The organism is Bartonella sp. AC10YNML (assembly GCF_042196825.1).
Classification (GTDB): domain Bacteria; phylum Pseudomonadota; class Alphaproteobacteria; order Rhizobiales; family Rhizobiaceae; genus Bartonella.
This window is the reverse complement of record NZ_JBHIRA010000001.1, coordinates 173,014-230,684: the sequence shown is the minus strand read 5'-3', so window position 1 is coordinate 230,684 and position 57,671 is coordinate 173,014. Positions and strand designations below refer to the sequence as shown.

Below are 57,671 nucleotides of genomic sequence, written 5' to 3'. Positions count from 1 at the left end.
GCTTTTTTTAATAAACCAGCAATAGATACTGCAGATAAAACAGCTCTCTTAGAAAATCCTCTGGTCATTCCAGGAATAAAATTTTAATTTTTTCGCCCCTTCAATGATATAACATTAAATTCATTGGCACCACCATCTTTATGCTTTTAAAGGAGCAAACCGGCACCATTACACACTTTGCTAATTCCCAATGTTGAAACAAGCTCTTGGCACTTAAAACGGTTTGTAAAAAGCATTTTAGTCTTTCTTGTACAATTTCACCCACGCAGCGATCCCCGCTTGTAACGTGCAAGCAAATGGTTTTAATTTATTCAACATGGAACGGCTTTGAAATGAGAAAATCTTACGGTATTCAGGGCTCTAATTTGACTTGAAAACACTAAATTATCATTATAAATCAAATTGTTACGATAAAAAAATTAATACCCATCAATCTGAAAACAGATTGTTTTCTCTCTAAATGCGCTTCATCTGCAAATAACTTCATGTGATTCATTTCACAGACCGATTGGCCAAATTCTTGGTTCTAAAATATTCTGCTCAACTCTATATTTATTCAAGCTAATTGAAATCAAAATCCCTGTTAAGAAAAAAACCAAAATCAGACAGAGGCAATATCGCATTTTAAAATATGTGAATGTATCTTATAACAGCACGACAAGACAATATTTCACAGCATAAAAGAATAAAAAGAGAGGTACATTTCATGTTAACTTACTCAAACGAAGGTTGAGACCAGTAACGATGTGCAAACAATCCAACTTCCTTGAGAAAATTCCTCTTGGCTTCCCACTTCATATGATTTACTTACATAAAGCTCTATGAAAAAACTCTGCGCTTTAAAATATTGACTACTCACTTAAAAACCTTATGTGCAAAGTTTTTGCATATCCTGTATCACCATTATTAAGTGATAGTGTTTACGGTGCTGTAGGATACAATAACACTCACTGCATTAGAGAAACTGAAGTTTTATCAATATCGCGATTAAAAACGTAACGTTTTCCGTAAACCTCAACAGTTGGAGGTTGACGATTTTTTTCAAAAAAATCATAACCTTTCTTAAGCATAACCCAGAATTGATAATGAGGATTCTTGCTATGACGTGACATATTATCCTCGGTCATGCGGAAAGGAAAAGCCTGCAACTGAAACTCTCTTTGTCCTCCTTTAAAAGCATCCCGTGCAAACGCATAAATCTGAGCCATGTTCTTATCACTCATAGAATAACAACCTGCGGAAAAGCAAGAACCATGCACCATAAGATTGCTTCCTGTGCGACCATTTTCCTGATCATACAGGTTAGGAAATCCTATATTAAAAGAGAGATAATATTTTGAATAAGGATTCATTTGGTTTGCGCTAATAGTATAAAAACCCTCTGGTGTCTGAAGATCCCCTTCTTTATATTTAGGTCCAAGCTTACCAGACCATTTGCAAATGCCATAGCGAGCAACCAATATAAAAGGTCCTGAACGAGATTGCTTCCAAACTTCAGCAAGATTTTCTTCCTTAAAAAACCGCATCATAATCGGTGCATAGGGATCTATATCATACAGAACCATTCTATTTTTAATTTCTTGCGGCAATGGCTGCTCAACTTTAGCGCGAATAGAGGCTGGTAATCTTCCTTCACATGCTGTCAATAGTCCCATTACAAACAACACGCACACAGCGAGGAATCTGCTAAATGTCATCGAATAAAACTCCAATCCAACACCCCTCACAAAAAATAACCTATGTTAGAGATCGACCAATTTGAAGGTATTTTTCCCTTCTCTCTTGTTTAAGCACTTGACCATCTTTTCCAGCCATAGCTTTTAAAGCCTCTGAAATAACATCACCCGTTGCATCAATGACAATCTCTTTGTCACGATGCGCTCCCCCTAAAGGTTCCGAAATAATGCCATCAATAATCTTTAAGCGATACAAATCTTGAGCGGTAATACGCATATTCATTGCAGCATCTTTTGCACGAGCTGGATCACGCCATAAGATAGAAGCTGCTCCTTCTGGTGAAATAACAGAGTAAATTGCGTGCTCCAACATATAAACTTTGTTGGCAGCCGCGATTGCTATCGCCCCTCCAGAACCGCCTTCTCCAATAACAACGGAAACCACAGGAACTTTCAAACGCAAAGTTGTAGCTGTTGATTGAGCAATTGCTTCCGCTTGCCCACGTTCTTCAGCGCTTACCCCAGGATAAGCACCTGCTGTATCAATAAAAGTGAGGAGTGGCAAACCAAAGCGGTCAGCCATTTCCATAATACGTACAGCTTTACGATAGCCTTCTGGACGTGCAGAACCAAAATTATAGCGCAAACGTGTTTGCGTATCGTGACCTTTCTCTTGACCGATATAAGCAATGGCCTCACCTTTAAAGCGTGCAAACCCCGCTTGAATAGCCTCATCTTCAGCAAACTTGCGATCTCCGGCCAAAGGCGTAACGTCACTCAATAGGCGTTTAGAATAGTCCATAAAATGGGGACGATCCGGATGACGAGCAACTTGTGTTTTCTGCCACGGCGATAATTTTTTATAAATATCGCGCAACGCTGTTTGGGAACGCGTTTCAAGACGAGCAATCTCGTCACTCATATCAAGACTGCCTTTTTCCTGAGAAATTTTTTTTAATTCAAGAATTTTCCCATCAAGATCAGCAACTGGTTTTTCAAAATCAAGATAATTATACATTTGTGTCAACTCATTCAGTGTCACTTATACACTTATAATTTGCTTTATAAAGTCTTTTTCAAAAACATCACCTTTTCTTTAACGAGCCTTTTGCTCATCGGCAAGTGGATGATGCTCATTGACTAAACGATAAAGTCCCTCTTCCAACACATGGGTATAAATCTGAGTAGTAGCAATATCAGAGTGACCTAACAAATGTTGAACGGCACGCAAATCAGCACCATTTTGCAAAAGATGACTAGCAAAAGCATGACGCAACACATGGGGAGAAAAGCTATCACTTCCTATCCCTGCTCTTCTAGCGAGATTTTTCAACTCCCGTGCAACGACTTGACGAGCAATATATCCTGTCTCGGAATGCGCCGGAAAAAGATAAGAACTCGTAGCATCCTTTCCCTGATCACGCAAATTTAACCACTGTGAAAGAACTTGGCATGCTTTTTTTGATAACAGCACCATTCGTTCTTTTTTGCCCTTACCACGAACCAAAACGCTGTACTCTTTCCTTCGAACGGACTGAACCGACAGACTCACCAACTCACTAATACGTAACCCTGTTGCATAAAGCATTTCAATCAATAGCTGAAGACGCAGTGCACGGAAATAACCTTTGGACCCATAGTCTGCTTGATTGACTTCTAACTCCGCAAAATCAAGCAATTTTATCACTGCATCTTCACTCATGATTTTGGGCAAAGGACGCCCCTGACGAGGTGCATCAATATCATGAGAGGGATCATCTACTCTCAACCCTTCAGCATAAAGGAATTGATAAAACTGACGCAAAGTCGATAAACGGCGCGCTTGCGACGATGCCGCAAAACCAAAAGTATGCATAAGCGACAAAAGGGTAATTAAATCTTCTTTTTGTGCTGAAAAAAGCGAAACAGAGTGTGAAGACAATTCGTCTTGTGCCCACTGCAAATCATGCTGATAAGCCGCAAGCGTATGAGGCGAAGCCCCTCTCTCCGCACTCATCATCTCAAGAAAATGATCTATCACAGCATCACTTTTCATTTCATTGATTCGCTCCCGTAGAAAGATTCCATGAATCCAAAGGAACATCAATGTACATATCCACAGTTACTGGTTCAACCCAAACCACAAGAGCACCCATTATAATGAAAAGAACAGAAAGCAAAATGAAAAGAATCATCAAAAATCTAGTCAATGTTGGCATAAGACAATAACCTACCCAAAAATATTCTATCTCGTATTATGCCTCACAAAGATTAACAGGAATTGACTTTAAGATGGATAAATGCCGAAATAAAGTTATGAAAAGCAATCGACAAAAACGCGTCCCCATAACACAAATAAAGAATCAGCTCTTATCGTCCCTTGATAAAAGAGCACTTGTCCTTGTTGGTCTTATGGGGGCAGGCAAATCAGTGATCGGAAAACGCGTCGCCACCATGCTTCGTTTACCTTTTTATGATTCTGACCAAGAAATTGAAAAAGCTGCACAAATGACAATCACGGAACTCTTTGAAATTTATGGTGAATCCGAATTTCGTGCTCTTGAACAGCGTGTTATTCTAAACCTCATGAAAAAAAGTCCCCTTGTTTTAGCAACAGGTGGTGGTGCCTACATAAATGAAAATATCCGAAAAGCCATTCACCAAAATGGTATATCCATATGGCTAAAAGTCGATCTTGATATCCTCATGCAACGTGTCTCAAAACACCCAACACGTCCCCTGCTTCAAACAGCCAATCCTAAAGAAACTATGCAAAAACTCATGGAACAGCGTTATCCTATCTATGCAAAGGCAAACTTAACAATTAACAGTCATAAAGAAAGCCGTCATACCGTAGCACAAAATGTTATACGATCCGTACAGCACTACCTATACACAGAAATTAACAATAGGGATAACCAGCATGCAAACCAAAACCGTCACTGTTAAACTGGACAAACACTGTTACGATATCATCATTGGTCCGGGTCTGATTACACAAGCTGCTTCACAGATTAAACATGCTCTTAACAAAAAAGATCCTCATCAAACGCGCTTGGCACTTGTTACAGATACAAATGTTGCCTCCCTTTATTCGGAGATATTGCAAGCAGAATTAACAAAAAATAAAATTCATACTGTCCCTATTATTGTAGAAGCGGGAGAACAATCAAAATCATTTTCAACCCTGCAAGTTGTCATCGATCAAATTCTTGCTGCGCGTTTAGAAAGAGGCGACTGTGTTATTGCTTTTGGCGGTGGTGTCATTGGCGATCTAGCAGGATTTGCAGCAAGTATAATCCGCCGTGGTATGAACTTCATTCAAATGCCCACAACGCTTCTTGCACAAATTGATTCCTCTGTTGGTGGAAAAACTGGAATCAATAACCAATATGGCAAAAATCTTATCGGTGCTTTTTATCAACCACAATGCGTTATTGCTGACACGTGTCTTCTTGATACCCTGCCGCCGCGCGAATTTCGCGCTGGCTACGCAGAAATAGTAAAATACGGTCTCATTAACCAACCTGACTTTTTTGAGTGGCTTGAAAAAAATGGGCAGAAAATTTTCTCTAATGGCCCTATGCGAACAGAAGCCATTGTTCGCTCATGCCAATTTAAAGCTGACATTGTAGCACGCGATGAATACGAAACCGGAGAGCGCGCACTCTTAAATCTCGGCCATACATTTGGACACATGCTTGAAACAGCAACCGCTTATGACTCTAACCGTTTAATCCATGGCGAAAGTGTAGCAATTGGGATGATTCTAGCTCATCAATTTTCTGCTCAATTAAATTTAATAAGCCCCACGCTTACACAACGCATTGAAGCGCACTTCAAATTTATAGGATTGCCTACACAATTAAAGGATATCCCAGGGCCTCTACCAGATGCTGAAACTTTAATGACTCTCATTGCCCAAGATAAAAAAGTTTCGCAAAACAATTTGACTTTCATCTTAACACGCGGACTTGGCCAATCATTTATTGCAAAAAATATTTCACCAGATGCAGTTTTATCCTTTTTGGAACAAAAATTAACAGAAATTCGTTAATTCATATTGAATATAATTGATTCGTTTTTATACTTCTATTAAAGATTAAATATGATGATGTCTGCGTAGCTCAGTAGGATAGAGCACAGGATTCCTAAAGAAATTGGGCACTTTGAGGAGAAATCCTCAAAGTGAATCTGCTCAAATTCGGGGAAAGCTTCATGGGCGACTATATGCCAATCCCGAGCCAAGTCTCTTTTCAAATGAGAGAAAGGTGTAGAGACTGAACGGGCAGCACCTAAAGAGCAAAAGCTTCAAGGTGAAGAGACAGTCCAGACCACAAACAGCCGATAAGGCTGGCGGTGAAAATCGAAGTGGTATGAATCCTGGGGTCGCAGGTTCGAATCCTGCCGTAGACACCATCGTATCAGTCAAATTATTCTTTGTGCACAATATTAGGAATATAGGGAAGCATCATGAAAAAAACTTTGCACATTTTAGGATTTTTCACCGCTTTAAGTTTATCACTCTTCAGCTCAAACAATAGCTTAGCTGGTTCTTTAATCATTGAAGTACCAGACAATCCAGAGCCCAAAACAGAGACCATTACCTATCAATGTGATACTGGAACAGGTAAAGAGCGCGTAGAGGCAGTCTATCTTAATGCTGACAATATTTCGTTGGTTGATTTCAAATGGAACGGTGACCGTGTCATTGCTGCTAATGTCATCGCGGCAACAGGAGCAAAATTTGCAGGAGCTCAGTATATCTGGTGGGAGAAGAACAAAGAAGTCACGCTTTATGACCTTGCTCAGGATCCAGAAGAAAAAAAACCTATCCTCTGTAAAGATGAGTCAACATTATTATTTTAAATAATACGGGAAATATTATGAAAAAAATTTCTTTTACTAAACAATTTTTCATTACTTTAAGTGTTTTACTCCTCGGTTCAATTAATGCATTAGCAAGTTCTTTAGTCATTGAAGTACCAGATGATCCAGAACCAACAACAGAGACCGTCTCCTATCAATGCGACATGGGAACAAGTAAAGAGCATGTTGAGGCAACTTATCATAATGCTGGCAATATTGCGCTTGTTGATTTAAAATGGAACGGTAAGCGCATCGTTGGTTCTAATGTAATTGCCGCTTCTGGAGGAAAATATGTGGGTGGTCAATACATTTGGTGGATAACTAAAAATGAAGCCATATTTTACGATCTTATTAATGATCCAAAAGAAGAAAAACCCATCCACTGTGTAGAAGAAAAAAGCACAGAATAAAGAAGATTTCAAGAACCGCGCTGGCTCTCATCTCTTGATGTTCCTTCTGACGTGGGTAACTTTTCCTCCGTCTGGTGTAATAAAAGAGCCAGCGGTTTTTCTGACTGTTCTTCTGAATGATGTCGATAAGCTGCTGTATGTGAAAGCAACATAGAAGCTACCGGTGCTGTTAAAAACAAAAAAAACATCAGCAAAACTTCATGAAAAACAAAATAGTGGTCCACAAATATTGAATAAAGAAATGAAGAAATAAGAATACTACCAACGCCCCAACTCGTACATACTGAAAGCATATGCAAACGCTTATAAAAATTGGAAAAACGCACCAAACCTATCGTTGCGATCAATGTCAATCCAGACCCTAATATTAAGAAAACTGTGATAGCAATAGCAACCACAAGCGATATATCATCTTTCATTCAATAATCTCCCCCCGCATAAGAAATTTCGCCAAAGCGATGCTTGAGACAGATCCCAACAATCCAATAATGAGAGCTGCGACAAAATAAGTGGTTGTTCCTGAACGAATATCGAATGTAAGAAACAAAAGAATAGTGGTTATATAAAGGGCATCCAAACCAACAATTCTATCCTGCGCCCGTGGACCACGAATCAACCGAAACAGCGCAAAAATCACCGCTAAACTTAAAAAAAACTGTGAAAAGAAAAGCCCCCAATAAAGAATCACCATACTCATAAAAAAATCTCCAAAAGCAATTGCTCATACCGTTGTTTGATCAACTGTTTGTAATCATATCCATTTTTTAAATTTAAGACATGAAGCAAAAGTTCACCCTTTTTACTATTATAGGCAACCCAAGCAGTTCCAGGGGTTGCCGAAAGGATGCATGCTAAAATAGCCAAAGCAGTGCGATTATGAAGCAGAAGAGGTACTACAATAAAACCAGATTTCTGCTCTCGAGACCTTTTTGTTAAAACAGACCAAGCCACCGAAACATTTGAGAATATAGAATCTATAAATACTCGAAAAACGAGACGAAAAACCGCACTCCAGCTTTTAATAACAGCCTTCTCCAGCTCCAGAAGCCGTATCATCCAACCACAAAACAAAGCGGTTAAAATCCCTAAAAGCAATTGCCCTAAACTAAAACCATTTAAAATAAGCCACATAAGGACAATGACACCACTGAAAAAAGGGGAAGGACAAAAACGATTCATTTACTCACCTCCCTATTTTCGAGAGAAAAATCCGTTAAAACGCTCCTAATATAGTTTTGAGGTTCATACAAAGTCTTAGCAGTTTCAGACATATAATGACTAACAGGACTGGCTACAATTGTTATAAGAAAACACAAAGCAAGGAGAGCGGCAATAGGCGCAAATTCTATCACTTGCACACGGGGAATACGCCCTTCAAGAGAAACCCAAAAAGTTCGGATACCCGTTCGTGTCAATGCAATCAAAGCCGCAAAACCAGAGAGAGTGACAAAAACTATAAAAAGCCAATCTTGGTAAACCGGTAGAGAGGCAGAAAAATCCTCTCTACTGTGATTTAAAATTGCCATGAACATCATAAATTTAGCAACAAAACCAGAAAAAGGCGGCAATCCAATAATCAAAATGGCACAGATACCAAAACAAGCTCCAAGAATTGCCAAGGTTACTGGAAAATAGATGCCAACTTCATCTTCTTCCTCCTCTTCATCGTCACCATACACCTCCATTGTGACAGCAAGAACATTAGCAGCCACATCTTGACAGCGTTCAACCAACTCTACCAAAAGAAAAAAAGCTCCCAGTGCTAAAGTTGAAGAAACAATATAAAAAAGTGCGCCTGCTGTCAGTGCTGCATTGCCTATCCCGATCGCAGCCAACAATGTACCAGAAGAAACAAGCACACTATAAGCTGCCAAACGCACCAAAACTTGGCTCGCCAATACCCCAATAAAACCAACAATCATAGTGGCAAGCCCACCATAAAACAAAACCGTATGACCAAAATGGTTAAAATATTCACTTTCAGGACCAAACCATAGCAACGTTAAACGTAAGATAATATAAATACCAACCTTGCTCAAAATTGCAAAAGAAGCTCCAACAGGCGCTGCTGCTGCACTGTAAGTTGGCACCAACCAAAAATTAAGCGGCCACATACCCGCTTTAAGCAAAAAAGCAATACCTAAAAGTGCAACACCTATTTCGAATAAAACAATATCTGTAGAAGATATATATTTTATTTTAACAGCCAAATCGGCCATATTAAGAGTACCAACGACTCCATAAATGAGCGCTATACCAACTAAAAAAAATAATGAAGCAACAAGATTAACCACAACATAATGCAATCCTGCGCGCACGCGTGTCTGACCAGAACCATGCAAAGCAAGCCCATAGGAAGCCGTTAACATAACTTCAAAAAACACAAATAAATTAAATAAATCGCCAGTCAAAAAAGCACCATTTATCCCCACCATAAAAAATTGCATTAGTGACTGAAAATGAGAGCCAGCTTTGTACCAATGAGCCCGCGCAAAAACCAACACGCTAGTCACCAACAAGCTGGAAAGTAAAAGCATCATAGCGCTTAAGCGATCAAGGACTAAAACAATTCCAAAAGAAGACGGCCAATTACCAAGTCGATAAACATCGCAAGCCGGTGCTATTTCAAGAGTATGTATAATCAATAAAATGGCAGTAACAACCAACAGTCCCGCAGAAGAAAGACTGATGAATGATTTAAGTTTTGCACGACGTTCATCATAAAAAAGAAGAAGTGCTCCAGTGGTTAACGGCAAAAGAATAGGCAAAATAAGGAGATGATGCACTCCTATTTCCATTATTGCACCTCACGTCCATCAACGTGATCAGAACCCGTTAAACCACGTGAAACCAACAAGATAACTAAAAATAAAGCTGTTGTTGCAAAACCAATCACAATCGCAGTTAAAACCAAGGCTTGTGGAAGAGGATCGACATAATTAGCTGGATTAATAACAGTGGTAGAATCAACAATTGGAGCAGCATTACTACGCGGTCTACTCATTGAAAATATAAAAAGATTAACACCATAGGAGATCAAGGACAAACCAAGAATGACTTGAAAAGTACGTGGACGCAAAACAAGCCAAATACCTGATCCGACAAAAACACCGATACCCAAAGAAAGAACAATTTCCATTAATTTTCCTTCTCTTTTAAAATAGGTTTCTTACCGATTCGGTAACTCCGAATTGACTGGTGTGCAAGTGCAATTAAAATGAGAACAGTTGCTCCTAACACAAGAGAAAGCACACCAAAATCAAACAAAAAAGCAGATGCCATGGGAACTTTCCCAATTAACGGAAGATGAATATATCGAAAAAAGGATGTTAAAAAAGGATATCCAAAAAACCAAGAGCCCATCCCCGTTACGACTGACAATAATAAACCAAAGCCTATCCAACGCAAAGGTAAAACTCTCAAATGCGTTTCCACCCACCGAATATCGCGTGCAAGATATTGTAAAATAAATCCTATAGCCAAAGTAATACCACCGACAAATCCACCTCCTGGCAGATCATGCCCTCGCATGAATAAATAAATAGCAAAAGCGATAATAATCGGAAAGAGCCAACCCATAATAACAGCAGGAACAGCTAAATAATTCAATACTGTATCTCCCACATTTCGATTAGGCTGTGCTATATCAAAGGCTTTCTGGATACGTTGTTGAAAAGGCGCATCAATACTCTCAGGCGCAGGACGAAAACGTCGTAAGAGTGCAAAAACAGTAAGGGAAACAACACCCAAAACCACAATTTCTCCCATGGTATCAAAACCACGGAAATCAACCAATAACACATTCACAACATTGCGACCACCAGCATCTGAGTAAGCATGTGTTAGAAAAAAATCAGAAATCGTCGTACCTTGAGGACGTGTCATCACTGCAAAAGAAAGCCATGCTACACCAGCACCTCCTACAAGGGATATGATGAAATCACGGAAACGACGCAAGCGAACCCAAAAATGAACAGCAGCTGGCCCAGGGTCATGCAAACGTTTAGGCAACCACCGTAAACCAAGCAATAATAAAACGACTGTAACAACCTCAACAACCAATTGTGTTATTGCTAAATCAGGAGCAGAAAGCCATAAAAAGGTTGTACAAGTCATCAAACCAGCTCCCCCTAAAAGCATAAGTGAAGCAAGACGATGAAACTTTGCTCGCCAAGCCACTAAAAGCGCACATAATCCGCCAACCAGCCAAAGAGCGAGAAAAGGAATATCAAGTGGAAAAAGCGGTAATGTCCCCACTGGAATGAAACCATCGCACCAAAGTAAAAGACCAACAAAGGCAAAACAGACCCAAAAAATCCAATGCAATTGGATCTGCAAACGGCGTGTTGACAAAGCAGACTCCACCGCACGTGCCCATTTCCAAGAAATAATTACGAGAATGCGTTCAAAAATACGCGGCCCTTTTAAGTGACGGAAAAAAGGAGCCCCATCATCACAGGATAAAAAATAACGATGCCCAACAGCATAGAGCAATCCGCCCCCTAATAATGCAACAAAGCTCATCACTAATGGAGTGTTAAACCCATGCCAAACAGCCAAACTATAAGGAATTGTCATTGGTCCTAAAACAGACACGACCGCATTATCTAAAATAGGTCCTATTGTTAAATTAGGAAAAATACCAACCGCTAAACAAATAAACACCAAAAGCTCCATTGGTAAACGCATGAAATGCGGTGGTTCATGGGGAGTCTTGGGCAAATTGTCAGGCTTTGATCCTAAAAAAACGCCATGAATAAAGCGTATAGAATAGGTCACACTAAACAGACTGGCCAGCGTTGCCACATAAGGTGCAATCCAATCGAGCCATGATTCCATATGCGTTTCAACAGCTTCAGCAAAAAACATCTCTTTCGATAAAAAACCATTCAACAAAGGAACCCCAGCCATCGCTGCACTCGCAACTAAAGCAAGAGTTGCTGTAATAGGCATAGAACGATAAAGCCCTGACAGTTTACGCATATCACGTGTTCCCGTCTCGTGATCAATAATGCCAGCAGCCATAAATAAAGAAGCTTTAAAAGTAGCATGATTGGCCATATGAAAGATCGCCGCAACACATGCAAGTGGACTACCAAGACTTAAAAGTGTTGTAATTAATCCAAGATGACTAATAGTCGAGTAAGCAAGCAGTCCTTTCAAGTCTTGCTGAAACATGGAAAAATAGGCACCTAGAAGAAGAGTTGAGAGTCCTGAAAAGCCAACCAGCCAAAACCAAGATTCTGTTCCAGAGAGCACAGGCCATAAACGAACGAGCAAAAACAATCCCGCTTTTACCATTGTTGCCGAATGCAAATAAGCCGATACGGGGGTTGGAGCAGCCATCGCGTTGGGTAGCCAAAAATGAAAAGGAAATTGCGCGCTTTTTGTTAACCCTCCCAATAAAATACAAATAAGGATAGGACTATAAAGAGAACTTAACCGGATCATATCTCCAGACTGTAGCACCTTATCCAAATCAAAACTGCCAACAGTATACCCAATCAATAAAACTCCAATAAAAAGAGCAAAGCCGCCAAAACCTGTGATCGTTAGAGCCATACGCGCACCCTCACGCGCACTTGCATTATGGTACCAATAGCCGATCAGCAAAAAAGAAAAAATACTGGTGAGTTCCCAGAAAACAACCAAAAAGACGAGATTACCTGATAAAACTATTCCTATCATTGATCCCATAAAGGCCAAAAAAAAGGAAAAAAAACGCGGTACAGAATCCGCTGGATCTATGTAATAACGTGAATAAATGACAACAAGCAGCCCAATCCCTGTAATAAGCAAGCAAAAAAGCCACGACAAACCATCTATGCGGAGAATCAAATTGCTTCCCCATTCTGGAAGCCAAGAAATATCTAAACGCACTATGTGGTTTCCACGAACTTCCGGATAAAGCATTATTGTAAAAATAAGACAGAAAAGTGCGACAACCCCAGCAAACCAAGCTTCATTATTTTTTGCTGTCGAACGAAAAAAGCCAATGACAGCACTTCCACCAAAGGGAAGCAAAACGAGCAATACCAACATTGCTTCCCGTGTTGTCATTCTTTAAACTCCATTTTACCTTAATATTTTGTCATCGACAAAACAAAAACTTATATTCTCACCCCCCATTCTACACTTAATGATAATAAGATTTAATAAAACTTAAAAGCATTTAAATTTAAAAAAAACAATGCTTGCATGAAAATACTGCGCACCACACAAGTCTTCTCTTTATTGTAAGAACAATAACGCTCACGACAAGAAGCAATTAAAATTTTATTTAATTTCTAATCCTTTAAAAAAGCGTGATAGACACTGCCTACGCCCCCCATGAAAAGGCTGAAAACTATTATCATTTTTATTATAAGAGCGATAACGTACACGGCAAGATTCAATGTGTTGTTTAAGCATCCATGGCTCTTTTTTTTCTAATTTTTCCGAAGAAGACGTTAAAAACACTTTTTTAGCATCTGGTACAACTTTTAATGATGCGCCTTTTGTGCTTAAGTGTGGTGATGTAACAAATGCCACTTCAGGATACCACCAATTATCACTGTATTTACGATAACCACGCCGATAATGACGATAACCTTTGAAACCATTAAGCTCTCTACGCCCCGTAAAAATCAGAGGCACCGAACTATCTAGGACAGAAGTCTGAGTAACCAATTTGGCTTTAGCGTCACTTCTATTTTGCCCCCAATTAACAAAAGTGGTTGTTATAATGAAAAAACTGCTAACAAATACAAAAGCTAAAGCATAATATAATTTTTTTTTCATACTCATAACAAAAAACTCAACATAATAAACAACAGTAATTACAGAAAGCCTTTCTCTTGCTAGACAGAAACAGATTCTTTTCTTAAGACTCTTTTTTCTTGAGACATTCTGTTACTCTTTGTACTAAACGTTGATCTTGGCAATAAGATCCTTCAAAAAAGAATGAATAAATGATGATAAAAACCCCCTATTATCTTATAGACAAATCGAAACTCATCAAAAATATGCAAACAATTTCTCGTTTACGGGAAATGTCCAGAGCTAAAATTTTACTTGCTTTAAAATGCTTTGCCACATGGAGTGTTTTTGATTTAATGTCTGAGTTCATGGATGGAACCACATCATCATCCCTTTATGAACTACGTTTAGGAAGAGAAAAATTTGGCAAAGAAACCCATGCTTATTCAGTGGCTTGGGCAGATAATGAAATTGATGAAGCCTGTGGTTATGCAGATAAAATCATCTTTAATTCCATCCAACAGCTCCAACGCTTTTCTGATGCAACAAAAACCATTCAAAGAGGTTTAAGGTTAAACCCAGGAATCAGTGCATCAAATTTTGATCTTGCCAACCCCTCTCGCCCTTTTAGCCGCTTAGGAGAAACAAACCAAAGCGCTATTAAAGAAGTTCTGCCTCTTATCAACGGATTGATGATCCATAACAATTGTGAAAATGCTGACTTTAATCTTTTTAACCAAATGCTTGGGTATATGGAAGAAAAATTTGCAGAACTTTTTTCTGCTGTTGACTGGATAAGCCTTGGCGGCGGAATCCATTTTACGGCTGAGAATTACCCTCTAGAAGCTTTCGCAAAACGCTTAAAACAATTTTCTGAAACCCATGGTGTCACTCTTTTTCTAGAACCAGGAGAAGCTGCTATTACCCAAAGTACCACATTAGAAGTCAGTGTTCTTGACACATTGTATAATGAAAAGAATCTAGCCATCGTTGATAGCTCAATTGAAGCACATATGCTCGATCTTCTCATTTATCGTGAAAATGCTAAATTAGAACCCAATCAAGGACCACACGAAATTATGATTTGTGGAAAATCTTGTCTTGCCGGCGATATTTTTGGAACATTTCAATTTCAAAAACCTCTTAAAATAGGCGATAGACTGTCTTTTCAGGATGCAGCAGGGTATACAATGGTCAAGAAAAACTGGTTTAATGGCGTTACAATGCCTGCTATTGTTCTCAAAGAGTGCGATGGTACATTAATACTTCAACGCCAATTCAGCTATAACGACTATCAGGAAAGCCTTTCATAAAGACCAACCATAAAAACGTCATACAACAGTATTAAAAAGGGAGATGGACCTACAATGAAAAAAAATGTTCTCATTATTGGTGCTGGAGGTGTTGCACAAGTTGTTGCACACAAATGTGCTCAAAACAATGATATTCTTGGTGAAATTCATATTGCTTCACGAACACTCAAAAAATGTGAAGCCATCATTTCTTCTATTAAAGAAAAAAACACAATGAAAAAGCAAGGTGTTCTCAAAAGCCATTCGCTCAATGCCATGAATGTAGAAGAAACTATAAAGCTCATCCAAAAGACCAAATGCGAAATTGTCATTAATGTTGGTTCTGCTTTTCTTAATATGTCTGTTCTTTCAGCTTGTATTGAAACCAAATGCGCTTATATCGATACCGCAATTCATGAAGACCCATTGAAAATTTGTGAAACACCTCCTTGGTATGGAAATTATGAATGGCCTCGGCGTCCAGAATGTGAAAAAGCTGGTATAACCGCTATTTTAGGAGCAGGTTTTGACCCAGGTGTAGTGAATGCTTATGCAGCATTAGCGCGCGATGATTATTTTGATAAAATCACAGATATTGATATTATTGATATTAATGCCGGAAATCATGGACGTTGGTTTGCTACAAATTTTGATCCAGAAATTAACTTCCGTGAATTTACAGGACAAGTATGGTCGTGGCAAAATAAAAAATGGACTTCCAATAAAATGTTTGAAGTCAGCCATGAATGGGATCTTCCCGTTGTGGGAAAACAAAAAGCCTATATGACAGGACATGATGAAATTCATTCACTTTCCAAAAATCTTGATGTAGAGAATGTCCGTTTCTGGATGGGATTTGGTGATCGTTATATCACTGTTTTTACTGTTCTAAAAAATCTTGGTCTCTTATCTGAACAGCCCATTAAGACAGCAGAAGGACAAGAAGTCGTTCCCTTGAAAGTCGTAAAGGCCGTCTTACCCGACCCTTCCTCTCTCGCCCCAGACTACACAGGAAAAACCTGTATTGGAGATCTTATTAAAGGCGAAAAAGATGGAAAACCGAGAGAAATTTTTATCTATAATATAGCCGATCACAAACAAGCTTTTCATGAAACTGGGGCACAAGGCATTTCCTATACGGCTGGCGTACCAGCAGCCGCAACAGCTCTTCTTATTGCCACAGGTGAATGGGATGTTAAAACTATGGTCAATGTGGAAGAGTTACCACCCCACCCTTTCCTTAAATATCTTGATCATATGGGGCTTCCCACTTTTATAAGAGAACAACAAGAGGATAAAAAATTACAATTTTAATACCTATAGAAAGCATATGCTTAATTTTTTAAGTTATCATAAAACTGCCCAATGAAAACAAACTTAATATTCTCGTGTAATTATGGTTTTCAAAAAAATTTTAGCTATTCGTTATGTTTTGGCAACATTGCGATTTCTTAACAACCGTAAAGAAGAGACATAGCATCTTTTTAAGACATAGCGAGCAATGATCAAGAAAAACAGAGAAGAAAAAACTAATTTAATCACACTGTATAACTTGTCATTATCATCAAAAAGATAGTGTCATAAACAAAAGATATAAAAATACCGCTCTTTTAAAGAAGAGCGGTATTTTGTAGAATATTCAATTCCTCCCTTCTTCATCTTAAATGACAAAGATCCTTAACCTATACCAATCATTAAACAATTCAATTTCTTCGGGTGAATGAATTCCTCTTGGCTTCCCTTTTCATATGATTCATCATCATATATAACATGTTGATTCATAACGCTGAATACTGTAAAATTCTCTTAATCACAAACTCTCTCACATTGAAGCAATTAAAATCTTTTGTCTGCGCATCACAAACAAAGCGAGCGTGTGAGGTAAAATGATAAAAGAACAGAATAAAAATTCTCTTATGAAAACTCTCAAATAATAAAAAGCTTTAGCAATATTGAGAACTGAAAAAGTGTATTATCAATGTCAGCGTGTACTTTTACTAAACATAAAGATGATGGTGCACAATAGGTCTTATAACAGTTTGAATGAATTTCATATATTTCAAGAGAAACTTTACAGCTATACCATTCACGAGCACCATTGCGAAGTAGATTTGGGCATTTTGAGAGATGTTTTCTTAACACAAAGCACGCAGATAGGCTCAGAATCCTATCTTAAATATTTTATAACAGTATAAAAACTACCCCATATATAAAACTTTACATAGACTAAACACCACCGCTCTAAACGATAGTGCACAACAGAATAATCAATCAAAACTGCACAACAGATATCTAAAACAGTAATTATCGAAAAGCATACAACAAACGGAACACTTCAATACAATTGGTTATATTCTTTTTTAAAGTTTTAAAATGTTGTTGCATGCTTCACAAATATTTTCTGCCCCCCGTACCTTTTAAAATTTACTTTTTAAAAGCTTTTTAAATATGAAGTGGTTTAGCAAATGTTGCCAAAGCTGCCTCACGCACAGCTTCTGATAAGGTAGGATGTGCATGGCAACAACGTCCCAGATCTTCTGATGAACCACCAAATTCCATTAAAACTGCAATTTCATGGATCATTTCACCAGCACCAAATCCAAGAATATGCCCCCCTAATACCCGATCTGTTTTTTTATCAGAAAGGATTTTAACAAACCCATCACTCTTTTGCATTGCACGTGCACGACCATTGGCCATAAAAGGAAATTTGCCAACATTATATTCAATGCCAGCAGTTTTTAGCTCTTCTTCTGTCCTTCCTACACTCGCAATTTCCGGCTGTGTATAAACAACACTAGGAATAACATCAAAATTAACATGCCCTTTTTGACCTGCCAAAATTTCTGCCACAGCAACGCCTTCTTCCTCTGCTTTATGTGCTAGCATTGGTCCTTTTACAACATCACCAATCGCATAAATTCCTGGAACATTCGTCTGCCAATGAGCATCAATTGCAATAAATCCGCGTTCATCTAACTGAATACCAACCTCTTGTAAGCCAAGCCCCTCTGTATAAGGAGAACGTCCAGTAGCAATAAGCACAACATCAGCCTCTAAAGTTTCAGATTCACCACCTCTGACAGATTCAAAGCTCACCTGAGCAGTTGAGCCAGATTGTGTAACAGCTGTTACCTTTGCACCCGTTTTATATTCAATCCCCTGTTTTTCCATTAACTTCTGAAATTGCCGTGAAACTTCACCATCCATTGAGCCCAAAACTTTATTAAGATACTCAATAATGGTCACCTTAGCACCTAAACGGCTCCAAACTGATCCAAGTTCTGAACCAATGACACCAGCACCCACGACAATCATATGCGTTGGTACTTTTTCAAGTGAAAGAGCTCCCGTAGAAGAAACAATAGTCTTTTCATCAATTTCAACATTCACTCCTGGAATGCCTGAACTCTCTGAACCGGTAGCAATAATAATATTTTTTGTTTCAATTGTTTGTTTATTACCATCTCTGGCAACAACTTCCACATGACCCGCACTCAAAATTTTGGCTGTCCCAAAAAAAGTATCAACTTTATTTTTTTTCATCAAAAAAGAAACACCACTCGTATTGGCCGTCACCACAGCTTTCTTATGAACCATCATTTGTTCAAGATTAAGCTTAGATTTACCAATAGAAATACCAAGCGTTTCAAAACCATGCTGGGTTTCAGAAAATACTTCTGAAGCATGCAACAACGCTTTAGAAGGAATACAACCAACGTTGAGACATGTTCCTCCTAATGTTGTACGCTTTTCAATAATTGCTACTTTAAGTCCCAGTTGCGCCGCCTTTATTGCTGCTACATAACCACCTGGACCCGCTCCGATCACAGCCACATCATAAGACATCCGTTTCTCCTTTCATCCTGAAAACTGTATTTTACAAATCAAGAACAAGGCGTTCCGGATCTTCTAAGCTTTCCTTAACACGCACAAGGAAAGTCACAGCTTCTTGCCCATCCACAATACGGTGATCATAAGAAAGCGCTAAATACATCATGGGGCGGATCACAACTTGACCCTCAACAACCATTGCTCGCTCTTTAATCGCATGCATTCCCAAAATACCAGATTGTGGTGCATTCAAAATCGGTGTTGACATCAACGATCCATACACACCACCATTGGTAATGGTAAAAGTTCCGCCCTGCATATCAGAAACGGCTAATTTTCCATCACGCGCAAGACGCCCCAAACGACCAATCTCTTTTTCAATCTCTGCCAATGACATTTGATCTGCATCTCGCACCACTGGAACAACAAGTCCTTTATCCGTTCCAACAGCAATTCCAACATTGACATAGTTTTTGTAAACAATATCTGTCCCATCAATCTCTGCATTAACAGCAGGAAGTTCTTTTAATGCATGACAAACAGCCTTAGTAAAAAACCCCATAAAACCAAGCTTAACACCATGTTTCTTTTCAAAAAGATCCTTATACCGCTTGCGCAAATCCATCACCGCTGACATATCAACCTCATTAAATGTGGTTAACATTGCTGCTACATTTTGTGCATCTTTAAGACGGCGAGCAATTGTTTGACGCAATTTCGTCATACGAACCCGCTCTTCACGTGTTTCTTGGACAGGAGTTGCCGAAGAACTCGTCGCAGAAGAAGAGGGTGTAGGAGCATTTGTACTTTGTTTTAATCCACCAAGAACATCTTCTTTAAGAATTTGTCCACGTTTTCCAGAACCTGAAATATCGCTTTTTGCAACATTATTTTCAGCCATCAATTTTGCTGCTGAAGGAGAAGGAGGCATTGCACTGCTCAAAGCAGGCTTCTCCGATTCAGATGAAGCCGCTGGAACAAGTGTAGCAGAAGGTGAAAGTGATTGGGAGATACCAGCTTCTCCAGCTTTCACCACTCCTAAAAGAGCATTTACTTCAACCGTATCGCCTTCTTTTGCAATGATTTCAGATAATTTCCCAGCAACAGGAGAAGGAACTTCAACGGTTACCTTATCAGTTTCTAATTCAACCAAAGGCTCATCCATAGCGACAGCTTCGCCAAGTTTTTTAAACCATTTGCCAACCGTTGCTTCGGTAACCGATTCGCCCAAAGTAGGAACACGAATTTCAGTAGTCATAATATTTTTCCATACATCAGAGTAGTAATAAATTAAGAACCTAACGCGTCTTTAAGAAACGCAGCCAGTTGTTCAAGGTGTTTCACCATTAACCCAGAGGCCGGTGACGCACTCGCAGGACGTCCTGCATAACGAGCACGTGAATATTGCGCATTAATATGCGTCAAAACCCATTCCAAATAAGGCTCAATAAATGACCAAGCCCCCATGTTTTTTGGTTCCTCTTGGCACCAAAAAACTTCCGCCTGCAAAAAGCGCGACAACACATTCACCAAAACTTTTGCAGGGAAAGGATAAAGCTGTTCAATACGAAGGAGATAAACATCATCAATACCCTTTTTTTCACGTTCTTCATAAAGGTCGTAATAAACCTTACCAGTACAAAGAACGACACGGCGAATCTTATTATCTTTTTGCAACTTAATGACAGAATCTTTGAGACATTCTGCATCATCAAGTAACACACGACAAAAACTTGTTTCTGGCCCCATTTCATTGAGAAGAGAAACAGCTCGCTTATGACGTAAAAGTGATTTCGGTGTCATCAAAATCAATGGCTTACGGAAATCACGCTTAATTTGTCGACGCAAAATATGAAAATAATTTGCAGGGGTTGTACAATTAGCAACCTGCATATTATCTTCCGCACAAAGTTGAAGAAACCGTTCTAAACGTGCAGAAGAATGCTCCGGCCCTTGCCCTTCAAAACCATGAGGCAATAAACACACAAGACCAGACATACGAAGCCACTTACGCTCTGCGGATGAAATAAATTGATCAAAAATGACCTGTGCACCATTAGAAAAATCACCAAATTGTGCTTCCCAAAGTGTTAATCCTCGTGGTTCAGCAAGAGAATATCCATATTCAAAACCAAGAACAGCTTCTTCAGAAAGCATAGAATTAACAACGTCATAAAGTGCTTGCCCCTTTTGTAAATGATTCAAAGGAATATAACGCGCCTCATTTTCTTGGTCATAAAGAACTGAATGACGTTGTGAAAAAGTTCCTCGCTCAACATCTTCACCGGAAAGACGAACCGGTGCTCCTTCCAAACAAAGTGAACCAAAAGCTAAAGCTTCAGCAGTTGCCCAGTCAACACCCTCACCGGTTTCAAAAATTTTAGCACGATTATTTAAAAAACGTTGAATGGTTTTGTGAACGTGAAAATCTGCTGGAATTTCAACAATTTTCTGACCAATTTCCTTTAAAGTTTTTAATTCAACACCAGTTGTTCTAGAATGCTGCTCATCAGAACTACTAAAAGCCTTGAGTCCCGTCCAGCTTCCATCAAGCCAATCAGCCTTATTAGGTTTGTAAGAAGCACTTGCTTCAAGTTCACCTTCAAGCTTATCGCGCCATAATTTTTTTTGTTGCTCAATCTCTTCTGAAGTAACCATTCCTTCTTCTACCAATTGGTCACTATAAAGTTGAAGTGTTGTTTTATGATTACGTATTGCTTTATACATAAGCGGCTGCGTAAAGGAAGGTTCATCACCTTCATTATGCCCATAACGGCGATAACAAAACATATCAATAACCACTGGTTTATGAAAAATTTGGCGAAACTCTGTTGCTATTTTGGCAACAAAAACAACTGCCTCAGGATCATCACCATTCACATGGAAAATTGGTGCGTCAATCATTTTTGCGACATCTGATGGATAAGGCGAAGAACGTGAAAAACGTGGGGATGTTGTAAAACCAATCTGGTTATTGATAATAACATGAAGTGAGCCCGCAACACGATAACCTTTAAGACCTGAAAGACCAAAAGTTTCTTGGATAACGCCTTGTCCTGCAAAAGCAGCATCACCATGAATAAGCAATGGCATCACTTTTGAACGCTCACTTAATGGGAGTAAATCAGTATGCGCAGGTCCCATAAGTTGATCTTGTTTAGCACGTGCTTTTCCCATAACAACCGGATCAACAATCTCAAGATGAGATGGATTGGCCAACAGCGATAAATGAACTTTTTTACCATCAAAGTCCAGATCAGCGGTAGTTCCCAAATGATATTTGACATCACCGGATCCCTCCACATCATCAGGCTTGTAAGATCCCCCTTTGAATTCATGAAAAATAGCCCTATGCGGTTTGGCAAGAACTTGTGAAAGAACATTTAAACGACCACGATGTGCCATTCCTAAAATAACTTCCCTAACCCCCAAAGCACTACCACATTTGATAATCTGTTCAAGAGCGGGAATCAGCGCCTCACCACCATCGAGTCCAAAACGCTTTGTACCTTTATATTTAGTGTCTAAAAACTGTTCGAATCCCTCTGCCTGAATAAGCTTATTCAGAATAGCTTTCTTGTCTTGTTGTGTGAAAGAATTTTTTTTATCTCGCCCTTCAATGCGTTCTTGAAGCCATACTTTCTGAACCGGATCAGAAACATGCATATATTCCACACCGATTGTTGAACAATAGGTACGATTGAGAATCTCAAGCATTTGCGGAATAGTTGCATATTCCAACCCTAAAACATTATCAATAAAAATGGGACGCTCGTAATCAGCTGGAGTAAAACCATAAGCTTCTGGAGAAAGTTCTTTATAATCTTCTTGTTTTTCGGCCAATTGAAGAGGGTCAAGTTGTGCATGAAGATGTCCCCGTTCTCGAAACGCACGAATCATCATAATTGCATGAACAGAATCACGTGTTGCACGAATAATATCTTGTTCACTGGAAGTTTTTCCATTTTGTGCAACACCTGTTATTGCTTTTTCCTTTAATTTATCGCCAAAATATTTTTCAAGAGAAGACCAATCACCATCAAGAGCAGAAATCAATTCACCCTCTGCTTTTAATGGCCAATGATCACGCTGCCATGTTGCTCCTTCAGCATTTTTAAGAACATCTTCTTTGTTATCATGAAGTCCTTCAAAAAAAGCACGCCACTGTGAATCAACACTGGTAGGATCTTTTTCATATTGAGCATAAAGTTGATCTATATAATCCGCATTCCCACCATAAAGAAATGATGTCTGTGCAAAAAGGCTATTTATTTCGTCCTGCCTTGCCATATACTTCTCCGGAACATTTATTCCGTCTCCTTATATCTCATATCTCTTTTTGATCTTTAAATGCTTACAAACAAGCAGTGATCGAACATTCAAAAAAGTTTTACCTTATTTATACTCAAGCTTTTTCACCTGAATCTAAGAACCTTTTCTTATTCAGGTGAAACTTTCTTTTAGCCTTTCAAAACTGACATCAAAGTCTTACCTATCTGTGATGGCGAAGAAGACACACGAATCCCTGCTGATTCCATTGCCGCAATTTTATCTTCTGCTCCACCTTTACCACCAGAAATAACAGCACCAGCATGTCCCATTGTGCGTCCTGGAGGAGCCGTACGGCCAGCAATAAAGCCAACAACTGGCTTTTTACGACCTTTTCTTGCTTCATCTTGCAGAAACTGTGCTGCTTCTTCTTCAGCAGAACCACCAATCTCACCAATCATAACAATAGACTCGGTTTCATCATCCGCTAAAAACATTTCCAACACATCAATAAATTCAGTACCCTTAACAGGATCGCCACCAATCCCTATAGCAGTTGTTTGTCCGAGACCTTCCTGACTCGTTTGAAAAACGGCTTCATAAGTTAAAGTTCCCGACCTCGAGACAACGCCAACAGAACCTTTTCTAAAAATAGAACCAGGCATAATACCAATTTTACATTCATTTGGTGTAAGAATACCGGGACAATTAGGACCAACAAGACGCGACTTTGAGTTTTCTAATCGCGCCTTTACTTTCACCATATCCATAACGGGAATACCTTCCGTAATACAGATAATTAAACGAATTTCAGCTTCAATAGCCTCTATAATAGCTGCCGCAGCCCCTGCAGGAGGAACATAAATAACAGAAGCATCCGCGCCTGTTTTTTCTTTTGCTTCTGCAACATTAGCAAAAATAGGAAGAGTTTCGCCTTTTGAACCCTCCCATGTTTCTCCACCCTTTTTAGGATTAACGCCACCAACCATTTGCGTACCATGATAAGCAAGCGCCTGTTCTGTATGAAATGTTCCTGTTTTTCCTGTAAGCCCTTGAACGAGAACTTTTGTCTCTTTATTCACAAGAATCGACATAACTTAAGCTCCCTTCACGGCTGCAACAATTTTTTGGGCAGCATCATCTAAATCATCAGCAGGAATAACATTCAAACCACTCTCATTGATAATTGCTTTACCTTGCTCAACATTAGTACCTTCAAGACGAACAACCAAGGGAACCTTTAAACCAACCTCACGAACAGCAGCAACCACACCTTCAGCAATGACATCACAACGCATAATACCACCAAAAATGTTAACCAAAATGCCCTTAACATTCGGATCGGCCGTAATAATTTTAAAAGCAGCTGTCACTTTTTCTTTTGATGCTCCACCACCAACATCCAAAAAATTCGCTGGCTCTGCTCCATAAAGCTTAATGATATCCATTGTTGCCATAGCAAGCCCAGCACCATTAACCATGCAACCAATCGTACCCTCAAGAGCAACATAAGCAAGATCATGCTTTGATGCTTCTATTTCCTTTGGATCTTCTTCTGAAAGATCGCGCAATTCTAAAATATCTGGATGACGAAACAGAGCATTATTATCAAAAGAAACTTTTGCATCAAGAACGCGCAAGTGACCATCTTTCATCACAATAAGCGGATTGATTTCTAAAAGGCTCATATCTTTTTCACAAAATGCCTTATAGAGAATCGGAAAAAGCTTTTCACCATCTTCTCGCGCACTACTTTGTAGTTCCAACGCATCACAAAGTCTTGCACTATCAGCAGAAGTAACACCCTCTACAGCATCAATGGGAAGTGTGAATATTTTTTCTGGTGTCTCTTCAGCAACCGTTTCAATATCCATTCCACCTTCTGTTGAAACAACAAAAGCAATTCGACCAACGCTACGGTCAACCAAAAGTGAAAGATAAAGCTCCCGTTCAATATCGGCACCATCTTCAATATAAAGGCGGTTGACCTGCTTACCCTCTGGACCAGTTTGTTTGGTTACCAAAGTTTTTCCAAGCATTTCTTGAACATTTGCAACAACTTCTTCAACAGATTTTGCAAGCCTAACACCACCCTTTGCATCAGGACCAAGTTCTTTAAACTTACCCTTACCACGACCACCAGCGTGTATCTGACTTTTAACCACATAGAGAGATCCGGGTAATTTTTCCGCCCATTTTTCAGCTTGCTCTACAGAATAAACAGCGACACCATTTGCAATTGGTGCTCCATATTCATGAAGCAGACGTTTGGCCTGATACTCATGGATATTCATGCATTTGTCCTTTTCTTTTATGGATTATTATTAGTCCTAAAGTTATAATATTCTAAATACTTTAATTTTAATGAACAAAATCCTGTTCAATTTACTTGAGGCTAGGCACAAGAGCAATACAAGCTTCACAAAGCTTTTTAACCGCATTTACTGAATAATCAAAAGCACCTCTTTCTTCTTTATCAAGATCAATTTCAATGACTCGTTCAACACCACCTGCACCAAGTACAACAGGTACCCCAACATAGGTATCATTAACCCCATATTCCCCTGAAAGATAGGCTGCAACAGGCATAACACGCTTAGTATCCTTTAGGTAGGCCTCAGCCATAGAAACAGCAGAAGCTGCTGGTGCATAATAAGCAGAACCTGTTTTTAACAAACTAACAATCTCTGCACCACCATCACGGGTACGTTGAATAATTTGATCAATTCTTTCCTGTGTTGTCCAACCCATTTTAACAAGATCAGGCAAAGAAATACCACCAACTGTTGAATAACGCACCAAAGGCACCATTGAATCACCATGCCCACCTAAAACAAAAGCTGTCACATCTTTGACAGAGACTTTAAGTTCTTCAGATAAAAAGTAACGAAAACGCGCTGAATCCAGAACACCAGCCATACCAACCACTTTATGCACTGGAAGAGCTGAAAATTTCTGCAATGCCCATACCATTACATCAAGGGGATTTGTAACACAAATAACAAAAGCTGAAGGTGCATATTTTTTAATTCCAGCACCAACTTGTTCCATAACTTTTAGATTAACACCCAAAAGATCATCACGGCTCATACCAGGTTTCCGTGCAACCCCTGCTGTTACAATAACAACATCAGCACCTTCAATTGCATCATAGGCATTTGCCCCTTTTAAATGAACATCGAAACCATCAACAGGTGAAGACTCAGCAATATCAAGAGCTTTACCCTGTGGTACACCTTCTGCAATATCAAATAAGATAACATCACCAAGCTCTTTAAGCCCAATAATATGTGCCAAAGTACCACCAATCATACCTGAACCAATGAGAGCTATTTTTTTTCGTGCCATTTTATTTTTTCCTAACTTTTAGACAATCCAGCGCACACTCATTTGCGTCCGTATACTGAATATTTTTGACTTCAACCATATTTAAACAATATCATAAAAAGGAGTAAAGCAATGAAATTTACAAATTTCTCTCTTCACAAAAACAATAACCCTCCGCACAAACAACTATTAGAAAATTATCATGATGTATCGATAAAGTGAATTTAAAAAAAATACAACAGAATTATTGCATATCTTTAATTTCAAAGAGTTATTATTTTTACAGTTTACGTAAAGGTAAAAGTATAATCAATGCTTCTTCTTCAAAAGAAAATGTTCTTCCCAAAGTTTCAAATAATCGTGACTTTGCATTTCAAAAAGACGTGACTGTGTTCTTTGAAACTCAAATGTTTCCGTGATCTGCGCATGCCCCTTATACAAATGCTCCACATCTGCTGCTGCAGACATAAATAATCGTATGTGGCGCTCATAAAGAGTATCAATGAGCAAAATAAACCGTTTTGTTTCATTGCGACATGTATCATCCATAACCGGTACATTATCGATAAAAATCGTATGATAACGCTCGCCTAATACCAAATACTCAGCCGCGGCCAAAGGCTGTACACACAAATCTCGATAATCAAAGCGTGCACATCCAGCACCAAAACGCGGAATAGGAATAAGGCGCCCTTTTATAGAAAACTCATCAGATATCTCCTTATTTCCTTGCAATACAAGTGCCCATGCTTTATCCATGCATTCATCTGCTTTTTTCCCTAAAGGTGTTACATACACGGGCTGTAGATTTGATTTTTCAAGACGATAATCTGTTTTTGCATCAAGATTAACAACACGAACATATGCTTTCAAAACTTGAATAAAAGGCAAAAAGAGTTCGCGATTTAAACCGTTATAATAAAGGTTATCGGGCGCCACATTTGAAGTTGCAATAAAGAAAATTCCTTTATCAAACAAAGCAGAAATAAGCCGCCCCAACACCATAGCATCAGCGATATCTGTTACACTAAATTCATCAAAACAAAGCACCTTTGTTTCTCGTGCAAGATCTTCAGCAACAGCTAAAATAGGATTATCCTGTTTAGATTTTGTATGCCCAGATGCTTGACGATACAAATTAATGCGCTCATGCACATCAGCCATAAAGTCATTAAAATGGGCGCGCTTTTTATGACCTTTCGGCAAACAAGAAAAGAACAAATCCATCAGCATGGTTTTGCCCCGTCCTACTTCACCATAAATATACAGCCCCTGAAAAGATCCATTTTCAGCCCCTTGTTTTGCAACACGAGCAATATTTTGTTTTTTCCTTTTAAGTATTCTTTTTAAAAAAGACAAAAATACCAAAAACCAAGGACGAGAAACATTTTGTTCCTCAATTTTTTTTAATAAATGATCAAAATGCTCTGTTAAAACTAATTGAGCTGGATCAAAACAAACTTCTCCTTTAGAGACCAACTCCTTATAGCGTGTTGAAACGAGAATCATCCAAACAACCTTTTTCAAACCGTTCTCAATGAAAAATACAAATTTTTTTCACGAATCTGTTTCTATAACTTACTTTTTCATAAACGGTCAAAAATGATTTAACGACTTAAAATAACGGGATGATCATCAAGTGTGCGTCCCTCAAAACGATCAACATTTGAAGAATAAAAAACGAGGATAACACGTCCAGAGTTATTATAAAAATATAATCTTTTTCCTTTAACAGCCCACGATCTCACTTGGGAAGCAATTCCTGGACAGTGTAAAGGACCAGCACGGTACCCTTGTCCAAACTTTGTTTGTGGAGTTGCAATCCGGCAAACTTTTCCTCCCATAGAAAGATTCCATACCCCAGCAATACTTGCAGGAAATAAATCAGTGGCATTGCTTGGCAATTCGAGACTAGCCATTCGTCCATCGCTCTGAGAATCTCCTTTTTCATACATCGGAGCGTTTGCATCTTCAGATATCGAGGAAGAAGTGGACGACAGATCAGACGCTTCTAATATTGTCATTTGTTGAGATGGATAAAAAACTTCTAATGCGTTACCATCGTCATTACCATCAAACCGTGTTGTTGAACATCCCCCTAAAAACATTACAGTTGATAGTGCAACGAAAAACGAAACTTTTGAAAACGCCATGTCTGTACTCTCTCCCACAGCAATAAATAAGCTTATAAAAAATCAAGTGAATATTTGTTATAGTTACAAAGATAAATTAACAAATGAAAAAAAACAGGATTTAAATTACTTATTTTAAATGAAATAATTTATATACCCAATTTTATATTTATTAAACACTAGAAATTTATAAGATTTTCAGTCATATATCCCTTAATTAAGTAATCATTAGAAATAGAGAAGTTTCATGAAAACGCCATTTAGCAAAATGGACGGTCTTGGAAATCAAATTATTGTTGCGGATATGCGTGAAAGCGCACATGCTTTTACACCACAAGCAATCCTTGCTTTATCGGTAGATCCCGAAATGCATTTTGATCAAATCATGGCTATCCACACACCAACCCAGAAAAAAGCCGACTTCCGCATCGAAATATGGAATGCTGATGGTTCAAAAGCTAAAGCTTGTGGCAATGGTACCCGCTGTGTTATTGCATGGCTCACAGACCGTAATTTTGGTGAAAATTTTCGTTTAGAAACTCCTGCTGGCATTATTGAAGGAAAACGCCAAACCGGCGATCTTATCTCTGTTGATATGGGATGCCCAAATTTCAATGCAAAAGAGATGCCTGTTTCACGTGAAATAGTTGATACCAATCACGTAGAAATTACGGCTGGTCCTCTAAAAGATGCTTGCCTTATATCCATTGGCAATCTCCATGCTATCTTTTTTATTGAAAATGATATTCAACATTTTCCTTTAGAAAAATATGGACCAAAACTTGAACATGATCCCCTGTTTCCCGAACGGTGCAATATTTCCATTGCTTGCATAACGTCAAAGAAAAGTCTAAATTTACGCACATGGGAGAGAGGGGCAGGATTAACACAAGCATGTGGGAGTGCTGCTTGTGCAAGTGCTGTGGCTGCTTATCGTCGTGGACTTACAGAGCGCCATGTTGATGTGAATTTACCAAAGGGAGCTCTTAATATTTTTTACCGAGAAGACAATCATATTATCATGACAGGACCAATAAAATATCAATTTAGTGGTTTTTTAAGCCCTTTAACAGGGTGCTACAAAAAGGATCACTCCTGATGGCAGTAGAAATTGTAACTTTTGGTTGTCGACTCAATAGCTACGAATCGGAAATAATTCGCAAAGAGAGCACTTCTTCAGGGCTAAACCAGCTTAAAGATGGTGCTATTATTTTTAATACCTGCGCTGTCACTGCCGAAGCCGTACGACAAGCAAAACAAGCTATCCGCAAAGCGCGACGTGAAAATCCTCATGCGCGCATCATTGTAACAGGATGTGCAGCCCAAACAGAAGCACAAAATTTTGCCTCAATGACAGAAGTGGATCTCGTTTTAGGAAACGAAGATAAACTTCACGCCCATTCTTATCGTCAACTTCCTGATTTTGGTATTAACCATACCGAAAAGGTGCGTATCAATGATATCATGGAAGTGAAAAAAATTGCTCCACATATGGTTAGTGCAATGCAAGAACGTACCCGCGCTTTTGTACAGGTACAAAACGGATGCGATCACCGCTGTACATTTTGCATTATTCCTTATGGACGTGGACCATCTCGTTCAGTTCCCATGGGTGCTGTCATAGAACAAATTAAAAAGCTGACAGATGTGGGTATTCAAGAAGTGGTCCTTACAGGTGTTGACCTTACAAGTTATGGCCACGATCTTCCTGGAAAAGCTACTCTAGGAAAATTAACTTCAGCTATTTTGCATCATATTCCTGACTTAGCGCGATTACGCCTCTCATCTATTGACTCTATTGAAGCAGATGAAGAACTCATAAATCTTTTAGCCTATGAAAAAAGAATCATGCCCCATTTGCATTTATCTTTGCAAGCAGGTGATAATATGATTTTAAAACGGATGAAACGACGGCATTTGCGTGAACATGCCATTCAATTTTGCCAAGAATTGCATGCCAAACGTCCTACAATGGTTTATGGTGCCGACTTAATTGCTGGTTTTCCTACCGAAACAGAAGAGATGTTTCAAAACAGTCTTGCTTTGATTAAAGAGTGTAATTTAACCCACCTACATGTCTTTCCCTTTAGTCCAAGAGAAGGAACACCTGCCGCACGTATGCCACAAATCAACCGTAGAATAGTGAAAATGCGTGCTGAAAGACTACGTAAAGCAGGTGAGGAAGCTTACCAAAAGCATCTTGCTCATTTAAAAAACAGTCAACAAACAATTCTCGTTGAAAGAGATGAAATCGGACGAACGGAAGATTATACTCTTGTACAAATTAAAGGTGTAAAAGCAGGAACAATTGTTCAAGCCCTTATCGTTGACCATGATGGCGATAAATTAATTGCTGTCCTTCCAAAATTAAACGCTGCTTGAACAGGAAATTTCTTATGACAAAATCTTTTATAAAAAAAATATTTTCTTTTAACAAATCTAAAGAGCAGGAAATGGAACAAATTTCTATTCCTGATAAAAGTGATATCATAGAAAAAAAGAAGGACAAAAATGAAAGAACAAAAAACAACGAAATCTCTATAGATACAGAAAAAGAAGAACAAACAAAAAATAAAAAGTCAACACCTACAAAGTGTGATGAAAAATCTCCACCTTTAGAATCTCATTCTGATAAAGCTTCCCTTTCTGTTAAAATTCCCCCTTATGGAAAAATTATTGTCACAAACACCATCCGTGAAAAAAAGGATGAAGAAATTTTGTCTGAATCCTTTGTTGAACAAAAAAAGACAGCGTGGTTTGGACGCCTTAAAAAAGGTCTATCGCTTTCTTCACAACGCCTAAGCGGATCAATTAGTGACCTCTTTGTTAAAAGAAAACTTGATGAAGCTACACTGCAAGAGCTCGAAGATATTCTGATTCAAGCTGACCTCGGTGTAGAAACGGCAACGCGCATCACAAATACTTTAGCTTCCAGTCGTTATGGAAAAGACCTCTCTCCAGATGACATTCATACTATTGTAGCTGATGAGATCAAAAAAGTTCTGGAACCTGTTGCAATACCATTAGAACTTGATCTCAGCCATAAGCCTCATGTTATTTTGCTAGTAGGTGTAAATGGCACTGGAAAAACGACAACTATTGGAAAACTTGCCGCCAAATTAACAGCAGGGGGATTAAAAGTTATGCTTGCAGCCGGTGACACTTTCCGAGCCGCAGCTATTGAGCAACTGCATATTTGGGGTGAACGTACTGATTCTCCTGTTATTTCTACAAAATTAGGTGCAGATGCTGCAAGTTTAGCCTTTGATGCTTTTGAGAAAGCAAAAAAAGCAAACAGTGATGTATTAATTATTGATACAGCAGGACGTTTACAAAATAAATCTGAATTGATGGATGAGTTAGCAAAAATTATTCGTGTTTTAAGAAAACACACCCCCCAAGCGCCCCATACAATCCTTCAAACACTTGATGCAACGACCGGACAAAATGCACTCAACCAAGTGGACATTTTCCGTGATATTGCTGGTGTTAATGGTTTGGTCATGACAAAGCTGGATGGAACAGCACGAGGAGGAATTCTTGTCGCTATCGCAGCAAAATATAAATTACCCGTTTATTTTATCGGTATAGGAGAGAATATTGAAGACCTTCAACCCTTTTCTGCTTCTGACTTTGCCGAAACTATTGCAGGAAAACATGTATGAAACAGCCTTTATCTAACCCTAATTCACATAATAATTCTGAAAAAAATGTGAATAACAATAAAAAAACGCCCCTTTCACCAACACTTAAGTTTCTTTTAGAAATGGGACCATTGGTCGCCTTCTTTTTTGCTAATTATAAAGGAGAATGGTTGATAAAAAACATTGAATTTTTTCAAAATTTTAGCAAGCCTATTTTCCCTGCAACAGCTATTTTTATGGTAGCAATTATTATTTCTCTAAGCTTATCATGGATCCTTGCAAAACAAATTCCTATTATGCCTCTTATTTCGGGAATATTTGTTTTAGTTTTTGGTTTTTTAACTCTCTGGCTTCATAATGAAACTTTCATAAAAATGAAACCAACAATCATTAATAGCTTATTTGCTTTGATACTTTTTGGTGGAATGTTTTTTAAAAAACCCCTTTTGCGTTATGCTCTTGATTCTACCTTAAAACTTGATGATTTAGGCTGGCAAAAATTGACCTATCGTTGGGCATTTTTTTTCATTTTTCTTGCTCTTTTGAATGAAATTATTTGGCGCAATTTTAGCGATAATTTTTGGACGAGTTTCAAAGTTTTTGGCGTCATGCCTATAACAGTCCTTTTCATGCTTACCCAAATGCCTATCATTATAAAACATTCAAAAGGACTTTTTACAGAAGAGGACAAATCTGATTCTTAAAAAACTTACCATCACAAATTATTTTATAGATTCATTGCGAAACACTGTTCAGGAGAAAAAACATGCTGATTGAACAGTTTATCTGTCGAGAAGATAATTTTGGTGTGCTCATTCATGATGAAAAAAGTGGTATGACAGCCGCAATAGATGCTCCAGAAAGCAAAGCGATTCATAACGCTTTAAAGCGCCGTAATTGGACACTTAACACTATTTTTGTGACTCACCATCATCACGACCATGTAGAAGCCCTAGCAGAATTAAAACAAGTTTACAATGCTATAATTATTGGACCAGAAGCAGAAAAAGAAAAGATTCATCATCTTGATCAAACACTTCACCATGATGAGAAACTTTTTTTTGGTTCTCACACACTTTTAGCTCTATCAACACCTGGCCATACGCTAGGAGCGCTATCTTACTATTTTTCTGAAAAAAAATTACTGTTTGCTGGAGACACACTTTTTTCACTTGGTTGTGGACGTCTTTTTGAAGGAACAGCTGCACAAATGCTAAATTCTTTAAAAAAACTTCGTAAACTTCCCGATGAAACACTCCTCTATTGTGGACACGAGTACACAAAAAATAACGCTCTTTTCGCGCTAACAATTGACCCACATAATAAAAAACTCCAGCAAAGAGTAGAAGATGTTTTTTTACTGCGCGCAAAAAATGCCATGACTCTTCCTGTCACTTTAGGGCAAGAAAAAACAACAAATCCCTTTCTCCGCTGGGATGATAGTGTGTTGCGAAGAAACCTTGTAATGGAAGAAGAAACAGATGAAGAAGTCTTTGCTGAAATTCGAAGAAGAAAGGATAATTTTTAACCATGCTTAAGTTCGTATTACGTTTGTTCCTCCTTTTTCTTTTCGTGATACATATTCAACTAACAAGGGCAGAGGAAAAGGAAACAGATAATTCTTCTCTTATATCATCTCTCATCGCAAATTATCCCTTAACAGAAGATTTTTTTTTAAAGCTGGAAAAAATTGAAAAAGAATGTAAAAATTTACTTCCAGAAACAAAAAATAATCTTATAAGTTATGATTCTAGTATCCATTCTAGTATTGAAAATTACACTACCTATATTTCTAGTAAACCAAAACTTGTAAATATTTTAAAAGAAAATAATATAACACCGAAAGATTTTGCTTCAGGAACCTTAGCTCTTAAAGAAATATCAACGCTTCTCATATTTGTACCTGAAAAGGAATATTCTACTGAGAAAAATACTATATTTCTAAACAATCTTGAATTTGTTAAAAAACATTTTTTTAAAGCGACAATTCTTTTAGATAGCTGTGAAAAACTCATTTTGAGCAACTAATCAGCTATGAGACATTAAAAAATATCATCCCATTAATCTAATAAAAAAGTCCGTGCATTAAAAAATCACCGTGTTTTTATCATTCCTAATAATTGTGTTTATTTCGATTACATTTAACAAATGTTTTTCTAAAAATAAAGAATAACAGACGAAAAAATATTTATTGAAATTCAAAAAAGAAAGGATAATTTTAGTCATGTTTAAACTTCTATTGTGCTTTTTCTTCATTTTTCCTTTTGCATCATACGCTCAAGAAAAAAAACAAGAAATAGATGAGCTTTCTTTTATATCGCCTTTCATTGCAAATTATCCCTTAACAGAAGATCTTCTTTTAAAGCTGGAAAAAATCAAAATAGAATGTAAAAATTTATATTCAAAACCAGAACAAACGAATAAAAAAAGTGATTTAAATACTTATAATGATAATATTGAAAAATACGCTGCCTATATTTCTAATAATCCAAAACTTGTGAATATTTTAAAAGAAAATAATATAACACCGAAAGATTTTGTTGTTGCTCACCTAGCACTTCAAGCGACATTGTATGTACTTACTAATGAAGAAAATTCTACTTATGAAAAAAACTTTTTACCTTCAAGCAATATAGAATTTGCTAAAGAGCATATGTATAGAATAATAAAAATTTTAAAAGATAACTGTTAAAAAACATTTTTAGAACAATTGATTAACTTTGTAAACGCCGACAAATTTCATCTAATTGTTCTAATGAAGAGTAATGTATTTTTAAATCTCCACCTTTTTTACCATGTTGAATAATAACTTTCATTCCTATCACATCTGCAAGTAATTTTTCTAAAGATTTTGTTTCAGCATCTTTCTCCGAATTGGTACGTTTTTTAGTTTTAGGATTAGCTTGCTCATATGCAAGTATTTCTGTTTGACGTACAGAAAGCCCTTCACGAATAATTTTCTCAGCTAAATATTGTGGATTATCAACGGTTATAAGACAACGTGCATGACCTGCGGAAAGTTGTCCATCAGTTAAGAATTGTTGTACTTTTTCTGGAAGTTTTAACAAACGAAGCGTATTTGCAACATGACTACGACTTTTTCCTATAACTTGCGCTAAATCTACTTGCGTATAATCATGTTCATTTAGAAGCATCTCATATCCCTTTGCTTCTTCGATAGGATTAAGATCTGCACGTTGAACATTTTCAATAATTGCCAATTCCAAAGCCGTTTTATCATCTACATCGCGAATAATAACTGGCAATTGGTTTAAATTTGCACGTTGTGCTGCACGCCAGCGCCGTTCACCAGCAATCAATTCAAACCGATGAGGATGATCTCTTAAAGGCCTTACAATAATCGGTTGAACCACACCGTGTTGACGAATTGATTGTGTCAAATTATCAAGCTCTGTTTCAGTAAAATGACGCCGAGGATTATGAGGATTACATGAAATAGATTCAATTGGAATAAATTGCTCAGAAAGACTACCGGATTCATTTAATTTATCAAAGCTTGATGAACGTGCAATATTATTGTTTAAATTGATATCTCCAATCAATGCCGCTAATCCACGTCCTAGTCTTTTTTTTGAGAGATCATCATTCATAATTTTTCTCTTTGAATTTTTAGATTATTTTTTTATATTTCTAAGCAGCAGCGCGTGCTTGTTTTTCACGTTGAATCACTTCTGATGCTAGACGCAAATAAGCTTGACTTCCAGCACATTTGAGATCGTAAAGCAATACAGGTTTACCAAAAGAGGGCGCTTCTGATACTCTTACATTTCGTGGAATAACAGTACGATAAACTTTATCTCCCATAAAAGAGCGTACATCTTCAACAACTTGATTTGAAAGATTATTACGTCCATCATACATTGTTAGAACAATACCTTGGATCTCTAAAGATGGATTAAGTACGGATCGCACTTGTTTTACTGTTTCAAGTAATTGACTTAAACCTTCAAGTGCTAAAAATTCACACTGCATAGGCACTAAAACAGAATCCGCAGCCCCCATAGCATTAAGTGTTAAAAGATTAAGGGAAGGAGGACAATCAATTAAAACATAATTGAATTTTTTTTCCATTTCCGGATCATCATAGAGAGCTTTACGTAAGCGTTGTATGCGATCTTTTGATGAAGAAATTTCCATTTCCACTCCTAAGAGATCAAGTGTAGAGGGAACTATATAAAGATTGGGTACGGCTGTTTTTAAAGCCGCCTGTGTAATTGAAACGCCCGAAACCAAAACATCATAAGAAGATAAAGGACGGCTATTACGATCAATCCCTAAACCTGTACTAGCATTACCTTGTGGATCAACATCCATAATAAGGACATTTTCACCAATAGCCGCTAAAGCTGTAGCAAGATTAATTGCTGTGGTTGTTTTTCCGACTCCACCCTTTTGGTTTGCAATAGCGATAATTCGTGTTTCGCTCATTTTGCTCTACCCTCTATATGATCGAATATGAGAAATTTCCAAAATAACAGAATTTTCATCAACTTTACTTTTATGTTTTAACAGATCAAAGTGCCAATTGGCAGAGGCATTTTTTATTTCTGTAGCGTAATCCCGACCTTTTTGCAAAAGAGCTATTGTTTTTTCTGTTAATAAAGGAAAAATGAGTTGTAAAAGAGTATCAAGCGGCGCTAATCCTCGTGCCGTTATAATATCAGATATGGGAATTTTTTGATATATATCTTCAATTCTAGCGTGATAAACCGTTGCTGGAAGATTAAGTTGAGCAATAACTGTTCGCAAAAAAGCAACTTTTTTCCCATTACTTTCAACAAGATTAATATGTCCTGCTTTTTTTTCTTTCAAAAAGATAGCAATCACAATTGCAGGAAAACCTCCTCCTGATCCTAAATCACACCAATGTAAAGAATGAGCATACAAAGGAAAAATTTGTGCTGAATCTAAAATATGTCGTGTCCATAGATCTGGTATAGTTGTAGCAGATATCAAATTAATATGTGCATTCCATTGAAGTATTAAAGACTCAAACTGCATTAAATTTTCCATCGTTTCACGTGAAACAGAAGGAATAATATTTAATAATTGTTGATATTTTTTTTCTGTAGAAAAATCCATTAAGCTGTTTTAGCCTTTTCACGCCGTTGACGTTGAATATATGTAATAATAAGTGATAATGCGGCAGGAGTCATGCCATCAATTTTTTGTGCATCAGCAATTGAACGAGGCGATACTTCTTGAATTTTTGATTTAAGTTCATTTGAAAGACCTGAAATTGCCTCAATATTAAGAGAAGAAGGAATTTCTAAACGTTCATCTCTTTGAAGAGAGGCAATATCTTGTGCTTGTTTATCTAAATAAACCGCATATTGTGCTTCAATTTCTAAAGCTTCAACTGTTTTAGAATCAATTTCCTGTAATTGTGGCCATAAATGTGAAAGACGCTCTACAGTCATATGAGGATATGCAAGAAAATCATAAGCCGAACGCCGAATTCCATCATGGTTAACGTGTAATCCATGAGCAGAAGCTTCATTAGGTGTTAAAAAGAGATTTTGACATATCGATCGTGCTTGATCAAGCCGTTTTTGCTTTTTCTGATAATAATCCCAACGTACTTTACTCACAATACCCCATTCTTTTGCCAAAGGTGTTAGACGCGTATCAGCATTATCAGATCTTAAAGATAAACGAAATTCAGCACGTGATGTAAACATTCTATAAGGTTCACAAACACCACGTGAAACCAAATCATCAACCATAACACCAATATAAGCAGTAGAACGACTTATAAGTATTTCATCTAATTTACCTACCTTGCGTGCAGCATTTAATCCAGCTAAAAGACCTTGTGCTGCCGCTTCCTCATATCCTGTTGTGCCATTAATTTGGCCCGCTAAAAACAAACCTGGTAAAGAGCGTACTTCCAAACTTTTCGTTAATTGTTGAGGATTAACAAAATCATATTCAATAGCATAGCCAGGTTGCAAAACTGTAGCATTTTCCAATCCTTCAATGGTTTTCAATAAAGAAATTTGTACATCTTCAGGAAGAGAAGTAGAAAGACCATTTGGATAAACAGTATCATCATTTAATCCTTCTGGTTCTAGAAAAATCTGATGTCCATCACGTTCTCCAAATTTAACGATTTTATCTTCAATTGAAGGACAATAACGTGGTCCTAATCCTTCAATATTTCCAGAATATAAAGCAGAACGATAGATATTTTCGCGAATAATTTTATGTGTTTGTGCATTTGTACGCGTTATTGCACATTCAATTTGTGGCTGTTCAATTTTCTCTGTTAAAAGAGAAAAGGGAACGGGATTTTCATCTGCTTGTTGTTTTTGGAGAGTTTCCCAAGCAATTGTTTTTTTACTCAGACGAGCAGGGGTTCCTGTTTTTAATCGTCCAAGTTTTATATGATATTTTTTCAAATGTTCAGCAAGTTTCACACTTGACTGATCTCCCATACGACCAGCAGCCCATGTTTTATTACCAATATGAATAAAGCCATTTAAAAATGTACCTGTTGTTAAAACAACAGCACCAGAAAAAATTGTTCCTTGTTTTTTTAAAATTACACCTGATACACAATTATCTTTAACAACCAAATCAAGTACTTCATCCTCAATGAGAGTAAGATTTTCTTGTTCTTTTAAAAGTTTTTGAATTGCTTCTCTATAAAGTTGTCGATCTGCTTGTGTCCGTGGTCCTCTTACTGCCGGTCCTTTACGTCTATTAAGAAGTCTAAACTGAATTCCAGCAGCATCTGCTGCTCTTCCCATGAGACCATCTAACGCATCTATTTCACGAACCAGATGCCCTTTTCCAAGACCACCAATAGCAGGATTACACGACATTGTTCCCAGTGCTGATATTTTATGTGTAACAAGCGCTGTTTTGGCTCCTACACGTGCTGAAGCTGAAGCCGCTTCACAGCCAGCATGACCACCACCAACAATAATAACATCATATGATCGCATTTAATTCATTCCGTAGAAAATTTCTAAGGTTTCACGTGAAACAGGATATAAATTACATAATCTTTATAATCTGTCTATGAAATAATCAATGTTTCACGTGAATCATTATTTACCAACACAAAACTCTGAAAAAATGATATCAAGCAAATCTTCAACATCAATATCTCCTGTAATTTTTCCAAGAAAATCACTTGCACGACGGAGATGTTCTGCACGTAAACTGAGATCAAAAGAATGATAATTGAGAGCAAACTCAATCTCTTTAACAGCTTCTTTTAATAATTGAAGTTGCCTTTTACGTGCTGGAACAATATTTCCAATTTCAGAACCACGATGATGACAAAATAATTCAAGTTCTTTGATAAAAGAATCAAAATTTAAACCAGTTAATGCGGAAAATTGTATAGACCAACGCTGATCATTTTTTTCATAAAGATCAAGCTTATTACCAACACACCATATTTCAGCCGATGTTTCTGGTAAATCAACTTGCTTAGGATTTCCTATATCATAAACCAAAATAACCAAATCAGCTTCTCTAACATGCTGTTTAGCAACTTCTATTCCCATCTGTTCTATTTTATTTTCTGTTTTTCTAAAACCAGCAGTATCGGTTAAAAAAACAGGTAAACCACCAAGAATAATTCTCATTTCTAAAGCATCACGGGTTGTTCCTGCTTCTTCCGTTACAATAGCAACAGATCTTCCTGAAAGACGATTCATAATGCTTGATTTTCCAGAATTTGGAGCACCAGCAATAACAATTTTTAATCCATCACGTAAAATACTCGCACGTTCTCCTTCAGTAATATATTCTCTAATAGAAGTACAAAGATCCTCAACATCTTTCCAAACTTTATCAGATATTGCGTTGGGAATATCTGCTTCATCAACAAAATCAAGTTCTGCCTCAATAAAAGCACGCGCCTTCATAAGCTTATGACGCCAATCACGATAAAGCGTCGTTAAATGTCCACTTGTACCCATAACAGCTAAACGCCGTTGGCTTTCCGTTTCTGCTTCTATTAAATCAGCAAGACCTTCTGCTTGAACAAGATCTAATTTTCCTTCCATAAAAGCGCGACGTGAAAATTCACCTGCCTCTGCAATACGGCATCCAGAAAATGTTGACAATTCATCGAGAAAACGATTAACGACTGCTTTTCCTCCATGTAAATGGAATTCTGCACAATCCTCCCCCGTAAAACTATGAGGAGCAGGAAAAAAAACAGTTAAACCAGAATCTAAAAAACCACCATCACGAGCAGTAAGATTTCCATAATGCATAAAACGTGCTTTAGGTAAACGACCACAAAGCGTTTTAACTATATCCACAACATGAGGACCAGAAAGCCGAATGACTGCAACCCCTGAAGGTAACAATCCACTCGAAACAGCAAAGATTGTATCCACAGGTTTTATCCTAATAAAAACTTTAATGACTCTACGTATTCATTGAATCAAAAAATTCACTATTATTTTTTGTTTGCTTTAATTTATCAATCAAAAATTCAATTGCATCAGTTACATTCATAGATGCTAAAATACGACGAAGAACAAAAATTTTGTGTAAATCTTGTCGTTCTACCAGAAGTTCTTCCTTACGCGTTCCTGACTTTAAAATATCCATAGCAGGGAAAATACGTTTATCAGCAACTTTACGATCAAGAACAATTTCCGAATTACCTGTTCCTTTGAATTCTTCAAAAATAACCTCATCCATACGACTTCCTGTATCAATCAAAGCCGTTGCAATAATGGTTAAAGATCCGCCTTCTTCAATATTACGTGCTGCACCAAAAAAACGTTTTGGACGCTGTAGGGCATTTGCATCCACACCACCTGTTAAAACTTTACCCGAAGAAGGAACAACTGTATTATATGCACGCCCAAGACGTGTAATAGAATCGAGGAGAATAACAACATCACGCCCATATTCAACGAGACGTTTAGCTTTTTCAATGACCATTTCTGCCACTTGTACGTGACGTATTGCAGGTTCATCAAAAGTAGAAGAAACCACTTCTCCTTTTACTGAACGCTGCATATCAGTAACCTCTTCTGGTCGTTCATCAATTAAAAGAACAATGAGATAACATTCAGGATGATTAGTGGTAATAGAATGAGCAATATTTTGAAGTAAAACTGTTTTTCCCGTCCGTGGTGGTGCAACAATTAGTCCCCTCTGTCCTTTTCCCAATGGAGATATCAAATCAATCACACGTGATGACATATCTTTCTCTGTAGGATCTTGTATTTCCATTTGAAAACGTTCATTTGAATAGAGGGGAGTAAGATTATCAAAGTGAATTTTATAACGGATCTTTTCAGGTTTTTCAAAATTAATTGTATTAATTTTAAGGAGAGCAAAATAACGTTCTCCCTCTTTTGGACTACGTATGGGGCCTTCAATTGTATCGCCTGTTTTTAAAGAAAACGACTGTATTTGTGCAGGTGAAAGATAGATATCATCAGGTCCAGGAAGATAATTAGCATCAGCAGAGCGCAAGAATCCAAATCCATCTTGTAAAACTTCGACAACACCTTCTCCTATAATTTCGACGTCTTGTAGAGCAAGTTTTTTCAAGATAGCAAACATTAATTCTTGTTTGCGCATAAGGGAGGCATTTTCAACTTCTAATGTTTCAGCAAAAGAAACAAGCTCAACGGGATTTTTGCTTTTAAGTTCTTGTAGTTTCATTTTTTGCATGAAATATGCTCTTTGTAATTAAGGAGAAGATTGTTCTAAATAATTTATGGAAATTTATGAGTGAAATATTCTTTAAGAAAAAATATCCTACACTCAATTTTTTTAATCTGCAAGTACCATTTATATGAAATTTGTTCCTGTAATATTAAGTAATTATATGAAAAACTTGAAAAAATATAAAATCCAAATAGTATTTAATTATTTTAATAACAAAAATATGAGTTAAAATTATAGCATCAATGAAATGTTATTCAAAAGTATTTTTTACAGAAATTTATATTAATAAATTTATATTAAAGAAAGGATTATTCTTATTTATAACTGTGTTTAGTGTGGATTATTATTTATCCTCAATTTTATCCACAAAAGGAACTGAAAAAAGAATAAAAATAACACTATCTTAAAGATATTATCCCCTCTTTTTTATAAGAGGGATAATATTATCACAAGCATTTAATTTGTGCATAAAAAAGGAGAATTTTTCATAAATTTTAGTTTTATAAAAAACAGTGAGAATATATACACATGTCTTAACAAGGAGTTAAAATTTTTGTGACAAAAGAAAAAAAATTCTTTCATTTACACATGCTTTCTGATGCAACGGGGGAGACATTAATTTCTGTTGGAAGAGCTGTAGCATCCCAATATGCAATGTGTCAGGCAACAGAGCATATCTATCCTATGATTCGTAATAAAATACAGTTACAAAAAGTTCTTGATGAAATACAACAAGAGCCAGGTATTGTTCTTTACACAATGATTGATGAAGAACTTAAACTACTCCTTCAAAAAAAATGCAAAAAAATAGAAGTTCCCTGTATTGATATATTGTATCCTGTTCTAAATGCTTTTCAGTCTTACCTTGGAATGCCAACTCATTTACGTGTTAGTGCACAACATGATCTTAATGCAGATTATTTTCGTCGTATTGAGGCACTGGATTTTACAATAGAGCATGATGATGGACAGTCTTCCAGTAGCTTATCTGAAGCGGATGTAATTCTTGTAGGAATTTCAAGAACCTCTAAAACGCCAACAAGCATCTATTTAGCAAATCGTGGAATCAAAACGGCTAATGTTCCTCTTATTCCAGGAATTGATTTGCCAGAATCTCTTTTAGAGGTAAAAAATTCTTTAATTATTGGTTTAATTGCTTCAGCTGAAAGAATCTCACATATTCGTCAAAATAGAGATTTAGGAGAAGGTTTTGCTCTTGATAATTATACTAATCGTATCAGCATAGCTGAAGAATTAATCCATGCAAAACGCATTTGCGAACGTTTTGGTTGGCCTATTATTGATGTCACGAGGCGCTCTATTGAAGAAACTGCTGCTGCAATATTTGAACTTTTATCACGATTTCGTGAAGGAAAGTGAGAGAAAATCCTCATGGACGCAGATACGTTAATATTAGCATCTCTTAGTTTTTATCGTGCACAGTTGTTGAAAAAGGCAGGTTTAAATTTTTTAATTGAAGGCGCTTCTTTTGATGAGAGAGAAGTAGAAAAAACAACAAAAGAAAAAACACCTAAAGAACTTAGCTGTTTTCTTGCAAGTGCAAAAGCAAAAAATGTTTCAGATCGTTTTCCTGATGCTTTCGTTATTGGTTGTGATCAAGTTCTTGATTTGGAAGGTAAAGTTTTTCATAAAGCAAGAAATATTAAGGAAGCACATCAACGTTTATGTGAGTTATCAGGAAAAACCCATTCTCTTCATAGTGCGGTAGCTTTATTTAAAAATGGTCAAAAAATTTGGGTTGAAGCTTTTAGTGCACATATGTCTGTACGTTTACTCTCGTTAGAATTTATTGAACGTTATTTAGCACGCGTAGGAAAAGATGTTCTAAACAGCGTAGGAGTATATCAAATTGAAGGAGAAGGGATTCATCTCTTTGAAAAAATTGAAGGAGATTTTTTTACCATTGTTGGTTTACCTTTGCTGCCTCTACTCATAAAATTGCGCCACTTAGGAATTATTGATGGTTAACTTAATAATAAAAAAGACAAATTATCCGCGTGCTTTTGTTGTTGGTTCTCCTATTCATCATTCAAAATCGCCAAGAATTCACAATTTTTGGCTTAAACAATATAGTTTACAAGGAGAATACCTTGCACAGGAAGTAACATCCGAAGAATTTAGTCATTTTATTGTTTCTTTACAAAAAATGGGCTTTTGTGGAGGAAATGTTACTTTGCCTCATAAACAGGAAGCCTTTCGTTTAGCAGATTATAAAGACGAGAGAGCAACAATGATAGGTGCTGCTAATACACTTTGGTATGAAGGAGATAAACTTTGTGCCACAAATAGTGATGCCTATGGTTTTAGTGCTAATCTTGATGATTTTGCATCTGATTGGGGAGGGGAAACAGCTCTTGTTTTTGGGGCTGGGGGCGCTGCACGCGCTATCCTATATGCTTTAAAAAAACGCGGATTTGAACAAATTTATTTAATTAACCGTACAAAACAACGCGCTGATAATTTAGCTCAGCATTTTGGAAAGATCATTAAAGTTTACGATTGGCATAAAATCCATGAAATACTTCATCAAGCTGATTTAATTGTTAATACAACCTCTATTGGCATAAAAAATCCGGAAGAAAAAAGTGATTCTTTTTTTTGCGATTTTCATAAAGCAAAAACAACGGCATTAGTAACAGATATTGTTTATACACCATTGATAACTCCTTTTTTACAACAGGCAAAGGCTTGTGATCTCAAAACGGTTGATGGGCTTGGGATGCTTCTTCATCAGGCTGTTATAGGATTTGAACGGTGGTTTGGAATAAAACCACAGGTAACAAAAGCGTTAAGGACAGCCATTTTAGAGGATATGAGTGAAGAAAGAGAATGAAAATTATAGGATTAACTGGATCAATAGCTATGGGAAAATCAACAGTTGCTGATTTTTTCAGACAAGCGGGTATTTCTGTTTTTAGTGCTGATGAGGCGGTACAACAACTCTATAAAAGTGAGCCAGTTTTGTCACTCATAGAGCGTATTTTTCCTAGTGTTGTTGAAAACGATGAAGTTAACCGTTTGAAACTTTCTGAAATTTTGATTGATGATAAGGAAAAATTACAAACATTAGAAAAAATAATTCATCCTTTGGTGCAAGAAAAAGAAAAAGAATTTATTGATACAGCGCGCAAACAAGGGGAAAAATTAGTTATTCTTGATATTCCACTTCTGTTTGAAACAAATGGTGAAAATCGTGTAGATAGCGTTATTGTTGTTTCTGCTCCACCAGAAATACAAAAAGAACGTGTAATGATTCGCCAAGGTATGAATGAGAAAAAATTTGCCTTTATCAATGCCCAACAAATGCCAGATGAAAAAAAACGAGAACGTGCTGATTTTATTATTGATACAGGGAAAGATTTAGAAAATACCCGTCAACAGGTTTTTGATGTGATAAAAAAATTGCTAAAGAATTAAAATCATGCGTGAAATTATTTTTGATACAGAAACAACAGGTTTAGATAAAGAGAAAGATCGCATAATCGAAATTGGTTGTGTAGAAATGGTTGATCGTTATCTTACAGGGCGCCAATTTCATGTTTATTTAAACCCTGAAGGCGTTATTATTCCTGATGAAGTTGTAGCAATTCACGGATTAACCAATGAACGCCTAAAAAACGAGAAAAGTTTTAGTGATATTGTTGATGAATTTTTGGAATTTATTAATGGCGCGACAATGATTGCGCATAATGCGAGTTTTGATATTGGTTTTATTAATGCAGAATTAAAACGCGTCAATAAGCCGCTCATCAGTGTTGATAATATTCTTGATACATTGGCTATGGCACGGCGTAAATTCCCTATGGGTCCTAATTCTCTTGATATTTTATGCAAACGTTTTGGAATTGATAACAGCCATCGTGTTCTTCATGGTGCTTTACTTGATGCAGAGATTTTGGCCGATGTTTATATTGAATTGATTGGTGGAAAGCAGGGCATATTGGGTTTTGATAACAGAAAGAGTGTTGATGAACATACTCAAAGTGACAAAGATATGCCTTATGCAGTTAAATTTCGCCCACAGGCTTTACCTTCAAGATTGAGTGCGCAAGAAAAAAGATTGCATGCTGATTTTATCAATAAAATGGGTGAAAAAGCTCTGTGGAATAACTTCAAAGTTTATGAATAATATTCTTATCTTTTCTCTAAACAAGCTATTTAAGGTTAAAAATATAAAATATGGATACCAAAAAAAACGGTCGTTGTGGGGAGGGGAACACCACAACGACCTTGTCGTTACATTGTACCTCAGCTATCATAGGAGGAGCAAAATGAAAGCTATTAATCCTGTAACAGCAAAGAAAAGCTCTAGGTACTTAATATAAGTGCAACGACTTCATGTCTTATGGAAAGAAAAAATGGCTTTTTAGAGGCAAAGTAAAAAAATAAAATAAAAATGAAAAAAATATATACAGGTAATTTGTTTTTTAGCTGAAATGGAGAAATAAAATTATCATGAAAGCAACAGATCATCTTTTGTTGGTTGACGGATCAGGCTACATTTTTCGTGCTTACTATGCTTTGCCGCCTTTAAGACGTAAAAAGGATGGACTCCCTGTAGGAGCGGTAGCTGGTTTTTGTAATATGTTATGGAAATTACTTTGTGATGCTCGTAATACAGCTATGGGTATTATTCCAACACATTTTGCTGTTATTTTTGATTATTCATCTGATACTTTTCGGAAACAAATTTATCCTCAATATAAAGCGAATCGCGCTGAACCTCCTGAAGATCTAATTCCTCAATTTTCTCTGATACGCCAAGCAACAAAAGCTTTTAATTTGCCTTGTATTGAAAAGGAAGGTTTTGAAGCGGATGATTTAATTGCTACTTATGCAAAATTGGCAACGAAGGTTGGGGCAAAGACAACCATTATCTCTTCTGATAAGGATCTTATGCAACTCGTAAATACACATGTGTCCTTGTATGATGGAATGAAAGACAAGCATATAGGTATTTCAGAAGTTATAGAAAAATGGGGTGTTGAACCTGAAAAAATGATTGATTTACAAGCTTTGATTGGAGATTCAACGGATAATATACCGGGTATTCCAGGCATTGGTCCCAAAACTGCAGCCCAGTTGTTAAATGAATTTGGTTCTCTTGATCTTTTATTGCAACGCGTAACAGAAATTAAACAAACAAAACGGCGTGAAAACATTCAAGCTTATAGAGAACAAGTTAAAATGTCTCGTGAGCTTGTTAGGCTTAAAACAGATGTCCCTATAGACAGTGATTTAGATGATTTTATTTTGGAGCCACAAAATGGTCCGCGTTTAATTGCTTTTTTGAAAGCGATGGAGTTTTCAACATTAACGCGTCGCATAGCAGAGGCAACGTCATGCGATGCAGCTGTTATTGATGCACTTGATATAGATGTTGAATGGGAAAAACTAAGCTATGGACATGATTTAGATATAAAAAATACTGAACGTGCATCTTTTCATAATTTTTCTGAAAACTCTCCACAAGTTTTTGCACAAAAACGTAAAGATCAAGCACTGTCTCAAAAAATTACAAGAGATACTTACACAACGATTCTTGAGGAGGAAACTTTAAAAGAATGGTTATGGCAAGCACAAGAACAGGGCTTTTTTGCTTTTGATACTGAAACAACCTCTCTTGATCCGATGCAAGCAAAGCTTGTTGGTTTTTCACTGGCATTACAACCAGGAAAAGCAGCCTATATACCACTTGAACATTTTGAGGAAAAAGAGGACCTTTTAAGGGATGGGCGTATTGCCTCGCAGATTGAGATCCAAAAAGCTTTGGCACTTTTAAAACCGCTATTAGAAGATTCAGCGGTGTTAAAAATTGGTCAGAATATAAAATATGATTGGTTGGTGATGAAGCAATACGACATTGTTATACGTTCTTTTGATGACACTATGCTTTTGTCATATGCTTTTGATGCTGGAACTTTAACCCATAATATGGATGATTTGTCTGAACGTTGGCTTGGACATAAACCAATTGCCTATAAGGATTTAACGCATAAAGGAAAAAAAATTACTTCTTTTGCACAAGTAGATTTAAAACAAGCTACCCTTTATGCGGCGGAAGATGCCGATATAACGCTACGCCTTTGGCAAGTTTTGAAACCGCAACTTGTTGCTCAAAAAATGGCAAAAATTTATGATCGCCTTGATCGACCACTCGTAGAAGTTCTTGCAAGAATGGAAGAACGTGGGATTCTTGTTGATAGGCAGATTTTATTGCGCCTTTCAGGAGAATTGGCGCAAGCTACTTTGATTCTAGAAGAGGAAATTTACAAACAAGCTGGTGAAAAGTTTAATCTTGCTTCGCCAAAGCAATTGGGGGATATCCTTTTTAGCAAAATGGGATTATCTGGAGGCGCTAAAACCAAGGGTGGACAATGGTCAACTTCTGCACAGACCTTAGAAGAGTTGTCTGCTGAAGGTCATCTATTACCGCGTAAAATTATTGAGTGGCGTCAACTTGCAAAGCTAAAATCTACCTATGCCGATGCTTTGCCTTCTTATATTTTACCAAAAACAGGGCGTGTTCATACGAATTATTCTTTGGCAATAACATCAACAGGGCGATTGTCATCATCAGAGCCAAATTTGCAAAATATTCCAGTACGAACTGCTGAAGGACGTAAAATTCGAACAGCTTTTATTGCTCCCAAAGGGCACGTGTTGCTTTCTGCTGATTATAGTCAGATTGAATTACGCATTCTTGCACATATTGCGGATATAAAAGCATTAAAAGAAGCTTTTGCTAAAGGACACGATATTCACGCTATAACGGCGTCACAAATGTTTGGCGTTGCAATAGAGGGAATGCATTCAGATATACGACGGCGTGCAAAAGCGATTAATTTTGGTATCATTTATGGTATTTCAGCTTTTGGCTTAGCCAATCAATTAGGAATTTCACGCCAAGAAGCGGGTCGTTATATTCAATTGTATTTTGAAAGGTTTCCAGGAATTAAAGATTATATGGAAAAGACAAAAAACTTTGCACGTGAAAATGGTTATGTAGAAACAATTTTTGGACGTCGTATCCATTATCCAGAAATAAAAGCAAAGAACGTAAAAATTCGTTCCCTTAATGAACGGGCAGCTATTAATGCCCCGATTCAAGGCTCTGCTGCAGATATTATTCGCCGCGCTATGATACAGATGGAAGATGTTTTAAAAGGAGAAAATCTATCAGCAAAAATGTTGCTGCAAGTACATGATGAACTGATTTTTGAAGTACCAAAAGAAGAGAGTAAAAAAACCATGGACGTTGTTAAAAATGTTATGGAAAATGCTACAATGCCGGTTTTATCTTTATCTGTACCCCTTGAAGTAAAAGTCATGACAGCTCAAAATTGGGATGAGGCACATTAACTTTTTTTATTTATTTTATGTTCAAGAACATTCATGGCGTTGGCAAGATTAAGGTAGGCTTTTATAGGCAAATGATCTGAGGCAATACGTGCAAGTGGTGAATGATGATTTTCAATATTTGTTACCAATTGGTGGGGAAAAGCAAAAACGCGATCAAGGGCTAAAAGAGGAAAACGCGAAGGAAAGCTTGGCACAACTTCAAGTGTGTTATCAAAATAGGGAGAAAAATGGTTCAAAGATGAGCCTTTTCCTATCCGCCATTCATTAAAATCTCCAATGAGGAGTGTAGGCATAAGGGAGCGATTTTGCAAAATTGCAAGAAGCATTTTTGTTTGTTGTTTACGAGAATAACGTAATAAGCCAAAATGAGCCGCAATAATACGAATAGGGCCTGCTTGCATTTCCAATTCTACAATTACAGCCCCACGTGGTTCAATACCAGGAAGAGTGATTTGTAAAGTTTCACGTACATATCCCTTTCGCAAAAAAAGAGCGTTCCCATGCCAACCATGACCATGAGGTGACATGGTATTGAGAGGCACAGGAATCAAGCCAGTTTCAGCTTTTAATAGCTGAAGATTAATCAAGCCAACGCGCTCTCCAAAACGTTTATCTGCTTCTTGAAGAGCAAGGATATCAACTTGTAATTCATTAATAACACGTACAATACGTGTAGGATTAAAAATTTTATCAGTACCTACACATTTATGCACATTATAGGAAGCAACGGTTAGATCATAATTATCATTTGGCTTGATGATGTTTGGTTGATGATGAGAGCGGCTATAGATTGCCTTTAAAAGAGAATTATGGAGCTTTTGTTGGATAAAACCAGTAAACCAAGGAAACTTTTGCTTGTAAGGTATTTTTGTCATTTTGCGAAAAGAATATAATCTCTAAGAGGCAAAGGGTAAAAACTTACACTAAAAACAAAAGAACCTTGTTTCTTTTGGAAACAAGGTTCTTTCATTAAGCGATGATCTTTTAAAATCAATCACGGTTTGAACCAAGAAATTGTAGCAAGAAGACAAACATATTGATGAAATCAAGATAAAGATTCAATGCACCCATAATAACTTTACGTCCTCTTGTATCACCTTCATCTCCTTCGTAATACATCAACTTAATGTTTTGAGTATCGTAAGCTGTTAAACCAGCAAAGATAAAAACACCAATAACGGAGATAGCAAATTGCAAAGCACTTGACCCAAGAAAAATGTTTACAATCATAGAAAGTAACAAACCAATCAATCCCATAAATAAGAATGAACCGATTGCTGTAAGATCACGCTTTGTTGTGTATCCATAAAGTGAAAGAGCTCCAAAAGTTGCAGCGGAAATAACAAAGGTTTGTACAATACTTTCTGTCGTATAACGCAAAACGATTGAAGATAGTGAAAGACCAACCAGAGCAGCATAACCAAAAAAGAGGCTACGAGCAGCATTTGTGCTCAGTGTATTAATTTTAAAACTGAGGAATAAGACCGCTATGAGTGGTGCAAACATAACAATATAAGAGAATGGTGATGTATAAAATGTTACTCCAAAAGATGTTAAATAAACACTGCTATTGATTTGAGCTGCTGCTTGACTCATATCTGTTGTCGTTGCTAATGATACAATTGCATAAGCGGCAGCAGCTGTAATAAGCAAACCAATGGCCATTGTATTGTAGACACCCAACATATAGTCGCGCAATCCCAGATCAATTGATGCATCGGCATGAGAAGCAGGCGCCGAACGTAAATTTTTAAAATTAGCCATAATATAAAATCCTTTAGCATATGTTCCGTCAGATATTGGGGTTTAAAAGTACCTCTGTCATTACAGATAAACACTTCGTATAAGTCCTAAATTGGCTAACACAAAAACCCTAAGAATCACTGGCGGAATTCCAGCACATCTGCTCTTATTATGGAGATTTATTTAAAAATTACAAGAGATTTATCTGAAGAAGGAACCTTACAAATTGGTAAGGAAATAGTTTATTTTGATGAAATAATATTTCCATTTTTTGCCATATTTTTGCAAGATAAAAAGACTATACTTAAAATTTTTTTACTGTTCATAGAAATTGTGTAATATAATTCTCTGTAAGGTATCAACGGTCTTTGCTTTGATGAAGAGAGAGGCAAATGTCGTCGCACTGTTTTTCAACTTACAATATTGCATCTGCTCTATACGGTTAGAAGACCTATTGAATTGAATCTTTTTATATAAAAACTGATATATAATAATAAATTATCGTTTTGTATGCTAAATTCTTCTCCGAATATCGTAAGATTCTCTGATGACAAATTTTCTTATATTAAATCAATCAAGGTTATTTATTTGCTTGCTCCACACAAGCAAGATTGGTGTGTAAAAGACATGGTTTTAATTAATTCAACATGCGAAAGTTCGAAATAAAAGAAATTTAGGGTTCTCATTCAATATACAAAATGGTAAACTATCATTATATATCAATATGTTGTATTATAAATAAAACATTGAAAATAGTTAAAAGATGTTGCTTATTAAGCAATATAAATAAAAGAGGGGTGTTTTTACACGAAGCGCTTAAGAAAAACACTGTAAAAATGACGCCTGTAAAAACTAAAAAACATATGAAAAGTAATTGTTTTAAGCAAATGAACAGAATTTAAATGCTGTAAAATATTTCCTCTCAGAATGGGATATAGGACATATGAATAAAAAATTATTGGTTTCTATTTGAGTTCATTCCTTTTACACGGATCAAGTATATAAAGATCAAGTGAAAGTAAGGTTTTATAATTCCATGAAAAGAAACACATGAAATTATTAGAAACAAGAATTGATTGAGAAAAATCAATTTGTAATCAGACTTGTGATGATTAATAACCTCTGGTTTTTAAGGCGCTGAACATATCAATGAGAAGATGTGCTATTGGAATGACGTTTTGCCTTCATCCAAGTACGCAATTCTTCAATAAGGATGGCAATAACACCAAGAGTGATAAAACTATCTGCAAGGTTGAAAATAGCAAAATGAAAGATATCATCAATATGAAAAAGGATATAATCAGTGACATGATGAAAGCGAATACGATCAATAAGATTGCCTATTGCTCCTCCAATAATAAGGATAAGACCAAAGCGCATTAAAGACTTATTATATTCAGTATTTTTCCATAACCATAGAAGAAAGATAATCACAATGATCGTGATGGCGATGATTCCCCAGTGAGAAAAGGAAGAAAAAAATGAAAATGCAATGCCAGAATTGCGCACATGATAAAGGGAAAGAAAAGGAATAAGCGAAATTTCTGTTCCTAAAGGCATATTGTGCATAATCCAGTATTTGACAGCTTGATCAAGTACTACTGTAAAAGCCAAGCCCAAGAGAAGAAAAGGGAGTGATTTACGAATCATGTTTTTCCTCACATGGTTCCAGTATTAAATAAGGGCGACGGATTTCATAAAGCATAACAGCTGTTGCTACTGCTAGATTAAGCGAATCAGCACGTCCACTTTGTGGAATACGCGCGAGTTTATTACACCGCCTTGTAAGAATATCTGATAATCCCTGTTTTTCATTTCCCATTAAAAGGATAACAGGACCATTTTTGAAATCAAGTGTCCGATAATCCAGAGATCCTTTAAGATGCGTGCCAACGATCATGCCTTTAAAGTGAGCAGACCAGTTTAAAAAGGCGCTTTCATCAAAACGATAAAGCGGTATAGAGAAAATTGATCCCATAGTTGCACGAACTGTTTCAGGCGAGAAAGGGTCTGTTGTTTCGCCAATTAAAATAACACCTTTAGCACCTACGGCATCGGCAGTTCGGATAATGGTACCAAGATTTCCAGGATCACGCACACGATCAAGCGCGATATAAACATCTTTAGTCTGTTCAGTTATCATTTCAAGAGGTTGCCATTTTTGTTTAAAAATACCAATAACTGTTTGTGGATTATCGCGTCGGGTAAGTGATTCCATAACCTTTTGTGAAGCTTTAATCACAAAACCACCATTGGCTACAACGCGTGCAGCAATATTTTCGATAGCAGCATTACCGATTTTGCTTTTAGAAAAAATAAGCGTCTGTATTGTCCAGCCGAGATCGAGAGCATCAATGACCAACTTCAATCCCTCTGCCATGAAAAGACCTTCTTTATTACGATTTTTCTTTTGGCTGAGCGCTTTAAGATCTTTTATAATGGGGTTGCTAAGAGAAGTAATTTCTTTCACTTTGCCAGTTTTAGGTCTAAACATATTCAAGCAATCCAACGGCTAAAAAGGGAAGTAGAAAGAGCGCGTCCTGCAACTTCTTCACGCAAAATAAGTTCTCCTGATTCGACCTTACCACCAAGATTTACAAATGCATCACGCATTAAAGCATGAAGTGCAAAGAAAGAAGCACGAATAGAGTAAGCTGTAAGCACAACAGAGAGCGGTTTATCAGAGAGAAGTTTACGACAATTTGTGATCATATCTGGTAAATGATCAAACAGTTGCCAAACTTCACCATGGGGTCCACGCCCATAAGCAGGGGGATCAAGGAGAATCATATCATAGCTTTTCTTACGACGCAGTTCACGCTCGACAAATTTCATAGCATCATCGCAAATCCAGCGAATAGAATGATCTGGTAATCCTGCTCTTTCTTGATTAGCTTTTGCCCACGCAATGGCTTTTTTAGAAGCATCAACATGGGTAACATTCGCACCCGCTCGTGCTCCAATCAAAGAGGCAATACCTGTATAGCCAAAAAGATTCAACAATTTTATAGGGCGTTCGGCTTTAACAATTTGTTCTTCCATAGAGCGCCAATGGGCATCTTGTTCAGGAAAAACTCCCACATGACGAAAAGAAGTAAAACGGCCTAGAAAAGACAGTCCATTCCAAGAAAGTGGCCATGTCTCATTAAGTGGCTTTTTAGGAAAATGCCAACGACCAACCCCTTCTTCATCACGATTTCCCGTGAAAATAGCGTCCACATCAGCCCATTGTTTCTGTGATAAAGCGGGTTTCCATAGTGCTTGACCTTCTGGTCGAATAATGCGGTAAGCTCCATAACGTTCTAATTTTTGTCCATGACCAGAATCAATGAGAGCATAGTTTTCGCTTATACCCGTTTCTAAAATAAGGGGCAGCTTTTCCTGCGGATATCTATTATTATGGGAGGATTGAAAGCATTGTGGGGGCATGTTTTGTATCACGGTATATGAGGTATAAAAATATATTATAAAGCTCTTAAATGTTTCGTAAAAGTGCAAAAAAGCTAAAGTCAATTAAAACATGTATAAAAAAAGAAAAAGAGCACTTTTAACTCTGTACTGAATATAGAATACAGAGAGAAAAGATTTCATTTAAATACCATTACACCAGATTTGTGATAGATGTTTTCAATTTTTCAATCTCGGCTTTACTTTTTTTGAGAGCTTTTTTGTATTTGTGATAGGAAAACCAACTGATCAGATTTCCTAATAAAATACCAAAACCAAAGAAAATAAAGAGCCATATAAAGAGGGGAGCATGATAAGTAAAACTTTCAGGATTTGCTCGAAAAGGATCAAGGGTTAACGGAACCATTTGACGATTAGCTACGATAAAAACAATCAAAACCGCTGCGAGAATCACACTGATACTTGTTAGAAGAATACGTTTAATTATCATAAGTTTCTCACTGATTAAGACGGTCGCGTAAATCCTTGCCAGTTTTAAAAAAAGGAATCCACTTTTCTTCAACAGAAACGGCTTCACCTGTTCGTGGATTACGTCCATTACGGGCTGAACGGCTTTTTACAGAAAAAGCTCCAAATCCACGAAGTTCAACGCGATTGCCATTTGCAAGTGCTGTTGCAATTTCCTCAAAAATAGCGTTTACAATATTCTCCACATCCCGTTGAAAAAGATGCGGGTTATGACGAGCAATAATTTGCACAAGCTCTGATTTTACCACAATAGCCTCACTTTCACACAAAAAAATTTCGTAATTGTGCACTCCATGCATAATATTACAATATATAAACGGATAAAAGCAAAATAAAATCAAGAAAAAACAAATTGCAATAAACAAAATTTGAAAATACCTTCTATAAAGGGTATACAGATTAAAAATGCGGAGTATTTAAGAGATCAGGAGAGTATGTCCGTACACAAACATTATGAAGCCTTTTCAACGCAATCATCTTTTGGAGATGTTTTAAAAAAAGCATCCCGTCATTCGCGTCGCATTAGCGTATTAAAAATTTTTTTACCTCTCTTAGCGTTGCTTTCAGCGCTGGTTTTTTGCTGGTTTACGTTTTTCTTGGTTCCCGTTACTTCTGATTCTATGCCTTTGAATAATGGAGAAAGTGGCGTGATGAATTTGACGATGCTTAATCCAAAATTAGAAGGGTATACGCGTGCTCATGAACCTTATTGGCTTAAAGCAGAAAAGGCATTTCAAGACCATACACACGCTGGAATGATTGGGTTGCAAAACATTACAGCTAGAGCATTTATGGGCCAACAAAGACAGGTTTTTCTTTCAGCACAAGGGGGGGTTTACGATAACATTAATGGTTTTTTACAGTTGAATAAGCCATTCACCATTACAACGAACGATGGGATGATGGTACAATTTATGTCAGCTAGTATTAACTTATCCGAGGGACAGTTAAAAACAGATCAACGTGTTAATATTCAGCAGGCCGGTTTGCATCTTGCTGCAAACGCCTTACAAATTCGAGAAAAAGGAAAAAACATATATTTCCATGGTGATGTGCATTTAGTGCTTCAAAAGCAATGACGGAATATCAATACAAATCTTTAAAGGATATTTATAAAGAGAAGTATGTGTATATACAAACAGAAGAATTGAAATAATGAAATCGTACAAAAGATGGATAGGTGTGATGTTAGCTTTTAGCATGGGAATGTTAGGAGAAGGAGCAGTTTTAGGATATGCTGAAGGGACTCATTTTGGAATAAGTCTATCAAACGACAAAGAACCGGTAGAACTTCATGCAGATTCTTTGGAAATACGTGATAAAGAAGGGATAGCACTTTTTAAGGGTGATGTTTCAGTGGTGCAAGGTGAACGTCTTTTAAGAACGGCAGAATTAGTTGTTTACTACGATAAAGCATATAAAGAAATTGATAAAAACAAGGAAGATACAAAGGCATCATCTGTTTCTTTATTTGGTTCGTCGAGTATACAAAAAATGGAAGCTTTAGGAAAAGTTTATATAAAAATTGCTACGCAAGTTGCTACGGGTGATAAAGGCGTTTTTGATGGAAAGTCAAAAATGATGAGTTTGACAGGGAATCATGTTGTGTTAACTGATGGTGATAATGTGGCAACGGGGTGCAAACTAACGGCAAATATGGAAAGCGGAAAGGCTTTTTTAGAAGGTTGTGAGACGCCTAAGAAAAAAGGTCGTGTTTCTATTATTTTAAAACAAAATCAAAAGAATGGCCATTAAGATTTCATGTTTGGAATCAAAAGAAAAAAACAGACTGATAGGTATAATCTTGAAAGTGAAGCTTCAAAAAATCCCTTAAAAGGGACCTTGATTGCCAGTAATTTGATTAAAGTTTATCGAGGAAGACGAACAGTTAATGGTGTTTCTTTTGGCATTCGTACGGGAGAAGCCGTTGGCATTTTAGGACCCAATGGGGCAGGTAAAACAACTTGTTTTTATATGGTGACAGGGCTCATAAAATCTGATGGAGGCTCGATTAAAATTGATGGATTTGATATTACGCATCTTCCGATGTACCGACGTGCGCGTCTAGGTATTGGATATCTTCCACAGGAAGCGTCTATTTTTCGTGGTCTTTCAGTAGAAAATAACATTAAAGCTGTTTTAGAGGTCGTTGAAAAAGATCGTCTTAAACAACGTGAAGAGTTAGATAGCCTTTTACATGAATTTAAAATTGATCATTTACGTAAAATGTCTGCGCTTTCGTTATCTGGAGGTGAACGTCGGCGACTTGAAATTGCGCGCGCTTTAGCTTCTCGTCCCCATTTTATGTTACTTGATGAACCATTTGCAGGAATTGATCCTATCGCTATTTTCGATATTCAACAACTTATTCGTCATTTAACGAGGCGTGGCATTGGTGTTTTAATAACGGATCATAATGTACGTGAGACATTAGGGCTTGTCGATCGCGCTTATATTATTCATACAGGGCGGGTGTTAGTTCACGGTTGTCCTAACGATATTATCAACAACGTTGATGTACGCAGAATTTATTTGGGAAATCAGTTTTCTCTTTGATTTTACAGCTTTCACAAGTTTCCATTTAAGTTTAACCAAACATTATTACTGAAAATCTCCTTATTTATGCCAAAACTTCTTTTATGACTATAACCTTAATGTTGTTATTGAGTGGTGAAAAAGGTTTTATCATTAGAGGTTAGTTTGTTGTTTTATAAGTTTAGCTTACTCATAATTATATCATAGAAAAGATATCACTAGATTA

General features: G+C 37.1%; 54 protein-coding genes (1 of these 54 running past the window's edge). 23 read left to right on the top strand and 31 right to left on the bottom strand.

All coding sequences use genetic code 11. The annotated features are described in order from the left end of the window. Positions 1-87 carry the end of a CobW family GTP-binding protein gene (locus ACFINA_RS00875; protein ID WP_375614926.1) on the top strand. 975 nt of this gene lie to the left of the window's left edge, so the window shows 87 of its 1,062 coding nt (coding positions 976-1,062); its start codon lies off the left edge, out of view; it ends in the stop codon at positions 85-87. Between the two features lie 860 nt (positions 88-947). On the opposite strand, the gene ACFINA_RS00870 is transcribed toward ACFINA_RS00875, so the two are convergent. The 3 genes from ACFINA_RS00870 to ACFINA_RS00860 form a co-directional block, all read right to left on the bottom strand. Beyond that, entirely contained in the window at positions 948-1,697 is a 750-nt protein-coding gene (locus ACFINA_RS00870) for a L,D-transpeptidase family protein (protein ID WP_375606062.1), read from the bottom strand. 40 nt (positions 1,698-1,737) lie between these two features. After that, positions 1,738-2,694: an acetyl-CoA carboxylase carboxyltransferase subunit alpha gene (locus ACFINA_RS00865; RefSeq protein ID WP_375606222.1), complete on the bottom strand. Its 957-nt coding sequence runs from the start codon at positions 2,692-2,694 to the stop codon at positions 1,738-1,740. A gap of 78 nt (positions 2,695-2,772) precedes the next feature. Then, positions 2,773-3,711 (bottom strand): site-specific tyrosine recombinase XerD, encoded by a 939-nt coding sequence (locus ACFINA_RS00860; protein WP_375614925.1) that lies wholly within the window; start codon positions 3,709-3,711, stop codon positions 2,773-2,775. A 260-nt stretch (positions 3,712-3,971) separates the two neighbouring features. Here ACFINA_RS00860 and ACFINA_RS00855 point away from each other — a divergent pair, with 260 nt between their 5' ends. The 4 genes from ACFINA_RS00855 (at position 3,972) to ACFINA_RS00840 (ending at position 6,934) form a co-directional block, all read left to right on the top strand. Beyond that, positions 3,972-4,604: a shikimate kinase gene (locus ACFINA_RS00855; RefSeq protein ID WP_375606223.1), complete on the top strand. Its 633-nt coding sequence runs from the start codon at positions 3,972-3,974 to the stop codon at positions 4,602-4,604. Further along, on the top strand, positions 4,579-5,712 hold the full coding sequence (gene aroB, locus ACFINA_RS00850) for a 3-dehydroquinate synthase (RefSeq protein ID WP_375614924.1): 1,134 nt from the start codon (positions 4,579-4,581) through the stop codon (positions 5,710-5,712). The genes ACFINA_RS00855 and aroB overlap by 26 nt, the downstream gene beginning before the upstream one ends. A 416-nt stretch (positions 5,713-6,128) precedes the next feature. Continuing rightward, positions 6,129-6,524 (top strand): MliC family protein, encoded by a 396-nt coding sequence (locus ACFINA_RS00845; protein WP_375606065.1) that lies wholly within the window; start codon positions 6,129-6,131, stop codon positions 6,522-6,524. Positions 6,525-6,541: 17 nt separating this feature from the next. Next, the gene (locus tag ACFINA_RS00840; RefSeq protein ID WP_375606066.1) at positions 6,542-6,934 is read left to right on the top strand and encodes an MliC family protein; all 393 of its coding nucleotides are present in this window, start codon (positions 6,542-6,544) and stop codon (positions 6,932-6,934) included. 8 nt (positions 6,935-6,942) lie between these two features. On the opposite strand, the gene mnhG is transcribed toward ACFINA_RS00840, so the two are convergent. The 7 genes from mnhG to ACFINA_RS00805 all read right to left on the bottom strand — a co-directional run bounded on the left by mnhG (position 6,943) and on the right by ACFINA_RS00805 (position 13,720). Further along, positions 6,943-7,353, bottom strand: a complete 411-nt coding sequence (gene mnhG, locus ACFINA_RS00835) for a monovalent cation/H(+) antiporter subunit G (protein ID WP_375614351.1) — start codon at positions 7,351-7,353, stop codon at positions 6,943-6,945. Continuing rightward, positions 7,350-7,631, bottom strand: coding sequence for a K+/H+ antiporter subunit F (locus ACFINA_RS00830; RefSeq protein ID WP_375606068.1), 282 nt, complete (start codon positions 7,629-7,631; stop codon positions 7,350-7,352). The genes mnhG and ACFINA_RS00830 overlap by 4 nt, the downstream gene beginning before the upstream one ends. Continuing rightward, positions 7,628-8,113, bottom strand: coding sequence for a Na+/H+ antiporter subunit E (locus ACFINA_RS00825; protein WP_375606069.1), 486 nt, complete (start codon positions 8,111-8,113; stop codon positions 7,628-7,630). Before ACFINA_RS00825 ends, ACFINA_RS00830 begins: the two co-directional genes overlap by 4 nt. Further along, positions 8,110-9,732 (bottom strand): monovalent cation/H+ antiporter subunit D, encoded by a 1,623-nt coding sequence (locus ACFINA_RS00820; RefSeq protein ID WP_375606070.1) that lies wholly within the window; start codon positions 9,730-9,732, stop codon positions 8,110-8,112. The genes ACFINA_RS00825 and ACFINA_RS00820 overlap by 4 nt, the downstream gene beginning before the upstream one ends. Next, positions 9,732-10,073 carry a Na+/H+ antiporter subunit C gene (locus ACFINA_RS00815; protein WP_375606071.1) on the bottom strand — a complete coding sequence of 114 codons (342 nt, stop codon included), beginning with the start codon at positions 10,071-10,073 and terminating at the stop codon, positions 9,732-9,734. Before ACFINA_RS00815 ends, ACFINA_RS00820 begins: the two co-directional genes overlap by 1 nt. Further along, positions 10,073-12,994 (bottom strand): monovalent cation/H+ antiporter subunit A, encoded by a 2,922-nt coding sequence (locus ACFINA_RS00810; protein ID WP_375609970.1) that lies wholly within the window; start codon positions 12,992-12,994, stop codon positions 10,073-10,075. The genes ACFINA_RS00815 and ACFINA_RS00810 overlap by 1 nt, the downstream gene beginning before the upstream one ends. Before the next feature lie 216 nt (positions 12,995-13,210). Then, on the bottom strand, positions 13,211-13,720 hold the full coding sequence (locus ACFINA_RS00805; protein ID WP_375606073.1) for a BA14K family protein: 510 nt from the start codon (positions 13,718-13,720) through the stop codon (positions 13,211-13,213). A 167-nt stretch (positions 13,721-13,887) separates the two neighbouring features. Between ACFINA_RS00805 and ACFINA_RS00800 the strand changes: the two genes are divergently transcribed. Together ACFINA_RS00800 and ACFINA_RS00795 are read left to right on the top strand one after the other, a co-directional pair. Continuing rightward, complete coding sequence (locus ACFINA_RS00800) at positions 13,888-14,985, top strand: carboxynorspermidine decarboxylase (RefSeq protein WP_375606224.1); 1,098 nt, start codon at positions 13,888-13,890, stop codon at positions 14,983-14,985. Between the two features lie 54 nt (positions 14,986-15,039). Further along, complete coding sequence (locus tag ACFINA_RS00795; RefSeq protein WP_375614923.1) at positions 15,040-16,278, top strand: saccharopine dehydrogenase NADP-binding domain-containing protein; 1,239 nt, start codon at positions 15,040-15,042, stop codon at positions 16,276-16,278. A gap of 1,128 nt (positions 16,279-17,406) precedes the next feature. Here ACFINA_RS00795 and lpdA read toward each other — a convergent pair. From lpdA to ACFINA_RS00755, 8 genes are all read right to left on the bottom strand, one after another. After that, on the bottom strand, positions 17,407-18,813 hold the full coding sequence (lpdA, locus tag ACFINA_RS00790; RefSeq protein ID WP_375614922.1) for a dihydrolipoyl dehydrogenase: 1,407 nt from the start codon (positions 18,811-18,813) through the stop codon (positions 17,407-17,409). 31 nt (positions 18,814-18,844) lie between these two features. Beyond that, positions 18,845-20,056, bottom strand: a complete 1,212-nt coding sequence (odhB, locus tag ACFINA_RS00785; RefSeq protein ID WP_375606076.1) for a 2-oxoglutarate dehydrogenase complex dihydrolipoyllysine-residue succinyltransferase — start codon at positions 20,054-20,056, stop codon at positions 18,845-18,847. A gap of 32 nt (positions 20,057-20,088) precedes the next feature. Further along, positions 20,089-23,088 carry a 2-oxoglutarate dehydrogenase E1 component gene (locus ACFINA_RS00780; protein ID WP_375614347.1) on the bottom strand — a complete coding sequence of 1,000 codons (3,000 nt, stop codon included), beginning with the start codon at positions 23,086-23,088 and terminating at the stop codon, positions 20,089-20,091. Between the two features lie 170 nt (positions 23,089-23,258). Next, positions 23,259-24,161, bottom strand: coding sequence for a succinate--CoA ligase subunit alpha (sucD, locus tag ACFINA_RS00775; RefSeq protein ID WP_375614346.1), 903 nt, complete (start codon positions 24,159-24,161; stop codon positions 23,259-23,261). Between the two features lie 3 nt (positions 24,162-24,164). Further along, positions 24,165-25,361 (bottom strand): ADP-forming succinate--CoA ligase subunit beta, encoded by a 1,197-nt coding sequence (gene sucC / locus ACFINA_RS00770; RefSeq protein ID WP_375606079.1) that lies wholly within the window; start codon positions 25,359-25,361, stop codon positions 24,165-24,167. Positions 25,362-25,452: 91 nt separating this feature from the next. Beyond that, positions 25,453-26,415, bottom strand: a complete 963-nt coding sequence (gene mdh, locus ACFINA_RS00765; RefSeq protein WP_375606080.1) for a malate dehydrogenase — start codon at positions 26,413-26,415, stop codon at positions 25,453-25,455. A 288-nt stretch (positions 26,416-26,703) separates the two neighbouring features. After that, entirely contained in the window at positions 26,704-27,903 is a 1,200-nt protein-coding gene (zapE, locus tag ACFINA_RS00760; protein ID WP_375606081.1) for a cell division protein ZapE, read from the bottom strand. Positions 27,904-28,001: 98 nt separating this feature from the next. Then, positions 28,002-28,547 (bottom strand): AprI/Inh family metalloprotease inhibitor, encoded by a 546-nt coding sequence (locus ACFINA_RS00755; RefSeq protein ID WP_375606082.1) that lies wholly within the window; start codon positions 28,545-28,547, stop codon positions 28,002-28,004. Positions 28,548-28,773: 226 nt separating this feature from the next. On the opposite strand from ACFINA_RS00755, the gene dapF reads away from it, so the two are divergent. From dapF to ACFINA_RS00720, 7 genes are all read left to right on the top strand, one after another. After that, positions 28,774-29,625 carry a diaminopimelate epimerase gene (gene dapF, locus ACFINA_RS00750; protein WP_375614921.1) on the top strand — a complete coding sequence of 284 codons (852 nt, stop codon included), beginning with the start codon at positions 28,774-28,776 and terminating at the stop codon, positions 29,623-29,625. After that, on the top strand, positions 29,625-30,908 hold the full coding sequence (gene mtaB / locus ACFINA_RS00745) for a tRNA (N(6)-L-threonylcarbamoyladenosine(37)-C(2))-methylthiotransferase MtaB (RefSeq protein ID WP_375609976.1): 1,284 nt from the start codon (positions 29,625-29,627) through the stop codon (positions 30,906-30,908). The genes dapF and mtaB overlap by 1 nt, the downstream gene beginning before the upstream one ends. A gap of 14 nt (positions 30,909-30,922) precedes the next feature. After that, positions 30,923-32,191, top strand: coding sequence for a signal recognition particle-docking protein FtsY (gene ftsY, locus ACFINA_RS00740; protein ID WP_375614920.1), 1,269 nt, complete (start codon positions 30,923-30,925; stop codon positions 32,189-32,191). Further along, on the top strand, positions 32,188-32,874 hold the full coding sequence (locus tag ACFINA_RS00735) for a septation protein A (RefSeq protein ID WP_375606086.1): 687 nt from the start codon (positions 32,188-32,190) through the stop codon (positions 32,872-32,874). Before ftsY ends, ACFINA_RS00735 begins: the two co-directional genes overlap by 4 nt. Before the next feature lie 62 nt (positions 32,875-32,936). Next, on the top strand, positions 32,937-33,698 hold the full coding sequence (gene gloB, locus ACFINA_RS00730) for a hydroxyacylglutathione hydrolase (protein WP_375606087.1): 762 nt from the start codon (positions 32,937-32,939) through the stop codon (positions 33,696-33,698). A gap of 2 nt (positions 33,699-33,700) precedes the next feature. After that, complete coding sequence (locus ACFINA_RS00725) at positions 33,701-34,198, top strand: hypothetical protein (RefSeq protein ID WP_375606088.1); 498 nt, start codon at positions 33,701-33,703, stop codon at positions 34,196-34,198. A gap of 196 nt (positions 34,199-34,394) precedes the next feature. Next, positions 34,395-34,862, top strand: coding sequence for a hypothetical protein (locus ACFINA_RS00720; RefSeq protein WP_375606089.1), 468 nt, complete (start codon positions 34,395-34,397; stop codon positions 34,860-34,862). 22 nt (positions 34,863-34,884) lie between these two features. On the opposite strand, the gene ACFINA_RS00715 is transcribed toward ACFINA_RS00720, so the two are convergent. The 6 genes from ACFINA_RS00715 to rho all read right to left on the bottom strand — a co-directional run bounded on the left by ACFINA_RS00715 (position 34,885) and on the right by rho (position 41,851). Then, positions 34,885-35,781 (bottom strand): ParB/RepB/Spo0J family partition protein, encoded by an 897-nt coding sequence (locus ACFINA_RS00715; RefSeq protein ID WP_375607901.1) that lies wholly within the window; start codon positions 35,779-35,781, stop codon positions 34,885-34,887. Positions 35,782-35,821: 40 nt separating this feature from the next. Continuing rightward, positions 35,822-36,619, bottom strand: coding sequence for a ParA family protein (locus ACFINA_RS00710; protein ID WP_375606091.1), 798 nt, complete (start codon positions 36,617-36,619; stop codon positions 35,822-35,824). A 6-nt stretch (positions 36,620-36,625) separates the two neighbouring features. Then, the gene (rsmG, locus tag ACFINA_RS00705) at positions 36,626-37,273 is read right to left on the bottom strand and encodes a 16S rRNA (guanine(527)-N(7))-methyltransferase RsmG (protein ID WP_375607902.1); all 648 of its coding nucleotides are present in this window, start codon (positions 37,271-37,273) and stop codon (positions 36,626-36,628) included. Further along, positions 37,273-39,141, bottom strand: a complete 1,869-nt coding sequence (gene mnmG / locus ACFINA_RS00700; protein WP_375614919.1) for a tRNA uridine-5-carboxymethylaminomethyl(34) synthesis enzyme MnmG — start codon at positions 39,139-39,141, stop codon at positions 37,273-37,275. Before mnmG ends, rsmG begins: the two co-directional genes overlap by 1 nt. A gap of 105 nt (positions 39,142-39,246) precedes the next feature. Further along, a complete protein-coding gene (gene mnmE, locus ACFINA_RS00695; protein ID WP_375614918.1) occupies positions 39,247-40,554 on the bottom strand; it encodes a tRNA uridine-5-carboxymethylaminomethyl(34) synthesis GTPase MnmE in 1,308 nt (435 codons plus the stop codon). 31 nt (positions 40,555-40,585) lie between these two features. Further along, positions 40,586-41,851, bottom strand: coding sequence for a transcription termination factor Rho (gene rho, locus ACFINA_RS00690; RefSeq protein WP_015857121.1), 1,266 nt, complete (start codon positions 41,849-41,851; stop codon positions 40,586-40,588). A gap of 552 nt (positions 41,852-42,403) precedes the next feature. Here rho and ACFINA_RS00685 point away from each other — a divergent pair. The 6 genes from ACFINA_RS00685 (at position 42,404) to polA (ending at position 49,231) form a co-directional block, all read left to right on the top strand. After that, a complete protein-coding gene (locus ACFINA_RS00685; protein ID WP_375606095.1) occupies positions 42,404-43,228 on the top strand; it encodes a pyruvate, water dikinase regulatory protein in 825 nt (274 codons plus the stop codon). Positions 43,229-43,240: 12 nt separating this feature from the next. Next, on the top strand, positions 43,241-43,837 hold the full coding sequence (locus tag ACFINA_RS00680) for a Maf family nucleotide pyrophosphatase (RefSeq protein ID WP_375606096.1): 597 nt from the start codon (positions 43,241-43,243) through the stop codon (positions 43,835-43,837). Further along, positions 43,830-44,702 carry a shikimate dehydrogenase gene (locus ACFINA_RS00675; RefSeq protein WP_375614335.1) on the top strand — a complete coding sequence of 291 codons (873 nt, stop codon included), beginning with the start codon at positions 43,830-43,832 and terminating at the stop codon, positions 44,700-44,702. Before ACFINA_RS00680 ends, ACFINA_RS00675 begins: the two co-directional genes overlap by 8 nt. Beyond that, positions 44,699-45,286, top strand: coding sequence for a dephospho-CoA kinase (coaE, locus tag ACFINA_RS00670; RefSeq protein WP_375608998.1), 588 nt, complete (start codon positions 44,699-44,701; stop codon positions 45,284-45,286). The genes ACFINA_RS00675 and coaE overlap by 4 nt, the downstream gene beginning before the upstream one ends. Positions 45,287-45,290: 4 nt before the next feature. Then, positions 45,291-45,998 (top strand): DNA polymerase III subunit epsilon, encoded by a 708-nt coding sequence (dnaQ, locus tag ACFINA_RS00665; RefSeq protein WP_375606099.1) that lies wholly within the window; start codon positions 45,291-45,293, stop codon positions 45,996-45,998. Positions 45,999-46,324: 326 nt separating this feature from the next. Then, positions 46,325-49,231 (top strand): DNA polymerase I, encoded by a 2,907-nt coding sequence (polA, locus tag ACFINA_RS00660; protein WP_375614917.1) that lies wholly within the window; start codon positions 46,325-46,327, stop codon positions 49,229-49,231. Here polA and ACFINA_RS00655 read toward each other — a convergent pair. The 7 genes from ACFINA_RS00655 to ihfB all read right to left on the bottom strand — a co-directional run bounded on the left by ACFINA_RS00655 (position 49,228) and on the right by ihfB (position 55,158). Next, positions 49,228-50,106: an endonuclease/exonuclease/phosphatase family protein gene (locus ACFINA_RS00655; RefSeq protein ID WP_375614333.1), complete on the bottom strand. Its 879-nt coding sequence runs from the start codon at positions 50,104-50,106 to the stop codon at positions 49,228-49,230. The two genes, polA and ACFINA_RS00655, sit on opposite strands and share 4 nt — an antisense overlap. A gap of 115 nt (positions 50,107-50,221) precedes the next feature. Further along, entirely contained in the window at positions 50,222-50,995 is a 774-nt protein-coding gene (locus ACFINA_RS00650; protein WP_375606102.1) for a Bax inhibitor-1/YccA family protein, read from the bottom strand. Positions 50,996-52,120: 1,125 nt separating this feature from the next. Then, the gene (lspA, locus tag ACFINA_RS00645; protein WP_375606103.1) at positions 52,121-52,624 is read right to left on the bottom strand and encodes a signal peptidase II; all 504 of its coding nucleotides are present in this window, start codon (positions 52,622-52,624) and stop codon (positions 52,121-52,123) included. Beyond that, on the bottom strand, positions 52,614-53,468 hold the full coding sequence (locus tag ACFINA_RS00640; RefSeq protein ID WP_375606104.1) for a TrmH family RNA methyltransferase: 855 nt from the start codon (positions 53,466-53,468) through the stop codon (positions 52,614-52,616). Before ACFINA_RS00640 ends, lspA begins: the two co-directional genes overlap by 11 nt. Before the next feature lie 2 nt (positions 53,469-53,470). Then, positions 53,471-54,403: a class I SAM-dependent methyltransferase gene (locus ACFINA_RS00635; protein WP_375606105.1), complete on the bottom strand. Its 933-nt coding sequence runs from the start codon at positions 54,401-54,403 to the stop codon at positions 53,471-53,473. Between the two features lie 172 nt (positions 54,404-54,575). Beyond that, positions 54,576-54,872, bottom strand: coding sequence for a lipopolysaccharide assembly protein LapA domain-containing protein (locus tag ACFINA_RS00630; protein ID WP_375606106.1), 297 nt, complete (start codon positions 54,870-54,872; stop codon positions 54,576-54,578). A gap of 7 nt (positions 54,873-54,879) precedes the next feature. Next, positions 54,880-55,158: an integration host factor subunit beta gene (gene ihfB, locus ACFINA_RS00625; RefSeq protein ID WP_273790186.1), complete on the bottom strand. Its 279-nt coding sequence runs from the start codon at positions 55,156-55,158 to the stop codon at positions 54,880-54,882. A 186-nt stretch (positions 55,159-55,344) separates the two neighbouring features. Here ihfB and lptC point away from each other — a divergent pair, with 186 nt between their 5' ends. The 3 genes from lptC (at position 55,345) to lptB (ending at position 57,466) form a co-directional block, all read left to right on the top strand. Further along, positions 55,345-55,989, top strand: a complete 645-nt coding sequence (gene lptC / locus ACFINA_RS00620; RefSeq protein WP_375606107.1) for an LPS export ABC transporter periplasmic protein LptC — start codon at positions 55,345-55,347, stop codon at positions 55,987-55,989. 76 nt (positions 55,990-56,065) lie between these two features. Continuing rightward, complete coding sequence (locus tag ACFINA_RS00615; RefSeq protein WP_375606108.1) at positions 56,066-56,665, top strand: LptA/OstA family protein; 600 nt, start codon at positions 56,066-56,068, stop codon at positions 56,663-56,665. Between the two features lie 6 nt (positions 56,666-56,671). After that, the gene (lptB, locus tag ACFINA_RS00610) at positions 56,672-57,466 is read left to right on the top strand and encodes an LPS export ABC transporter ATP-binding protein (RefSeq protein WP_012754448.1); all 795 of its coding nucleotides are present in this window, start codon (positions 56,672-56,674) and stop codon (positions 57,464-57,466) included. Positions 57,467-57,671: the final 205 nt, after the last annotated feature.

Excerpts from the sequence above, each read along its gene's own strand:
- ACFINA_RS00870 (WP_375606062.1), bottom strand. The coding sequence starts at position 1,697 with ATGACATTTAGCAGATTCCTCGCTGTGTGCGTGTTGTTTGTAATGGGA.
- ACFINA_RS00865 (WP_375606222.1), bottom strand. The coding sequence starts at position 2,694 with ATGTATAATTATCTTGATTTTGAAAAACCAGTTGCTGATCTTGATGGG.
- ACFINA_RS00860 (WP_375614925.1), bottom strand. The coding sequence starts at position 3,711 with ATGAAAAGTGATGCTGTGATAGATCATTTTCTTGAGATGATGAGTGCG.
- ACFINA_RS00855 (WP_375606223.1), top strand. The coding sequence starts at position 3,972 with ATGAAAAGCAATCGACAAAAACGCGTCCCCATAACACAAATAAAGAAT.
- aroB (WP_375614924.1), top strand. The coding sequence starts at position 4,579 with ATGCAAACCAAAACCGTCACTGTTAAACTGGACAAACACTGTTACGAT.
- ACFINA_RS00845 (WP_375606065.1), top strand. The coding sequence starts at position 6,129 with ATGAAAAAAACTTTGCACATTTTAGGATTTTTCACCGCTTTAAGTTTA.
- ACFINA_RS00840 (WP_375606066.1), top strand. The coding sequence starts at position 6,542 with ATGAAAAAAATTTCTTTTACTAAACAATTTTTCATTACTTTAAGTGTT.
- mnhG (WP_375614351.1), bottom strand. The coding sequence starts at position 7,353 with ATGAAAGATGATATATCGCTTGTGGTTGCTATTGCTATCACAGTTTTC.
- ACFINA_RS00830 (WP_375606068.1), bottom strand. The coding sequence starts at position 7,631 with ATGAGTATGGTGATTCTTTATTGGGGGCTTTTCTTTTCACAGTTTTTT.
- ACFINA_RS00825 (WP_375606069.1), bottom strand. The coding sequence starts at position 8,113 with ATGAATCGTTTTTGTCCTTCCCCTTTTTTCAGTGGTGTCATTGTCCTT.
- ACFINA_RS00820 (WP_375606070.1), bottom strand. The coding sequence starts at position 9,732 with ATGGAAATAGGAGTGCATCATCTCCTTATTTTGCCTATTCTTTTGCCG.
- ACFINA_RS00815 (WP_375606071.1), bottom strand. The coding sequence starts at position 10,073 with ATGGAAATTGTTCTTTCTTTGGGTATCGGTGTTTTTGTCGGATCAGGT.
- ACFINA_RS00810 (WP_375609970.1), bottom strand. The coding sequence starts at position 12,994 with ATGACAACACGGGAAGCAATGTTGGTATTGCTCGTTTTGCTTCCCTTT.
- ACFINA_RS00805 (WP_375606073.1), bottom strand. The coding sequence starts at position 13,720 with ATGAGTATGAAAAAAAAATTATATTATGCTTTAGCTTTTGTATTTGTT.
- ACFINA_RS00800 (WP_375606224.1), top strand. The coding sequence starts at position 13,888 with ATGATAAAAACCCCCTATTATCTTATAGACAAATCGAAACTCATCAAA.
- ACFINA_RS00795 (WP_375614923.1), top strand. The coding sequence starts at position 15,040 with ATGAAAAAAAATGTTCTCATTATTGGTGCTGGAGGTGTTGCACAAGTT.
- lpdA (WP_375614922.1), bottom strand. The coding sequence starts at position 18,813 with ATGTCTTATGATGTGGCTGTGATCGGAGCGGGTCCAGGTGGTTATGTA.
- odhB (WP_375606076.1), bottom strand. The coding sequence starts at position 20,056 with ATGACTACTGAAATTCGTGTTCCTACTTTGGGCGAATCGGTTACCGAA.
- ACFINA_RS00780 (WP_375614347.1), bottom strand. The coding sequence starts at position 23,088 with ATGGCAAGGCAGGACGAAATAAATAGCCTTTTTGCACAGACATCATTT.
- sucD (WP_375614346.1), bottom strand. The coding sequence starts at position 24,161 with ATGTCGATTCTTGTGAATAAAGAGACAAAAGTTCTCGTTCAAGGGCTT.
- sucC (WP_375606079.1), bottom strand. The coding sequence starts at position 25,361 with ATGAATATCCATGAGTATCAGGCCAAACGTCTGCTTCATGAATATGGA.
- mdh (WP_375606080.1), bottom strand. The coding sequence starts at position 26,415 with ATGGCACGAAAAAAAATAGCTCTCATTGGTTCAGGTATGATTGGTGGT.
- zapE (WP_375606081.1), bottom strand. The coding sequence starts at position 27,903 with ATGATTCTCGTTTCAACACGCTATAAGGAGTTGGTCTCTAAAGGAGAA.
- ACFINA_RS00755 (WP_375606082.1), bottom strand. The coding sequence starts at position 28,547 with ATGGCGTTTTCAAAAGTTTCGTTTTTCGTTGCACTATCAACTGTAATG.
- dapF (WP_375614921.1), top strand. The coding sequence starts at position 28,774 with ATGAAAACGCCATTTAGCAAAATGGACGGTCTTGGAAATCAAATTATT.
- mtaB (WP_375609976.1), top strand. The coding sequence starts at position 29,625 with ATGGCAGTAGAAATTGTAACTTTTGGTTGTCGACTCAATAGCTACGAA.
- ftsY (WP_375614920.1), top strand. The coding sequence starts at position 30,923 with ATGACAAAATCTTTTATAAAAAAAATATTTTCTTTTAACAAATCTAAA.
- ACFINA_RS00735 (WP_375606086.1), top strand. The coding sequence starts at position 32,188 with ATGAAACAGCCTTTATCTAACCCTAATTCACATAATAATTCTGAAAAA.
- gloB (WP_375606087.1), top strand. The coding sequence starts at position 32,937 with ATGCTGATTGAACAGTTTATCTGTCGAGAAGATAATTTTGGTGTGCTC.
- ACFINA_RS00725 (WP_375606088.1), top strand. The coding sequence starts at position 33,701 with ATGCTTAAGTTCGTATTACGTTTGTTCCTCCTTTTTCTTTTCGTGATA.
- ACFINA_RS00720 (WP_375606089.1), top strand. The coding sequence starts at position 34,395 with ATGTTTAAACTTCTATTGTGCTTTTTCTTCATTTTTCCTTTTGCATCA.
- ACFINA_RS00715 (WP_375607901.1), bottom strand. The coding sequence starts at position 35,781 with ATGAATGATGATCTCTCAAAAAAAAGACTAGGACGTGGATTAGCGGCA.
- ACFINA_RS00710 (WP_375606091.1), bottom strand. The coding sequence starts at position 36,619 with ATGAGCGAAACACGAATTATCGCTATTGCAAACCAAAAGGGTGGAGTC.
- rsmG (WP_375607902.1), bottom strand. The coding sequence starts at position 37,273 with ATGGATTTTTCTACAGAAAAAAAATATCAACAATTATTAAATATTATT.
- mnmG (WP_375614919.1), bottom strand. The coding sequence starts at position 39,141 with ATGCGATCATATGATGTTATTATTGTTGGTGGTGGTCATGCTGGCTGT.
- rho (WP_015857121.1), bottom strand. The coding sequence starts at position 41,851 with ATGCAAAAAATGAAACTACAAGAACTTAAAAGCAAAAATCCCGTTGAG.
- ACFINA_RS00680 (WP_375606096.1), top strand. The coding sequence starts at position 43,241 with ATGGACGCAGATACGTTAATATTAGCATCTCTTAGTTTTTATCGTGCA.
- ACFINA_RS00675 (WP_375614335.1), top strand. The coding sequence starts at position 43,830 with ATGGTTAACTTAATAATAAAAAAGACAAATTATCCGCGTGCTTTTGTT.
- coaE (WP_375608998.1), top strand. The coding sequence starts at position 44,699 with ATGAAAATTATAGGATTAACTGGATCAATAGCTATGGGAAAATCAACA.
- dnaQ (WP_375606099.1), top strand. The coding sequence starts at position 45,291 with ATGCGTGAAATTATTTTTGATACAGAAACAACAGGTTTAGATAAAGAG.
- polA (WP_375614917.1), top strand. The coding sequence starts at position 46,325 with ATGAAAGCAACAGATCATCTTTTGTTGGTTGACGGATCAGGCTACATT.
- ACFINA_RS00655 (WP_375614333.1), bottom strand. The coding sequence starts at position 50,106 with ATGACAAAAATACCTTACAAGCAAAAGTTTCCTTGGTTTACTGGTTTT.
- ACFINA_RS00650 (WP_375606102.1), bottom strand. The coding sequence starts at position 50,995 with ATGGCTAATTTTAAAAATTTACGTTCGGCGCCTGCTTCTCATGCCGAT.
- lspA (WP_375606103.1), bottom strand. The coding sequence starts at position 52,624 with ATGATTCGTAAATCACTCCCTTTTCTTCTCTTGGGCTTGGCTTTTACA.
- ACFINA_RS00640 (WP_375606104.1), bottom strand. The coding sequence starts at position 53,468 with ATGTTTAGACCTAAAACTGGCAAAGTGAAAGAAATTACTTCTCTTAGC.
- ACFINA_RS00635 (WP_375606105.1), bottom strand. The coding sequence starts at position 54,403 with ATGCCCCCACAATGCTTTCAATCCTCCCATAATAATAGATATCCGCAG.
- ACFINA_RS00630 (WP_375606106.1), bottom strand. The coding sequence starts at position 54,872 with ATGATAATTAAACGTATTCTTCTAACAAGTATCAGTGTGATTCTCGCA.
- lptC (WP_375606107.1), top strand. The coding sequence starts at position 55,345 with ATGTCCGTACACAAACATTATGAAGCCTTTTCAACGCAATCATCTTTT.
- ACFINA_RS00615 (WP_375606108.1), top strand. The coding sequence starts at position 56,066 with ATGAAATCGTACAAAAGATGGATAGGTGTGATGTTAGCTTTTAGCATG.
- lptB (WP_012754448.1), top strand. The coding sequence starts at position 56,672 with ATGTTTGGAATCAAAAGAAAAAAACAGACTGATAGGTATAATCTTGAA.